Below are 55,829 nucleotides of genomic sequence, written 5' to 3'. Positions count from 1 at the left end.
CGCCAAGGACAACGTGGACGCCCTCTCCGGCGGCCAGCACCAGCGCGTGCTCATCGCCCGCGCGCTCGCCGCCGAACCCGAACTGCTGATCATGGACGAGCCGATGGCCGGCGTCGACCTCGCCAGCCAGGAGGTCCTGGCCCGCACCCTGAGGGACCAGGTCGCGGCGGGCACGACCGTCCTGCTCGTGCTGCACGAACTGGGCCCGCTGGAGCCCCTCATCGACCGGGCGGTCGTCCTGCGCGACGGCTGCGTCCTGCACGACGGCCCGCCCACTCCGGCCGTCGGGCAGCACGCCCTCCCCGGCCACGACCACGTACACCCGCACGCGCCCGCGGGCGTCGAACCGATCCGCACGGGACTGCTGAGCTGATGGACATCCTCGACTACGCCTTCATGCAGCGGGCCCTGCTCGCCGCCGTCCTCGTCGGCATCACCGCGCCCGCGGTCGGCGTCTACCTCGTCCAGCGCCGCCAGGCCCTCATGGGCGACGGCATCGGCCATGTCGCGATGACCGGCGTCGGCCTCGGCTTCCTCCTGGGCGCCTCCCCGGTGTGGATGGCGACCGCCGTCTCCGTCCTGGGCGCGGTGGCGATGGAACTGATCCGCTGGTACGGCAGGACCCGTGGCGACATCGCCCTCGCCATGCTCTTCTACGGCGGCATGGCCGGCGGCGTGATGTTCATCAACCTCGCGCCCGGCGGCTCCAACGCCAACCTGACGTCGTACCTCTTCGGGTCCCTGTCGACCGTCTCCGAGTCGGACGTCACCGCGATCTGTCTGCTCGCGGCCTTCGTCGTCGCGGTCACCCTGGGCCTGCGCCGCCAGCTCTTCGCGGTCAGCCAGGACGAGGAGTTCGCCCGCGTGACGGGCCTGCCCGTGCGGGCGCTGAACCTGCTGACAGCCGTCACCGCGGCGGTGACCGTGACCGTCGCCATGCGGGTGGTGGGCCTGCTGCTGGTCAGCGCGCTGATGGTGGTCCCCGTGGCCGCCGCCCAGCAGCTCAGCCGCAGCTTCGCCGCCACCTTCGCGATCGCCGTCGCGATCGGCGTGACGGTGACCCTCGGCGGCACGGTCACCTCCTACTACCAGGACGTCCCGCCCGGTGCGACGATCGTCCTGCTGACCATCGCCGCGTTCATCGCGCTGAGCGTGCTGGCCGCCCCGCTGGCCCGCCGCCGCGCCCGCGCCCTGGCCGCGCAGGGACCCGCCGGCGACCCGGCCGAGTGCACGATTCCGGCCACCCGGGACGCGGGTGACGAGGTCGGCGTCTGACTGCGCACAGCCGCGGCTGGCACAATGGCCCGGCAACCCGCAGATGTGAGGAGACGACGGTGACGACCGCTGGACCGCCTGTGAGGGGCCGCTCCACCCGGCAGCGTGCCGCGGTGGCGGCCGCGCTCGACGAGGTCGAGGAGTTCCGCAGCGCTCAGGAACTGCACGACATGCTCAAGCACAAGGGCGACTCGGTGGGCCTGACCACGGTGTACCGCACGCTCCAGTCCCTCGCCGACGCCGGCGAGGTCGACGTCCTGCGCACGTCGGACGGCGAGTCGGTGTACCGCCGCTGCTCCACCGGCGAGCACCACCACCACCTCGTCTGCCGGGTCTGCGGCAAGGCCGTGGAGGTGGAGGGCCCGGCGGTCGAGAAGTGGGCCGAGGCGATCGCGGCGGAGCACGGCTACGTCAGCGTGGCCCACACCGTGGAGATCTTCGGCACGTGCGCGGACTGCGCGGGCGCCTCCGGCGGCTGACCCGTCGTGCGGCGCCGGTCCGCCGGGGCGGCCGTTGCGTGCCGGCCCGTGCCGGCCTGACCGTCAGGACGACACCGGGACACGGGCCGGTGCGCGACGGTCAGGCGCGCGGCAGCCGACTGTCCAGCAGGGCCCGCAGCCGGTCGACGTCCTCCGGGGTGCGGGCGCCCCGCTCGACCAGGACGATCGCGCAGCGACCGGCCTTGTCGGGACTGGGCAGGGCGAAGACCCGGCTCGACTCCGCGTAGCTGCCGTAGCCGGCCCAGCCCATGCGCAGATCGGCGTGCGCGTGCACGGTGCGTACGCCCTCGGGACCGACGGACACCGGAGCCGGCCGTGGTGCCGGTTCGCCTTCAGCAACTGCACGGCCGACAGCCGCGGCGCGAAGTACATCAGCACCGGCCACACCACGCACATCACGCCGAACGTCCCCGGTCCCTCGGTGACGAGCCGTGATCGTGGCGGCCGGGTGCGACAGCCGGTCGGTCACCGGGGCGTGCGACGACTACGAGGTGACTTCCTGGTCCGGGGTCCGTCCCTCCAGGGACAGCAGCACCTCGTTCGGGGTGGCGCCGCCGAAACGGCGGTCCCGGGAGGCGAACTCGACGCAGGCCCGCCACAGGTCGCGGCGGTCGAAGTCGGGCCACAGGACGTCCTGGAAGACCATCTCCGCGTACGCGCTCTGCCAGATCAGGTAGTTGGAGGTACGCTGCTCGCCGCTCGGCCGCAGGAACAGGTCCACGTCCGGCATGTCCGGGTAGTACAGGTACTTCGCGAGGGTCTTCTCGTTGACCTTCGACGGGTCGAGCCGGCCGGCCTTCACGTCCTCGGCGAGCGCCTGCGCCGCGTCCGCGATCTCGGCCCGGCCGCCGTAGTTCATGCAGAAGTACAGGGTGAGCCGGTCGTTGTCCTTGGTCTGCTCCTGGGCGACCTGGAGCTCCTTGGCGACCGACTTCCACAGTTTGGGCATCCGGCCCACCCAGCGCACCCGGATGCCGAGCTCGTCGAGGGTGTCGCGGGTCTTGCGGATGAAGTCCCGGTTGAAGTTCATCAGGAAGCGGACCTCGTCGGGCGAGCGCTTCCAGTTCTCGGTGGAGAAGGCGTACAGCGAGATGTTGCGCACGCCCATCTCGACGGCGCCCTGCAGCACGTCGAGGACCTGCTCGGCGCCGACCTTGTGCCCCTCGGTGCGCGGCAGCCCGCGCTCCTTGGCCCAGCGCCCGTTGCCGTCCATGACGATCGCCACATGCTCGGGGACCAGCTCACCGGGGAGCTTCGGCGGCCGAGCGCCGGACGGGTGCGGCTCCGGAGTCCTGTACTCCCGACGCTGCCGCCCCAGGAACCCGCGTACGACCATGTGCCTCTCGTCTCCTTCGACGTTCGCTTGCTTATTTCTCGACGTACCGAAGGGAGCGCAGTCCGCGCTCCAGGTGCCAGTGCAGATAGGCGGACACCAGCCCGCTGCCCTCCCGGACGTGCCGCGGCTCGCACGCGTCGGCCGTCTCCCAGTCTCCCGTGAGCAGCGCGCCCAGGAGCACCAGGGTCTGCGGCGAGGGTACGACGCTGCCGGCCACCCGGCAGTCCGCGCACACGGAGCCGCCGGCGGCGACCGAGAAGAACCGGTTGGGCCCCGGCATCCCGCACCTGGCACAGTCCCCGAAGCTGGGGGCGTACCCGTTCACGGCCAGCGACCGCAGCAGGAACGCGTCCAGCACCAGGTGCGGGGCGTGCTCCCCGCGGGCCAGCGTCCGCAGCGCGCCCACGAGCAGCAGGTACTGCTGCACGGCCGGCTCGCCCTCGTGGTCGGTGAACCGCTCGGCGGTCTCCAGCATGGCCGTCCCGGCGGTGTAGCGGGCGTAGTCGGTGACGATGCCGCCGCCGTAGGGGGCGATGATCTCGCTCTGCGTGCACAGCGGCAGCCCGCGTCCGACCAGCTCGCTGCTGCCCCGCGCGAAGAACTGCACGTCGACGTGGGAGAACGGCTCGAGCCGCGCCCCGAACTTCGACTTCGTCCGCCGCACCCCCCGCGCCACCGCCCGCACCCGCCCGTGCCCGCGCGTGAGCAGCGTGATGATGCGATCCGCCTCACCCAGCTTCTGGGTGCGCAGCACGATCCCGTCATCGCGGAACAGACTCATACCCCCATTCTCGCCTACGCGCGAAGCAGGGCGTGCCCGAGCGTCGGGGGTAGGTCGGGATCGGACGGTCCCGACCTAGAGACGGCCCGGCAACCGATCTGTACGATCGAACGGCTTGGGGAGCAGGCCGACGAATGCGCTGGGGGCGGTGGCCCGCGCGTCGGCCACACGGCCGAGGGGGCGCGACGTAGTGAGCGCATGGTCCACCCGGGACGCGCGTGCAGACGATCTGCCGGGACTGAGCCGATTACTGGCAGAGACGTGCGACACCGCCGAGGTTCCGTCGTCGGCCCTGCTGGCCGAGTCGATCGCCGGAGGGCTGGTCCGGGTCGCCGAGTCCGACGGCGAGGTGGTCGGATGCGTCGCCGCGGAGCGGCCCTCCCCCGGACATGTGCGTCTGTCGGCGGCTGCCGTCCGCGACGGCCTGCGCCGGCAGGGGATCGCGCTCCGCCTCCTGGACGAACTGTCACTGCGCATCTCGGAGCGCGTCGGTCCGGCCCCGTTGGTCTCGGCTGTGATCGAGATCGCGGACATCCCGCTGTCGGGTCTCCTGCTGAAGAGCGGCTTCATCGGCACTCGCGTCATGCGCACCAGCAGGCACGCCGACGGAGTCTGCCTCCACTACCAGCACAAGAGACGCGTCGAGTACATAGACCCCGACACGCGGTATCTCGTCCCCCTGCGCGCGCAGACTCAACTGATCGAATCCCTGGGGTCGCAGGATCAGGCCGTGACCGCGCTGGTGTCCCTGCGGGGTGAGCCCGCGCTGGAGATCACGCGTTTCGAGCAGGACGACCCCGCAACCCTTCAGTCCGGTGAGGCCGCGGCGGGCATAGCGTTCTCCGGGGCGATACTGGCGGCGATCACGTTCCTCCTGGGTTTCGCCTTCACCTCGACACGATTCCCTGACGACGTGCGCCTTCTTCTGATCGGCGCGACCTTCAGCACAGTGTTGTCCCTGATCGTCTACGCCAGCGCCTCGGGAGAACTCGCGCGCATCCACTCGAACACGTTCGGGAGGATCATGAAATACGGCAACGTGCTCTCCGAGTTCGGCGGTGTGCTGCCGTTCCTCATCTCGCTCCCCGTCACCTACGCGCAGGCGAGCGGCGATCCGAGGACGACGATGGTCATGGCCGCCCTGCTGAGCGTGGGCATCGCCTGGTACGAGCGGTCGGAGTTCTCCATCGCCCACCGGTTCCGCAAGAGCATCGTGGAGATCGTTCTCATGGCGTTCACGGCGGCCTCGCCCCTCATCGGAGCGGCCGTCGTGGCTACGGACACCACCAGCTGGCCCTGGACCGCCGCGCTCGCCTGTGCGCTCTCCGCCCGGACCTGGCTGTATCTCTACCGTCGAGGTCCCGAGGCGGGGACGGCAGGGCGCCGTCAGTGGCAGGTCAGGGAGTGAGCGACGGCTCCTCTACTCGGCGGCGTGCAGCAGGTCGACGGCCTCACGGGCGCATCCCCAGGACAGGGTCAGCCCGGCGCCTCCATGGCCGTAGTTGTGCAGGACCAGTGCGCCGTCACGGTTTTCCGTGTCCAGCCGGACCCGGGGCCTGACCGGCCTGAGACCGACGCGGTGCCCCACCACCCGGGCGTCAGCGAGGGAAGGCTCGATCTGCGCACACCGTCGGAGGATGTCCGCGGCGGCAGCGCCATCGGGTCGCAGATCCCAGTTCCCCCGGTCCGAGGTACCGCCCAGGACCACCACGTCGGACTGCGGGTAGAAATACGTGAGTTCGTCGGCTTCCGGGGTGTCGTCACAGAAGAACGTCGTGATGCCGGGGTTCTCGACCACGACGAGTTGGCCGCGTACCGCCTCCACGGACGAGTCCCCGACCAGGGCTCGCGCGCCGGTTCCCGTGCAGTTCACGATGACGGGCGCCTCCGACAGCGCCTCTTCGAGTGAGGCGTAGCGGTGCTGTCGCAGCCGCCCGCCGGCCTGTGCCAACCGGTCGGCGAGATAGCCCATGTACCTGGGCATGTCGACGACGGGAGCACGGTAGCGCCACCCCTCGACATAACCCGGGCGCAGATCCCCTGGTGCACACGGTCCGGCATCCACCCAGGGAGCCCATGCCGGCACATCCCGCGGCACGCGGGACTCGTGCGTGCCTTCGACGAGACGGACCCCCGTGCCGTCGTCGGTTGCGAGCTCCAGCAGAAGGCTCAGCGTTTCCTTGCTCCAGCGCTCCACCAGGTCGGCGGGTTCGGCCAGAAACGGATCCCACGAGGCGCCCGCGGCGGCCGAGGTCGTGGCGCCGGGAAGCAGTTCGGCGTCCACCCGCACGTCCCGGCCCGCCTCCGCGAGGCTGACCGCCGTGGTGAGGCCGACCACGCCGGCACCGATCACTACCGCGGGTGCCGGCATCCTGACCTCCTCGACAGGCCCCCGGCTCGTGTGTCCGTCCCGAGGAGCGGTCAGTCTAGCCGCGGCGCTGCGCTACGCCGGAGCGCCGAACCGCCGTACGTAGCGCCGTTGCCAAGGCGTCTCCACCGCGTGGCGGTCGTAGTGGCGGCGGACGAAGGCGACCGCTTCCTTCGGGGGGACGCCGTCCAGGACGGCCAGGCAGGCGAGGGCGGTGCCGGTGCGGCCGCGGCCGCCGAAGCAGGCGATCTCCACGCGTTCGTCGGCCGCCCGGCGCCACGCCTCGGTGAGGGCCGTGCGGGCGTCGCCGCGGTCGGCGGGGAGGCGGAAGTCGGGCCAGTGGACCCAGCGGGACTCCCAGGGCGCCGCCGGGGGGCGCCGGCCCAGCAGGTAGAGGCCGTAGGCGGGGGCGGGCGCCGACGGGTCGAGCGGGCGGCGCAGGCCGCGGCCGCGGATCAGCCGGCCGGAGGGCAGGGCGAGCACTCCGGGGGCGTCCTCACTCCAGGCCCATGCGTCCTTGTGCATCACTCCATTCCAACGCGTTCGCCGGGACCGGGCAACCGATTCGGACCCCCCGGTGGTCTGGGGGGCGAGGAGGGTGCTTGATGCAGGCCGAACAAGAGGACCGGTTCCACGAGTTCGTCAGAGCGCGGTGGTCCCGGCTCGTGCGAACCGCGTATCTGCTCACGGGGGACGTCCATCACGCGGAGGACCTGACGCAGACCGCGCTGGCCAAGGCGTACCGGTCGTGGCGGCGGATATCGCGCAGCGACAGCCCGGAGGCGTACGTGCGGCGGATGCTGGTCACGTGCAACAGCGACCGGTTCCGCAAGCGGCGGGTCACCGAGGCGCTGACCGCGGCGCCGCCGGACCGGGCGGGGCTCGACGAGGGCGCGGGGCGGGTGGAGGAGCGTGGCTCGCTGCTCGCCGGACTCGCCCAACTGCCGCCCAGGCAACGGGCGGTGGTGGTGCTCCGGTACTGGGAGGACCTCTCCGAGGCGGAGGTGGCCGAGGTGCTCGGCTGCTCGACCGGCACGGTCAAGAGCCAGGCGTCGAAGGGTCTGGCCAAGTTGCGAACGTATCCGGGACTGTCCGCGGGCCGCACGTCGGCGGACGGTCGGGGGCAGGCAGAGCAAGGAGAGCGGGGAGACAGCGGTGAACGAGACAGGCGGGCACGAGGACTTCGGGTTCGAGGCGCGGATGCGTGAGCTGCTCGCGGAGGACGCGTACACCATCAGCCCGTCACCGGCGCCGTATCCGGCGATCCGGCAGCGGGGACTGGCCGAGCGGCGGCGGCGCGTGGCGCTGGCCGGTGCGGTGCTGGCGACGCTGGCCGCCGTGCCGGTGGGGGCGTACGCCGTGGCCGGCGGGAGCGGGGGGCGGGGCTCCGACACGGCGGCGACGAAGCCGTCGGCGAGCGTCCCGGGCGGCACGGCCGCGAACCCGGGCACGACGGGAGGCACGACGACGGGCTCGACGGGGGGCCCGGCGGCGGGCGGCGGCGCCTCCGGGCCCGCGCGGCCGGCGACGGACGGTCAGCTGCTGGACGGGATCACCTTCACGCAGGCGGCTGACGGTCTGGCAGCGTGCCTGAAAGCCGAGGGCGGGACGAAGGCCCGGCTGGGCAAGGCCCGGGACTACCGGATCATCCTCGCCGCGAAGAGCACGGGCGACTCCAACGCCCCCGGTGACGGCTTCCACGTCGTCGGCGTGAAGGAACAGCCGGCCGGCTTCCGGGTGGTGTGCGACATCGAGGGCGGCGTGGGCTCCGGCATCAGCGTCAGCTCGAGCGACGCGAACCCGGCGAACGTGGGCGTGGTGGTGCCCGATGCCAACGGCGGCGCCCTGTACCAGCAGTCGTACCTCGACAAGGGGCATTGGAAGCTGCCGTTCCGCTGGGCGGCCATCGGCACCGTCGAGCCGTCGGTGACCAAGGTGACCGTCTCCTACGGCGACGCGGGCCCGGTCGCCGCCACGCTCGACCACGGCTGGTTCGTGGCCGCCGGAATGCTGGACCGACAGGTCACCCTGGCCCCGCACGTCAAGGGTTACGACGGCGCGGGCACGCTCGTCTACGACTCCGACACGGACAGCACGTACCACCGGACGCTGCCGTAGGCGGTCACGCCCTGCCCGGTGTCACCAGTCCCGACTCGTAGGCCACGATGACCAGTTGGGCCCGGTCCCGGGCGCCCAGTTTGCCCATGATCCGGCTGACGTGGGTCTTGGCGGTGAGCGGGCTGAGGCCCAGCGCCTCGCCGATCTCGGTGTTGGTCAGCCCGCGCGCGACGAGGGCGAGCACCTCGCGCTCCCGCTCGGAGAGTCCCTCCGGTCCGCCGACCGCGGGTGGGCCGGCGGGACTGCGCAGGAACCGGGCGATCAGCCGGGCCGTCGGCCCTGGCGACAGCAACGCCTCGCCGGCGGCGACCGTGCGGATGGCGTCCAGGAGTTCGGCGGGCCGGGTGTCCTTCACCAGGAACCCGGAAGCGCCCGCGCGGAGCGCCTCGACGATGTTCGCGTCCGTGTCGTACGTGGTCAGGACCAGTACGCGGACCCCGGTCAGGGCCTCGTCGGCGGCGATCAGCCGGGTCGCCTCGATGCCGTCGAGATCGGGCATGCGGATGTCCATCACGACGAGGTCGGGCCGCTCGCCGCGGGCCCCCGCCAGCGCCTCCCGGCCGGTCCCGGCCTGCCCGACGACCTCCATGTCCGGCGCGGAGTCGACGAGCATCGCGAACGCGGCCCGGACCAGGGTCTGGTCGTCGGCCAGCAGCACCCGGATCGTCCGGCTCGCGGTCATCGGCTCTCCCCCGTCGGCAGCACGGCGCTCACCGCGAAGCCCCTCCCGTCGTCCCGCGGACCCGCGGTCAGCGTCCCGCCGACACTGCGGGCGCGTTCGCGCATGCCCACGAGACCGAAGCCCCGCGCCTCGTCGTCGACCCCGGACCGGTCGACGCCCGTGTCCGCACCCGGGGCCACCCGCGCGTCGGCCCCCGTCGCGACGCTCGGGGCGGCGGCGTTCGGGCCGGCACTCCTGACGCCGGCGCATGCCGCACCGGTACCGAGGCCTGTCGTACCGGTACCGACACCGGCCGTTCCCGTACCGAGTCCCGCCGCACCGGTACCGGCGACCGGCGTGCCGCTGTCCGCCGTGCCGGCGCCGCCCGCCCCGTCGTCGGTGATCTCGACCCGCACCGCGCCCCGTGTCTCGTACACCCGTACCCGCACCCCCACCGGCGCACCGTGCCGTCCGCCGTGCCGGACCGCGTTGGTCAGCGCTTCCTGGACGATCCGGTAGACGGCCGCGCCGACCGACGGCGGGGTTTGCGGCGACGTCACCTGCACCGAGAGGTCGACCTGCGCCCCGGCCGCCCGAGCCGTCTCCACGAGGTCGGCCAGGCCGTGCAGGCCGGGGAGCGGCCCGCGCGCGTCGAGGGCGCCGTTCTCGCGCAGCACCTCCAGCGTCGTACGGATCTCGGCGCGCGCACTGCGACAGGTCTCGGCGATGTCGTCGAGGGCCTTGGCCACGGCCGCGCGGTCGAGCCGCTCGGGGTCCGCCGTCAGGACGTGGGCGGCGACGGAGGTCTGCACACCGACCAGGGTGATGGTGTGCGCCAGCAGATCGTGCAGGTCACGGGCGATGCGCAGACGCTCCTCGGCGACCCGGCGGCGGGCCTCCTCGTCTCGGGTGCGCTCCGCGCGCTCGGCGCGCTCCACGATGGCGGCGACGTACTGGCGGTAGAAGCGGGCGCTCATGCCGCAGAACAGCACGGCGATGACCCAGCCGGAGATCCGCAGCACCTCCAGCACCCCGTCGGGGTTGGTGAGGGCGTTGGCGACCAGGGTCACGCCGAGGACGGCGGCGCCCGTGAGCAGCGTGCGGCGTGCCGTGCCGCTCGCCGCGACGGTGTAGAGCGCCACCATGGTCACGGCGAGGGGCGCGTCGTGATCGTAGTCGAGGACGTGGTACGGCACGATGCAGGCCACCACCACGAGCAGGGCCGTCAGCGGGGCGCGGCGGCGCCACACGAGTGGCACGTGGCCCGCGAGCAGCAGCGTCCAGCCGAGTGCGTGCGGACGGCCCTCATCGCCGGCGAGGGCTACGGCCGTGGCGAACAGGGCCGTCGCCGCGGCCAGCAGTGCGTCGGTGCGGGTGCGGTGCGGGGCGGTGCGGGGATCGCGGTTGATCACCGTCATGATCCGCTCGCCCCGCCGGGCACGCGCCGGTGTCGTGGTTGCCTGCACGGGACCATCCTGCGGCACCCGGGCGCCCCTCCGGTCAAGAGGGGCGCCCGGGCGCTCAGGCGAACTGCCGCTCACGGGCGGCGGTTTCGGGTTCCGGCGCCCGGGACAGCCGGCCCGGCCACCACACCGTCCGCCCCAGCGCCACGCTCGCGCTGGTCACCAGGTAGGTCCGCACGAGGAAGGTGTCCAGGAGCACGCCCACCGCGATCACGAAGCCCAGCTCGACGAGTTGCACGAGTCCCATGTTCGTCAGGACGGCGAAGGTCGCGGCGAGGACGAGCCCGGCGGAGGCGATGACCCCGCCGGTGGTGCGCAGCGCGGTCAGCGCCGCCGCGTCGGGTTCGGCGCCGCGCAGCGACTCCTCCCGCATCCGGTGCATCAGGAAGATGCCGTAGTCGACGCCGAGAGCGACCAGGAAGACGAAGGACAGCAGACCGAGCCCGGGATCCGTGCCCTCGAAGCCGAACACCGGCCCGAACACCAGCCCGCCGAGTCCGAGGGCCGCTCCCCACACCGCCACCACGGCGGCGACCAGCATCAACGGTGCGACCAGGGAGCGCAGCAGCAGGATCAGGATGAGCAGGACGGAGACGAGGACGATCGGCACGACGACGAGCCGGTCGCGGGCGTTGGCGTCCTCGAGGTCGATCTGCTGGGCGCTGGGTCCGCCGACGTAGGAGTCGGGCAACCGCTTCCGCAGTGCCTCGATCGTCGCCGTCTCGGCGGCGGACTGCGGTGGTGCGGCGGCGGTCACCGCGATCTCCGTCCAGCCGGCCGCGGTACGGCCCCGGCGGGCGTCGGCGACACCGTGCGTGTCCCGGATCGCGGCGAGGGCGGCGTCGGCCCGGCCGGCCGGGGTCAGCACGTCGACGGGCTGGGCGGACTGCTCGGGGAAGGCCTCGGCCAGGGTCTGCATGGCGACGACCGACTCGGGCCGGTCGACGAAGGAGTCCTGCTGCCTGACCGCGCCGGGCAGGTTGAGCGCGCCCAGTGCGAGCGCGCCGAGCAGCACGGCGCCGGCCGCCAGAACGGTCCGCGGGCGCCGCCCGGCCGAGGCGCCCATCGCGGCGAACAACGATCGGCGTGCTTTGGGCGTGCTGCCGTGGGCGGGAATGAGCGGCCAGAACACGCGGCGGCCCAGCAGGACGAGGAGCGCGGGCAGCAGCGTCAGCATCGTGACGAGCGCGCACAGCACACCCACCGTGCCCAGCGGGCCCATGCCCCGGTTGGAGTTGAGGTCGGCGGCGAGCAGGCACAGCAGTGCGGCGGCGACGGTCCCGGCGGAGGCGAGCACGGCCGGACCGCAGCCGCGCAGCGCGGCCCGCATGGCGTCGTAGGGCCGCTCGAAGCGCCGCAGCTCCTCCCGGTAGCGCGAGACGAGCAGCAGGGCGTAGTCCGTGCCGGCGCCGAAGACGAGGATGGTCATGATGCCCGAGCTCTGCCCCGACACCGTGGTGCCGAAGGTCTGGTTGAGGCCGTAGGCGACGCCCATGGAGAGGTAGTCGGCGATCCCGGCCACCGCGAGCGGCACCAGCCACAGCACGGGGCTGCGGTAGATGAGGATCAGCAGGAGGGCGACGACGCCGACGGTCGTGTAGAGCAGCGGGCCGCCGAGCGCGTCGTAGACCTTGGTGGCGTCCGTGGCCAGCGCGCCCGTGCCGCCCACCTCCACGGTCAGCCCGCCCCGGCTGTGGGCGACGTCCCGTACGTCCTCGACGAAGGCGTTCCGCTTGTCCTCGTCGGCGCCGGGCTCGTTGGTCGCGACCGGGTACATGAGCGTGGCGCCGTCGGCGGACGGGACGCCTCGCGGGGCCCCGGTCAGCGCGTGGTCCCCGGCGATCCGCGCGAGCTGCTGCTGCGCGGTCGTGCGGTCGGCGGCGGTCAGGCCGCCGTCGCGGTGGTAGACCAGCACCAGCTCGGTGCTCTCGCCGCCCGGCAGCTGCTCCTGGAGCCTCGCGGCCCGGGTCGAGTCGGCGCTCGCCGGCAGGTAGTCGGTGACCCGGTCGTGCTGCACGTCGGCGAGCGAGGCGGCGAACGGCGAGGCGAGCGCGAGCACGCCCGCCCACAGCACGAGCACGACCCAGGGGACGACGCTGCGCCCGCCCTTCGTCCGTCCGGTCCTGATGAAATCTCCGGCCCCCATGAACGGGACCTCCCTTCGGCGCGGCTGTCTGGCTTGCGTTCTCCAGACTTCCGGCGAGGGAGGGGCGGATCGTCGCGCCCGGGGGCGAGTTCGGGGGTACTCCCGGGGGTGGCCGGGCCGCCGCGCTACTCCCGGGGGAGTATCAGGACGGTGTGCGGGCCGCCGCCAGGAGGCGGGTCACGTCGTCCGCGCAGATCGTCAGGGCCGCGCCCACCGTCGCGAGGACCTCGCGTTCGGCCGGGGTGTAGGGACCGTCCGCGAGGGCGATCCGGGCGCCCTGCAGCAGGATCGATTCGCGGCCGACCGGTGCGAGGTGGGGGGTGAGCGGGTCGAGGGCCTCGTGGAGCTCTATGGCGAGCCCGGGGGCGTAGGGCTCGCCGTAGCTGCGGCCGGTGTCGGCGGCCAGCGCGTCGACGAGGGCGGCGAGCTGTTCCTCCGTGCAGTCGGCGAAGCCGGCCGCGCGGACCGCTCCCGCGGCCGTCTCGAGGGCGGTGCGGGCGCAGCCGCCGCCCGCGGACAGCACCGCGAGGGCGACGGTGTGGACGGCGTCGCGAAGCATCGCCGAGAAGCGGACGGTGGTGGGGTGGTCGAGGGCGTCGGCGCCGAAGTGCCGGTGGCAGGCCGCGCACTCGACGACCGGGCCGGTCTCGCCGCGCGGCAGGACGGGCACGCCGAGCACGGTGAAGCGGCGCTGGCCGGTCAGCCGCTGGTAGTTGCGGTCTCCGCCGCAGCCCGGGCAGAAGAACTCGCCGTCGCCGACGGGCGTCCACGCGGTGCGGGTGCCCAGGATGCGGGCACCCCTGGTGACACGGCCGTCTCGTCCCCGTTCTGGCAGCACGTCGCACCTCCATCAGCCGCGGCAACATCGCCGCACGCCCCCGTGATGTTAGCCACATCATTGAGGTGTAGTCAGCACCCAGGACGAGACCTCTCCGTGACCTTCACGGTCGGATGGCCGATATACGACGGGGTCCCGGCCGCCGGGTACGGCGACCGGGACCTCGAACCACCGATCAGGGTGTTCAGCGGCTCGCGCGGTTGACGGCCGAGACGACCGCCTTCAGCGACGCACGCGTCGTGTTCGCGTCGATGCCGATGCCCCACAGGACCTTGTCGCCGATCGCGCACTCGATGTAGGAGGCGGCCTGCGCGGAGGCGCCCTCGCTCATCGTGTGCTCCTGGTAGTCCAGCAGGCGTACGTCGACGCCGACGGACTGCAGGGCGTCGAAGAAGGCCGAGATCGGACCGTTGCCGGTACCGGTCAGGACGGTGTCCTCGCCGTCCACCGTGGCCTCGACGGTCAGGGTGTCCACGCCGTCGGTGTCGGTGGTCGACTGGCCGGTGCGGACCTGGATGCGGCCCCACGGGTTCTCGGGGTTCGGCAGGTACTCGTCCTGGAAGACGGACCAGATGGCGCTGCCGGTGACCTCGCCGCCCTCGGCGTCCGTCTTGGCCTGGATGAGCCTGGAGAACTCGATCTGCATCCGGCGGGGCAGGTCCAGCTTGTGGTCGTTCTTCAGGACGTACGCGATACCGCCCTTGCCGGACTGCGAGTTGACGCGGATGACCGCCTCGTAGGAGCGGCCGACGTCCTTCGGGTCGATCGGCAGGTACGGGACGGCCCACTCGATGTCGTCGACGGTGACGCCCTTGGCGGCCGCGTCTGCCTCCATGGCGTCGAAGCCCTTCTTGATGGCGTCCTGGTGGGAGCCGGAGAAGGACGTGTAGACCAGGTCGCCCACGTACGGGTGGCGCGGGTGGACCTCCATCTGGTTGCAGTACTCCCACGTGCGACGGATCTCGTCGATGTCGGAGAAGTCGATCTGCGGGTCGACGCCCTGGGAGAACAGGTTCATGCCCAGGGTGACCAGGTCGACGTTGCCGGTGCGCTCGCCCTGCCCGAACAGACAGCCCTCGACGCGGTCGGCGCCGGCCATCAGCGCCAGTTCGGCGGCGGCGACGGCGGTGCCGCGGTCGTTGTGCGGGTGGACGGATACGACGACGTGCTCGCGGCGGGAGAGGTTGCGGCTCATCCACTCGAAGCGGTCGGCGTGGGTGGAGGGCGTGGAGCGCTCGACGGTGGCCGGCAGGTTCAGGATGATCTCGCGGCCCGGACCGGGCTGGTAGACGTCCATCACCGCCTCGCAGACCTCCAGGGCGAAGTCCAGCTCGGTGTCGGTGAAGATCTCGGGGCTGTACTGGTAGCCGAACTCGGTCTCCGGGCCCAGCAGCTTCTCCGCGTACTCCATGACCAGGCGGGTGCCGTCGACGGCGATCTGCTTGATGTCGTCCTTGGAGCCGCGGAAGACGACCCGGCGGAAGACGGGCGCGGTGGCGTTGTACAGGTGGACGGTCGCCCGCCTGGCGCCCTTCAGGGACTCCACGGTCCGCTCGATCAGGTCCTCACGGGCCTGGGTCAGTACGGAGATCGTGACGTCGTCCGGGATCGCGCCCTCTTCCTCGATGATCGAGCGCACGAAGTCGAAGTCGGTCTGTCCGGAGGCCGGGAAGCCGACCTCGATCTCCTTGTAGCCCATCTTGACCAGCTGGTCGAACATCCGGCGCTTGCGCTCGGGCGACATGGGGTCGATCAGGGCCTGGTTGCCGTCGCGCAGGTCGGTGGAGAGCCAGCGGGGGGCGGCGGTGATCCGGTTGTTCGGCCAGGTGCGGTCGGGGATGTCGACCTGGTCGTACTGCCCGTACTTGTGGATCGGCATCTGGCTGGGCTGCTGGCGGTTCGCCATGGGGCGTTGGCTCCTCGGGGTGACCGGAGATGTCCGGACGGAAGGACGGCCGACACGCAACACCAAGCTCCGCGGGGAGGGGGTCGGCCTCGACTACAGGCCCTCGCCGCGGCAGCTAAGGAGAAGCAGCCCGAAACGCATAGTGCTCCGCAGCCTAGCCGAGCCGCATCTGTCGCGGTGGTCCGTATCAGTATGCGGGACCACCGGGAGCAACTGAAGGGAAAAGGGACGAAACGTGCGCCATACCACTTGAAGCCAGGAATCTGCCGTGTTTGTCACCGTTTTTCACCGATCATGGTTGCCTGTCGTGACAGTTGCGTCACAGAGTGCAAGGGTGCCGGGCATGACGACTCACGGGGGCTTCGAGCCCGTCTTCTGCACCGTCGTACCGCCGCACCTCCTGCACCGGCTGGCGCGCAACGACGACCCCGCGCTCTCCGGTCCCGCCCGGCGCACCCTCCTGCGCGACCTGGAGCTGCGCGGCCTGCGCCAGGTGACCACCGAGTTCCGCCTGGCCGCCGCCCCGGCCGTGAAGGCCCCCTCCGACCAGCCGCTGCGCACGATCTACGACTGCGGGCACGGCACCGACCTGCCCGGCGACAAGGTCCGCTCCGAGGGCCAGGACCCCGGCCGGGACGCGACCGTCAACCGCGCCTACTCCGGGCTCGGCGCCACCTTCGACCTCTATCTGAAGGCCTACCGGCGGCACTCCATCGACGACGACGGCCTCCCGCTGGACGCCAGCGTCCACTACGACGAGGGCTACAACAACGCCTTCTGGAACGGCGAGCAGATGGTGTTCGGCGACGGCGACGGCGAGATCTTCCTCGACTTCACCAACTCGATCGACGTCATCGGGCACGAGCTCACCCACGGCGTCACGCAGTACACGGCGAACCTGACCTACTACGGGCAGCCCGGCGCCCTGAACGAGTCGATGTCCGACGTCTTCGGCTCGCTCATCAAGCAGTACTCGCTCGGCCAGACCGCCGCCGAGGCCGACTGGCTGATCGGCGCGGGCCTGCTCGCCCCGGACGTCACCGGCTCCGCCCTGCGCTCGATGAAGGCCCCGGGCACCGCGTACGACGACGACGTCCTCGGCAAGGACCCGCAGCCCGCGACCATGGACGAGTACGTCCGCACCGGCCGCGACAACGGCGGCGTGCACATCAACTCGGGCATCCCCAACCACGCGTTCTACCTGGCCGCCGCCGCTCTCGGCGGATACGCCTGGGAGAAGGCGGGACAGATCTGGTACGACGTCCTGACCGGCGGCGAACTCGGCGACCGGGCCTTCTTCACCGATTTCGCCGCACTGACGGTGAAGGCGGCGCGCGAGCGGTTCGGCGACGGCGGCGACGAGTTCCAGGCCGTGCAGAAGGCGTGGGAGCAGGTGGGGGTGCGGATCCTGTAGTTCCGTACTACACAGGGACCCATGCGTATTCAGGTGAGGCGCACGGGCGGGTTCGCGGGCATCGAGCGGCAGGCCGAGGTGGACACGGCGGGGCGGCCCGACGCCGGCGAGTGGCATGCCCTGGCCGACCAGGCGGTCGCCGCCGGCCGGGGCACGCCCCCGCAGGGCGTGCCGGACGGCTTCCAGTACGAGATCACGGTGGACGGGCGGACCGTCCACGCGGCCGACCCGCGACTGACGTCGCAGCAGCGCGAGCTGATCACGAGAGTGCTGAAGGAAGGCGCCTGATCGGCAGTTCCCGTAAGGGCGTTGACTTCCTTACCCATGGGTAAGGATGATCCCGACCATGGCGAACGACACGCGCGAGGCGGCGCATCCGATCCCCCGATTCCCGGCCGACTTCCTGTGGGGGGTCTCCACGTCCGCACACCAGATCGAAGGTGCGGTGGACGGGCGCGAACCGTCCGTCTGGGACGTCTTCACGGCCGAGCCGGGACGGGTGAAGGACGGCTCCACGGCGGCGGTGGCGTGCGACCACGTCCGCCGTCACGGCGAGGACGTGGCCCTCCTCGCGGGCCTCGGCGTCAACGCCTACCGCTTCTCCGTGTCCTGGCCGCGGGTCAACGCCCCCGGCGGCCTCGACTTCTACGACCGACTCGTGGACGAACTGCTGGCGGCGGGCGTCCGACCGGTGCCCACCCTCTTCCACTGGGACCTGCCGGCGGACCTGGACTGGCTGGAACGGGACACGGCCTCCAGGTTCGCGGAGTACGCGTCCGTGGTGGTGGACCGGCTCGGGGACCGCGTCACGAAGTGGATCACCCTCAACGAGCCCGCCGAGCACACCCTGCTGGGCCACGCTCTCGGCACCCACGCCCCCGGCAAGCAGCTCCTCTTCGACGCGCTGCCGGCCGCCCACCACCAGCTGCTCGGCCACGGTCTCGCCGTGCAGGCGCTGCGCGCGGCCGGCGCCGCGGACATCGGCATCGCCAACTCGCACGGCCCGACCTGGCCGGCCTCGCAGGAGCCCGCCGACCTGGAGGCCGCGGCTTTCTACGACCTGCTGCTCAACCGTCTGTTCGCCGAGCCGCTGCTGCTCGGCGCGTACCCGGAGGGCATCGGCGAGCTGATGCCGGGCGACGTCGCGGCCGACCTGAAGATCATCGGCGAGCCCCTCGACTGGTACGGCGTCAACTACTACGCCCCGACCCGGGTGGGCGCCCCGCAGGGCACCGAGATCGAGTTCGGCGGCATCACCATGCCGGCCGAGCTCCCCTTCTCCGTGCGGGAGATCGAGGGCGTCCCGGTGACCGACTTCGGCTGGCCGGTCGTCCCCGAGGGCCTGACCGAACTCCTGACGACCTTCAAGGACCGCTACGGCGACCGCCTCCCGCCGGTCGTCATCACCGAGAACGGCTGCTCCTACGAGGGCCTCGACGACCAGGCCCGGATCGCCTACCTGGACGGCCACCTCCGCGCCCTGCACCGGGCCCTGGAGGCCGGCGTCGACGTGCGCGGCTACTTCGTCTGGTCGCTGCTGGACAACTTCGAGTGGGCGGAGGGCTACGCACGGCGCTTCGGGCTCGTCCACGTCGACTTCGCGACGCAGGTCCGCACCCCGAAGGCGTCCTACGCCTGGCTGCGGGACGTCCTCCAGGCGCAGGGATGACGACGGCGGACAGGGTCCCGGCGGCAGCCCTGGCCGAGCCCGTCGAACGGGTGGGCCGCGGCTGGACGTCGGCCCTGTCCCTCGCCAACGGGGCGATCTGGGTGGGCTGGTACGGGCCCCTGCAGATCCTCCTGGCCTCCCAGGCCGAGGACTTCGCGCCCGGCTCCGGCATGTCGAAGGAGGCGATGCTGGCCTGGGTGACGGGCGTCGGCGCGGTCGTCTCGCTGGCGGCGAACCCGCTCTTCGGCGCGCTGTCGGACCGCACGACGTCCCGCCGGGGCCGCCGCACCCCGTGGATCGTCGCCGGGACGGCGGGCGGCGCCCTGTCGCTGCTGCTGCTCGCGGGCGCGCGCGGGGTCTGGACGATGGCGCTGGGCTGGTGCCTGGTGCAGCTGACGCTGAACGCCGCCTTCGCGGCGGTGACGGCGGCCGTCCCCGACCGGGTCCCCCGGCTCCAGCGGGGTTCGGTGGGCGGCTGGCTGGGGGTCGCGCAGATCCTCGGTGTGGTCGGCGGCACGGGGCTCGCGACGGCCGCCGGAGGCGTCGGGGCGGGATATGTGGCGTGCGCGGTGTTCACGGCGCTGGGCGTGCTGCCGTACGTCCTGCGCTACGAGGACCTGCGGCTGGCGGAGGCGGACCGGCCGGCCTGGTCCTGGCGGGGCTTCGCGGCCGGCTTCTGGCTGAGCCCGCGCCGGTACCCCGACCTCGGGTGGGCGTGGCTGACCCGCTTCCTGATGAACCTGAGCAACGCGCTGGTACTGCTCTACCTGCTCTACTACCTGCGCGACCGCCTGCACCACGCGGACCCGGAAGGGGGCGTGCTGATCCTGACGGCGGTGAACGGGCTGACGCTGCTCGCCACGGTCGTCGTCGGGGGCGTCTGGTCGGACCGGATCGGCCGGCGCAAGCCGTTCGTGATCTGGTCCGGCGTGCTGATGGCGGTGGCGACGGCGATGCTGGCCGCCTGGCAGACCTGGCCGGGAGCGATCGTGGCGGCGGCGGTGCTGGGCGTCGGCTTCGGCGTGTTCACCTCGGTGGACTTCGCGCTGATGACGGACGTGCTGCCGAAGGCCGGGGACCGCGGCAAGGACCTGGGCGTCATCAACGTGGCCAACGCCCTGCCCCAGGTCGCCGCGCCCGCCCTCGCCGCCCCGATCGTGACGTACCTGGGCGGCTACCGGATGCTGTACCTGGTGTCCGCCGTGATCTGCCTGGCGGGAGCGCTGCTCGTGGGGCGGATCAGAGGGGTGGACTGAGGCGCCGGCCGACCGGCCCGTCGAGCCGGTGCGTGCCGCCGCCGCGTGACGACGACGGCCGCGCCGCCCGCTCGCGCCCTCAGAAGCCCAGTTTGCGCAGCTGCTTGGGGTCGCGCTGCCAGTCCTTGGCCACCTTCACATGGAGGTCCAGGAAGACCGGCGTGCCCAGCAGCGCCTCGATCTGCTTGCGGGACTTGATGCCGACGTCCTTCAGACGCTTGCCCTTGGGGCCGATGATGATGCCCTTCTGGCTGGGGCGCTCGATGTAGATGTTGGCGTGGATGTCGAGCAGCGGCTTCTCGGCGGGGCGGTCCTCACGCGGGAGCATCTCCTCGACGACGACCGCGATGGAGTGCGGCAGCTCGTCTCGGACGCCCTCCAGCGCCGCCTCGCGGATCAGCTCGGCGACCATCACCTGCTCGGGCTCGTCGGTCAGGTCGCCCTCGGGGTACAGCGGCGGGCTGTCCGGCATCATCGGGATGAGCAGGTCGGCCAGCAGCTCGACCTGCTCGCCGGCGACCGCCGAGACCGGCACGATCTGCGCCCACTCGATGCCCAGCTCCTTGCCGAGCAGGTCGATGGCGATGAGCTGCTCGGCGAGCGCCTTGGAGTCCACGAGGTCGGTCTTGGTGACGACCGCGATCTTCGGCGTCCGCTTGATCCCGGCCAGCTCCTTGGCGATGAACCGGTCGCCGGGGCCCAGCTTCTCGTTGGCCGGCAGGCAGAAGCCGATGACGTCGACCTCGGCCCAGGTGGCGCGCACGACGTCGTTCAGCCGCTCGCCGAGCAGGGTGCGCGGCTTGTGCAGCCCCGGCGTGTCCACCAGGATCAGCTGGGCCTCGGGGCGGTGCACGATGCCCCGCACCGTGTGCCGCGTGGTCTGCGGACGGTTCGAGGTGATCGCCACCTTCTTCCCGACCAGAGCGTTCGTGAGGGTGGACTTGCCGGCGTTGGGGCGGCCCACGAAGCAGGCGAAGCCGGCACGGTGTACGGACTCGGCCGGCTGCTCGGATGACTGGTTGCGAACGCTCATGGCCCCCATTCTCCCTGATCCGCAAAGCACCGCCGTACACACGAGCGGTCGGGCCCCGGACGGTGAGCTCCCGGAAACCTCCACGCAACGAAACGTCACGGAAACACACACGTGCACTGGAGGAAACGCGGGGCGGTGACCCTCTGACGAGCCCCCGCATCGTTGGAGACATCGTGACTCTGGCCGCCGCCCACGCGAACACCGGCGACACCGCCTGGTTGCTCGCCGCCACCGCCCTCGTCCTGCTGATGACCCCGGGACTGGCCCTCTTCTACGGCGGCATGGTCCGTACGAAGAGCGTCCTCAACATGCTCATGATGAGCTTCGTGTCGATCGCCCTGGTCACGGTGGTGTGGCTGGCGGCCGGCTACTCCCTCGCCTTCGGGAAGGACGCCGGCGACGGCCTCATCGGCGGCCTCGAGCACGCCGGGATGGCGGGCCTCGGCCCGGACAGCGTCCAGGGCACGGTCCCGACCCTGCTGTTCGCCACCTTCCAGCTCACCTTCGCGATCATCACCGCGGCGCTGATCAGCGGCGCGATCGCGGACCGGGCGAAGTTCGCGGCCTGGCTGGTCTTCGTGCCGGTCTGGGCGCTGCTCGTATACGTTCCCGTCGCGCACTGGGTCTGGGGCCCGGGCGGCTGGATCCTCGACCGGCTCGGCGCGCTGGACTTCGCGGGCGGCCTGCCCGTCGAGATCACGTCCGGGGCCTCCGGTCTGGCGTTGTGCCTGGTCCTGGGCCCGCGGCTGGGCTTCAAGAAGGACGCGATGCGTCCGCACAACCTGCCCATGGTGATGCTGGGCGCGGGCCTGCTGTGGTTCGGCTGGTTCGGGTTCAACGCCGGTTCCGCGCTGGGCGCGAACGGGCTGGCGGCGGCGGCCTTCCTCAACACGCTGGCGGCCGGCTGCACGGGCCTGCTGGGCTGGCTCTTCGTCGAGCAGCAGCGCGACGGCCACCCGACGACGCTGGGCGCGGCCTCCGGCGCGGTCGCGGGTCTGGTGGCGATCACGCCGTCCTGCGGCTCGGTCTCCCTGCTCGGCGCCCTGGTCGTGGGCCTCGCCGCCGGCGTCGTCTGCTCCTACGCCGTGAGCTGGAAGTTCCGGCTCGACTACGACGACTCCCTCGACGTGGTCGGCGTCCACCTGGTCGGCGGCGTCATCGGCACGCTCCTGATCGGCGTCTTCGCCGTGGACACCATGACCGGCGGCCCCGAGGGCCTGCTGTACGGCGGCGGGTTCGGGCAGCTCGGCAGACAGCTGGTCGCGGTGATCGCGGTCGCCGCCTACGCCTTCACCGTGACCTACGGCATCGGCAAGCTGCTCGACCGCACGATCGGCCTCCGCGCGGACGAGGACCACGAGCACACCGGCCTGGACCTTACGGTGCACGCCGAGACGGCATACGATCACGGCGTCCTGGGCCACGGCGCCCCGGTCTCCGCGCACTCCGTCCCCTCCGCCCAGAAGGTCAAGCCACACGCATGAAGCTCATCACCGCGATCGTCAAGCCCTACCGCCTCGACGAGGTCAAGACGGCCCTGCAGGAGCTCGGCGTACACGGTCTGACCGTGACCGAGGCCAGCGGCTACGGCCGGCAGCGCGGCCACACCGAGGTGTACCGGGGCGCCGAGTACCAGGTCGACCTCGTGCCCAAGGTCCGCATCGAGGTCGTCGTCGAGGACGCGGAGTCCGAGGCCGTCATCGACGCGATCGTGCGCGCCGCGCACACCGGCAAGATCGGCGACGGCAAGGTGTGGGCGCTCCCGGTCGAGACGGTCGTCCGGGTCCGCACGGGCGAGCGGGGACCGGACGCGCTGTAGTCCGGCGCCGGGCGTCGCGCGCCGGTCAGCCTTTCCGGTCCCGGTGCCAGGACGCGTTTCGAAAGTCCGCCTGCCGGGCTACGCCTGGCAAGCGTCCTAGCGTCCGGCGGTCCGGCCGGTCCTTGCCGGCGGGTGAGCGGGGACTGGTCGCGCCCCGCGGCGGAGCCGTGTGACGCCGGAGGCCCGCGCCCCGCGGGGGCAGTTTCGCCGATGCCGCCGGATCAGGAGCCACACCCCCGCCGCGATGCCCGCCGCCACAACCGTGAGGACCAGCCAGGGCACCGCCACGAACGACGCCGTCGCCGACTCCTGCGTCCTCGTGGCGGTCGCCGTCAGCTTCACGTCCGTCCGGTCGAGGTGGGGGGCGCCGGTCCAGCGTTCGGTGAGGCGGACTCGCTGGCCCGGAAGGAGCTGGGAGGGGACCTTCGTCAGGCGGCGGTCGAGGAGCGTGCGGCCGAACAGGCCCCGTGCCGTCAGCCGCACCTTCGGATCGAGGGTCACGTTGCCGGTGTTGTGCAGGGTGTAGGAGATCGTCGCGGTGCTGTCGCCGAAGCCCGGGACCAGCGGCTGGTGGTGGCTGACACGGACGTCCTCGACGGCGAGCGCGGGCAGGGTGGGTCCGCCGACCTGGAGGTAGACGCGGGCGGCGACGGCCCGCTGCACGCCGAGCGCGACCGAGCCGTCGCCCCGCTCCACGCGTTCGTCGAGGGCGACGACGGCCCCCGGATGGTCGCCCGGCTCGGCGCCCTCGGGCACCCGGACGGTGAACGGCACGGTGACGGTCCCGCGGCCGGGCACGGTGATCCGGTCCCGCGGCAGCTCGGCCCACGCGCCCACGCCCCGCATCCGCTCCCCCAGCGACCGGACGGCGAACCCGCCGTCGCGTGCGGTGTTGTACGCGTCGGCCGCGTACAGCCGGAAGGTGAGGGGCGCGTCGGTCTTGTTGGCGACGACGACCTTGTCCTCGATCGTCTGGCCGGGATCCGCGGAGACGTAGAAATAGGGCCGCGCGGCGACGGCCGAGGAGACGGGGTACACGGACCAGCTGCCGTTGTCGGCGGCCCGTGCGGGCGTGGGCGCGGCGAACAGCAGGCCCAGCAGGAACGGCAGGAGGAGGACGTACGGCTTGCGCATGGGTGCGGACCCCCCACGAACGGGCTGCGACGGCTGGGCGGACGGGCGGGTGCGGACCTGTGGGGCGGGCGCCCGGCCACCGGTGGACATGGTGCGTGAGATCAGCTGAGCGTGAGGGTCAGGACGCCGGCGTAGGTGCCCGGAGGCGTGAACGACGGTACGTCGAGGGACAGTCGGGCGTTGGCGGTGAACTCGCCGCCGGTGGCCGTACCGTCGGGCGTGGACGCCAGGGTCGCCCCCGAGGCGCCGACCGTGCCCGCCGAACCGGCCTGACAGGTGCTCGGGCTGCCCGCCTTGGTGCTGCATGCGGGCGTCCAGCTCAGCTTGCCGGCGTCGATCTTGGCTCCGGAGCCGCTGAAGTCGGTGACCTTGCCGGTCAGGGACCAGCCGGCGGGTCCGCCGCGGAAGTCCTTGACGGTGACCGTCTGCAGGGCGCCGGTCGAGGCGCCGCCCTGGCCGAACTCGACCCCGGACAGCTGGACGGCGTCCCCGGCCTGGGACATCGACAGCGTGCCCGCGCGGACCGTGGTGGTCACCTTCTGGCTGCCGTCCGGCACGGGCTGGTCGTCGATGACGACGTAGGCGACCGGTCCGGCGCCGAGGTCGGCGCTCCAGGCGCTCCCCTCGTACGCCACCACGCCGTTCGTGGTGAGGTCGCTGACGACGAGCGAGCCGGAGATGTTCCCCTGCCCGTTCGCGGTCACGGTCGCGGTGTCCGCCGTCTGGGCGGAGCCGGACCGGCCGGCCAGGGTGACCGACGCGCCCGGCGTGAAGCCGCTGCCGGTGACCGCGACGCTCGCCCCCGGGCTTCCGGAGGCCGAACCCAGCTGGATGGCACGGGTGTTGGCCGGCGGGTTGTCCGCCGCGGTGACCGTCTCCGACACCGGGGCGGGCGGGTTGATCACCGTGCAGGGGGTGTCCAGCTCGAGGATGTAGCTGGTGTGGATGTTGTAGTCGCCGGGCGAGAGGGTGATCGCGCCGGGGCTGGTGACGGTGAACGTGCCGGTCATGGAGAACGACGGGAAAGCGCCCTTGCCGGGCACCGGGTCGTTCTTCTTCGGGCCCGTCACGGTGATGCTGCCGGTCTGCGCGCCGCCGAGGGTGACCTTGCCCGTCGGCGTCATGATGTCGGCCGGCAGGGCCAGGTCGGTGGGGTTGCTCGCGGCGGGCGCGACCACCGTGTACGTCACGGTGACGGTGTCGCCGACCTCGGGCGTGGTGTCGTCGACCGCGAGCCTCGCGGTGGTGGTGCCGTCGATCGGCGGGATGCCGGCGATGGGCGGCGGAACACAGTGCGTCGGGAAGCTGACGTCGGTCGCGGCGCCGGCCGGACACGCCAGCGCCCCGCCCGTGGTGACCGCGAGCGCGGTGGCCCCGAGCAGTGACGCCCAGTGCCGTCTTCGGGAACTGCGGGGTGTCGAACCCATTGGTGCCCCCTCCTCCAGGGTGCGGGCGCAGCGGCTCTTCTGCGCCGACAGGGGGCATTGAGATGCGGATCGCGCAAGAAGTCAATGGAAACGCGCCAACGAACTGATGGACCGTCAGCTTCCTGCTGCAGCAGGAGAACTGACGGCCCGCACGTACAGTTTCCGACCGCTATCAGTCGTAGACGAACGGCCCCGGCGCCTGCGGGCCGGTCGCCTTGCAGGTGACGGTGATCCCGAAGATGACCATCTTCAGCGAGCCGCCGTTGATGTCGAGACTGTCTCCCGAGGCCACGGTCCCGTTGAGCGGTCCGACCGTGATCGGTGCGCCGGTCGCCATGGCGGGGTTCACCGCGCCGGAGAAGACCCTCGCGGCTCCGGTCGAGTTCGCCATCGTGAGCGTGGAGTTGATGCTGTTGGCGCTGATCGGGATCGGCGCGGTGATCGCGCTGGACGTGAGGGTGAGGGTGGCGGAGCTGCCGCTCTGGGTGGCCGTGAGGGTGGCCGCCCCGCCGCCGAAGAGACCGCAGCTCGCGGTGAACGTGGCCGTCGTCGGGCTGACGGCGGCGGCAGAGGGCGCGAACGCCAGTCCGGTGACCGCCAGGGTCCCGGCCAGCATTGCCGCACCTGATCCGATTCGCTTGCCTCTCATGGGGTTTCCGGCTCCTTCCCGGATGTGGGGAGACGGACGGCCGAAAAACGGGACGGTGGGTGCGGACACCGGTGCCGGTGGGGGTGAATCTGACGGTCCGTCGGAACTTACGGTCTCATTGACCCGGGCGGGACGGGACACGGCAAGGCCGAATTCCGGCCGAGTTGCACCCGGTGACACCGACGCCCGACCGGGACGGGTGAAGGACCGGGGCAACCCTGGGGAACGGGAGACACGGGGGACACGGGGGAACCCAGAGAACCCAGGGAACCCGGGGAACCCTGGAGACCCGGGGGCTCAGCCGGCGGAGACGGTGAGTCGAACCGTTCCGTCCGGCGAGGCCAGCAGCACCGGCGTCCCCGGCCCGCCGAGATCCCGTACGGCGGCGAGATCGTCCACGGCGGCCTCCTCCGACGACGTCACCACCGCCGCCGCCTCCAGCGACCGCGCGCCGGACGCCACGGCCATCGCCACCGCCGTCCGCAGCGCGCTCAGCCGCAGCGACGGCAGATCCACCGTCCCCGCGACATACGTGCGTCCGGTGTCGTCGCGGACGGCGGCCCCCTCGGGCACACCGTTGCGGGCCCGCGCGGAGCGGGCCAGCGTGACGATCTTGCGGTCCTCGGGGTCGAGCGCGGTGCTGTCGGTCATGCCCCGAGCATACGAAGAACCGGCGCGCCCACGGCGGCGGCCCCCGACGAGACGGGAACCGAGCGGAACCGGGGCCGGAACCGGGCGGCCGCGGGACGGCCCCGGGAACGCCGCAGCGCCCTCAGGGACGGTCGAGGCGCAGCCGTTCGGCGCGCGGCAGACCGGCCACCACCAGGTCGTACGAGTCCTCGACGAGCTCCCGGACCAGGCCGACGGGGAGCTCCGCGTCGACCGTCACCGTGTTCCAGTGCCGCTTGTTCATGTGGTACCCGGGCGCGATCAGCCCCGGATGCTCACCGCGCAGCCGCACCGCGTCCTCGGGGTCGCACTTGAGGTTGACCTTCAGCGGCCGGTCCGCCGTCCAGCTCAGCGCGAACATCTTCCCCAGCACCTTGAAGACCGAGATCTCCGGCCGGAACGGGAAGTCCTCCTGCACCGCCTCGAAGGACAGACACAGCTCGCGCAGTTCCTCGGGGGTCACCCGGCCTCGCCCTCCGACGACGTCACGGCGGGCTCCACCGGCTCCACCAGCACCGTCACGATCTTGTTCCGGCGGCCGGCCGCGGCCTCCGCCGTCAGCCGCAGCCTGCGCCCGTCGGGCAGCTCGACCTCGGAGGAGGCGCCGGCGATGGGCACCCGGCCGAGGGCCTTCGCCAGCAGGCCGCCGACCGTCTCCACGTCCTCGTCGTCGTACTCCTCCAGGCCGTACAGCTCGCCCAGGTCGGTGATGTCGAGACGGGCGGTGACCCGGTGACGGTCGTCGCCGAGCTCCTCCACCGGCGGGAGCTCGCGGTCGTACTCGTCGGTGATCTCGCCGACGATCTCCTCGAGGATGTCCTCGATGGTCACGATGCCCGCGGTGCCGCCGTACTCGTCGATGACGACGGCGACGTGGTTGCGGTCCTGCTGCATCTCGCGCAGCAGGTCCCCCGCGTTCTTGGTGTCGGGGACGAAGGCGGCCGGCCGCATCGCCGTCGACACCAGCTCGCCCTCGGCGTCCCGGCTGATGTGCGTCTTGCGGACCAGGTCCTTCAGATACACGATGCCGACGATGTCGTCCTCGCTCTCCCCGGTGACGGGTATCCGGGAGAACCCGGAGCGCAGGGCGAGGGTGAGGGCCTGACGGATGGTCTTGTAGCGCTCGATGACGACGAGATCGGTCCGCGGCACCATGACCTCCCGCACCAGGGTGTCGCCGAGCTCGAAGACCGAGTGCACCATGCGGCGCTCCTCGTCCTCGATCAGCGACTCCTTCTCCGCGAGGTCGACCAGCGCCCGCAGCTCCGCCTCGGAGGCGAACGGGCCCCGGCGGAAACCCTTGCCGGGCGTGAGCGCGTTGCCGATGAGGATCAGCAGCGAGGGGATGGGGCCCATGATCCTGGCCAGCGGCAGGAGCACGTACGCGGCCGCCGTCGCCGTGTTCAGCGGGTGCTGACGGCCGATGGTGCGCGGGGAGACGCCGACGGCCACGTAGGACACCAGCACCATCACGCCGATCGCGGCGAACAGCGCCGGGGCCGTGCCGTCGATCTCCTGCAGGCACTCGTAGGTGACCAGCGCGGCGGCCGCCATCTCGCACGCCACCCGGACCAGCAGGGCCACGTTGAGATAGCGGGTGGGGTCGGCGGCGATCTGCGCGAGCTTGGCGCTGCCGCGCCGGCCGGACCGCACGGCCTCCTCGGCGCGGAAGCTGGAGACGCGCGCGAGGCCCGCCTCCGCGCAGGCGGCGAGCCACGCGACGACGACCAGCGCGATCGCGCCGGCGATGAGGGTGGGGCTCATGAGACGGTCGGCGCCGGCGACGGCCCGGTCAGACCCTTCTCGGCCCGCCAGCCGTCCACGATGGCCGCCTGGAGACCGAACATCTCGGCCTTCTCGTCGGGTTCCTCGTGGTCGTAGCCCAGCAGATGCAGCACTCCGTGGACCGTGAGCAGCTGCAGCTCCTCGTCCATGGAGTGCTCCGTGGGCGCTTCCTTGCCCTGCCGCTCGGCCACCTCGGGACACAGCACGATGTCGCCGAGGAGGCCCTGCGGGGGCTCGTCGTCGTCCTTCGACGGCGGACGCAGCTCGTCCATCGGGAAGGACATGACGTCGGTCGGCCCCGGCAGGTCCATCCACTGGATGTGCAGCTGCTCCATGGCGTCGGCGTCCACGACGATCACCGAGAGCTCGGAGAGCGGGTGGATGCGCATCCGCGCGAGCGCGTAGCGGGCGATGTCGAGGACCGCCTGCTCGTCGACCTCGGTTCCGGACTCGTTGTTGACGTCGATCGACATGGCGCTGCTCGTCTACTTCCGCTTGTTACGGCCGCCCTGGTGGGTGCCGTTCTCCGTACCGTTGTGGCTGTCGTACTTCTCGTACGCGTCGACGATACGGCCGACGAGCTTGTGCCGGACGACGTCCTGGGACGACAGGCGGGAGAAGTGCACGTCGTCGACGCCCTCGAGGATCTCCTGGACCTGCCGCAGGCCCGACTTGGTGCCGTTCGGCAGGTCGACCTGCGTCACGTCACCGGTGATCACGATCTTCGATTCGAACCCGAGCCGGGTCAGGAACATCTTCATCTGCTCGGGGCTCGTGTTCTGCGCCTCGTCCAGGATGATGAAGGCGTCGTTGAGCGTGCGACCCCTCATGTACGCCAGCGGGGCCACCTCGATCGTGCCCGCGGCCATCAGCTTCGGGATCGAGTCGGGGTCGAGCATGTCGTGCAGGGCGTCGTAGAGCGGGCGGAGGTAGGGGTCGATCTTCTCGTAGAGGGTGCCCGGCAGGAAGCCGAGGCGTTCGCCGGCCTCGACCGCGGGACGGGTCAGGATGATGCGGTTGACCTGCTTGGACTGCAGCGCCTGCACCGCCTTGGCCATGGCCAGGTAGGTCTTGCCGGTGCCCGCGGGGCCGATGCCGAAGACGATCGTGTGCTTGTCGATCGCGTCGACGTACCGCTTCTGGTTGAGGGTCTTGGGTCTGATGGTGCGGCCGCGCGAGGACAGGATGTTCTGTGTCAGAACCTCGGCCGGGGTCTCCCGGCCTTCACTCGTCCCGTTCTCACTTGCCCGCAGCATGGCGATCGAGCGTTCCACTGCGTCCTCCGTCATCGGCTGCCCGGTGCGGAGCACCAGCATCATCTCGTCGAACAGGCGCTGGACAAGGGCGACTTCCCGTGGGTCGCCGACCGCGCTGATCTCGTTGCCCCGGACGTGGATGTCGGCCGCCGGGAAAGCCGTCTCGATCACGCGCAGGAGGGAGTCTCCGGATCCCAGCACGGTCACCATGGGGTGCTGGGCGGGAACGGTGAACTGTGCTCTCGCCTTGCCCTGCGCGGGCGTGTGAGCTGTCGGTGTCTGAGTCATAGGCCGGCCCGAAGGCCTCTACGTCCTCCCGGATACGTCTCGCCCGCCACAAGGGCGGCCTGGCGATTCAAGGGTACGCCAGGGGGCTGACAACGCCCCATGGGTTTTGTCATGTGCCGGTGACTATGCCGAACGGCCGAAACCGATCGTCGGCACCGCCCTGCGCAGCGGCCACGGCGCGGCCTCCTCCGCGGCGGGGAGCAGTGCCGGGAGCAGACCGTCCAGGAACGCGTACCGCTGCAGCGCCTCGGGGTCCTGGCCCTCGACCGACTGGACCCTGCGCCACCAGGCCGCGATCTCGGACCAGCCGGGGGCGGAGAGCGAGCCGCCGAACTCCTGCACCGAGAGGGCCGCCGTGAGGCCGGCGAAGGCCAGCCGGTCGGCCAGCGGCCACCCCGCCAGGGTGCCGGTGACGAAGCCGGCCACGAAGACGTCACCGGCGCCGGTGGGGTCCAGGGCCTCGACGGCGATGGCGGGGACCTCGGCGCTCTCGCCCGTGGCGCGGTCCACCGCGTACGCGCCCTCCGCGCCGAGGGTGACGACCGCGAGCGGAACGTGTTCGGTGAGGGCGTGCGCGGCGGCGCGGGGGCAGTCGGCGCGGGTGTAGCGCATGGCCTCCTGCGCGTTGGGCAGGAACGCCTCGCAGTGCTCCAGGTCGGCGAGGCCGGCCAGGTCCCAGGCGCCCGTGTCGTCCCATCCGACGTCGGCGAAGACGCGGGTGCCGCGGCGGGCGGCCTGTTCGATCCAGGGGGCGCGGATGCCGGGGGTGAGGGAGGCGACGGCGGCGCGGGCGGGCGGGGGGCACTCGGGCGCAGGCTCCTCGGGCGGCGGCTCGTGTCCGTGCGAGACCATGGTGCGTTCGCCCTCGTAGGCCATGGAGACGGTGACCGGGGAGTGCCAGCCGGGGACCGAGCGGGAGGGGGTCAGGTCGATGCCCTCGCCCTGTTCCAGGGCGTCCCAGCAGTACTCGCCGTAGTGGTCGTCGCCGAAGGCCGCCGCGAGGGAGGTGCGCAGGCCGAGGCGGGCGAGCGCGGTGGCCATGTTGGCGACGCCGCCGGGGCTCGATCCCATGCCGCGCGCCCAGGACTCGGTCCCGCGCACCGGGGCGGAGTCGAGCCCGGTGAAGATGATGTCGAGGAAGACCGTCCCGGTGAGGTAGACGTCCCACGGCGGGTCGCCGGCGGCGCGCCGCTCCTTCAGCGGGTCGACCCGGGCGGCCCGCCGCCCCGGACCCGGGTGACCGTTCTGCCCGGTGTGGCGGTCCTGCCCGGTACGGCCGGTGTGGCCGTTCGGGCCGGTGTGGCGGTGGCGTCCCTCTCCGGTGGACGCGTTGGACGCGGTCACGGTGCGCTCCCTGACGTGGTGCCGATCTGGCCAGTGTGCACCACGGGGCGGACACTCCGGGGTTCGTCGGGCCCGGGGCGGCGGGGTCTACCCGCCGGTACGGAACGGTCCCGGCCTGCTCCCGGGGCGGGCCGTGGGGCCGCCCGGCGCGGTCGGCGGTCCCGTGACGCGTCCCGCTTCCCGCGCGGGGGCTCCGGTCACCAGCGGGGCACGGCGGGCGTCTCCCAGCCCGGGTCGGCCACGCGCATCGCCGCCGCGTCGTCGCGGTCGCGCAGGGCGCCGTCGTCGTCGAGCCAGCGCCGGTGGAGGAACGCGAGCCGGTCGGGGTCGAGTTCGACGCCGAGTCCGGGCGCGTCGGACACCGTGACCTTGCCGTCGTCGAAGGTCAGCCGTTGGGTGAGGACGTCCTCCGACTGCCAGGGGTAGTGGGAGTCGCAGGCGTGGCGGAGGTTCGGGACGGTGGACGCCACGTGGGTCATGGCGGCCAGCGAGATGCCCAGATGGGTGTTGGAGTGCATGGAGACGCCGACGCCGAACGTCCGGCAGAGCGCGGCGAGTTGCTGGGTGTTGCGCAGCCCGCCCCAGTAGTGGTGGTCGGAGAGGACGACCTGGACGGCGTCGCGGCTGAAGGCCTCCTTGATCTCGGCGAACGTCGTCACGCACATGTTGGTGGCGAGCGGGACGTCGGTCCGCGCGGCGACCTCGGCCATCGCCGGGGTGCCGAGCGCCGGGTCCTCCAGGTACTCGAGGAGCCCTCCGATCTCCTCGGCCACCTTCAGCGAGGTCTCGACGGACCAGGCGCCGTTGGGGTCCAGGCGCAGCGGGCGGCCGGGGAAGGCCTCGGCCAGGGCGCGGACGGCGGCGATCTCCTCCTGGGGCGGGAAGACGCCGCCCTTGAGCTTGAAGGAGGTGAAGCCGTAGCGCTCGGTGAAGCGGCGCGCCTGTTCGACGACTCCCGCCGGGTCGACGGCGGCGCCCCAGTCGTCCTTCTCCGCGGGCACCCCGTCGGGGTGGCCGGCCCACTTGTAGAAGAGGTAGGCGCTGTACTCGACGGCGTCGCGCACCTTGCCGCCGAGCAGGGCGTGCACGGGCAGGCCGAGCGCCTTGCCGAGGGCGTCGAGGCAGGCGACCTCGAAGGCGGACACCACGGACAGGCGCAGCTTGTCGGCGGTCTGGACGCCGCGCAGCCCGCCGACGTCCACCTGCCCGAAGATCCGGGAGCCGTCGACGTCGACCTCGTCGGCGAGCGTGAACAGGCCGTTCAGGTCGCAGATCTGACGTCCGATCACTTTCGCGGCGTAAGGGCGGGCGAGTTCCAGGTACTTGGTGTCGCCGTACGTCTCGCCGATGCCGGTGGTCCCGTCGGCGGTGACGACCTCGACGATCAGCCGGGGGGTGTACGGCTGGTGCACGCCCTGGGTGTTGAGCAGGGGCGGGTCGGCGACCAGGATCGGGGTGAGGCGGACGTCGGCGATCGTGAGGTTCACAGGGCGGCTCCTACGAGGTCGAGGCCGGCGGTCAGGAGGGTCCGGAGCTCGTCGAGGTCGGCGGGCGAGGGGTCGGTGAGCGGGGCGCGGACCGGGCCGACGCGTCGGCCGCGCAGCCGGGCGGCGGCCTTCACCAGCGACACTGCGTATCCGGGCACCCGGTCGCGCAGTTCGACGAACGGGACGTAGAAGTCGCGCAGCAGCCGGTCCACCGTCTTGTCGTCCCCGTCGCGCGCGGCGGCGAAGAAGGCGTTCGCGATCTCCGGGGCGAAGGCGTGGACGGCGGAGGAGTAGGCGGGGACGCCGACGGCGGCGTAGGCGCGGGCCTGGATCTCGGCGGTGGCCGCGCCGTTGAAGAAGAGGAAGCCCTCGGGGGCGGCGAGGGTGAGCCGCTGGAGGCGGTCGAGGTCGCTGTGACCGTCCTTGAGGCCGACGACGGTCGGCAGGGCGGCGATGCGTCTCAAGGAGGCGACGGTGAACGCGACCTGGCCGCGCTGGTAGGCGATGAGGGGCAGCGGGGTGCGGGCGGCGATCTGCTCCAGCTGGGCGACGAGGCCGTCCTGCGGGGCGGCGACGAGGTAGTGCGGGAGGACGAGGAGGGCGTCGGCGCCGGCCTCCTCGGCGATGCGCGCGAAGCGGGCGGCCTGGGCCCAGCCGTAGCCGACGCCGGCGACGACGGGCACCCGGCCGGCCGCCTCCGCCACGGCGATCGTCACCACCTGCCGGTACTCGTCCTCGTCGAGGGAGAAGAACTCGCCGGTGCCGCAGGCGGGGAAGAGGGCGCCGGGGACGGCGGCGAGCCGGCCGGCGACGTGCGCGCGGAAGCCGTCGGGGTCGAGGGAGCCGTCGTCGTGGAAGCTCGTGAGCGGGAACGACAGCACTCCCTGCGCCATGCCGTCCCGCAGGCGTCGGACCGTGTCCTGGTCGGGGCTCACCCTCGTCATCTCCCTGCCATCTCCCTATGTAGACGTCATCCATGTATGCAGATGGAGGTTAGATACACGAACGCCAGGCGTCAATGGAGCGGGGCCCGCGCTTACGATCGGCTCATGTCGGAGACAGGGGGCGTCCGGGAGGTGAAGTCCGCGGCGCGGACGGTCGAGCTGCTGGAACTGCTCGCGGCGCGCGGCGACCGGCCCGCACGGCTGCAGGAGCTCGCGGACGAGCTGGGGGTGCCGCGCAGCTCGATGTACGCGCTGCTGCAGACCCTGATCGGCCGCGGCTGGGTGCGCACCGACGTCACCGGGTCCCTCTACGGCATCGGCATCCACGCCCTGCTGACGGGCACGAGCTACCTCGACTCCGACCCACGGGTGCGGCTGGTGCGCCCCTTCCTCGACGAGGCGTCCGAGGCGCTGGGCGAGACGATCCACTTGGGGCGGCTGGACGGCCGGGGGGTCGCGTATCTGGCGACACGCGAGTCGCACGAATACCTGCGCACGATCAGCCGGGTCGGCAGGCGGCTCCCCGCGCACGTCGGCGCGCTCGGCAAGGCCCTGCTGGCCCAGCGGCCGGACGAGGAGCTGCCCGAGGGGCCCTACGAGGCGCTGACCCCGCACTCGCACACCAGCAGGCGGGCGCTGCTGGCGGACCTCGAGCGGATACGGGCGCGCGGTCACTCCGTGGACCGCGAGGAGGGCGTCCTCGGCATCGTCGGCTTCGGTTTCGCCCTGCGCTACGACACTCCCGCCCAGGACGCGATCAGCTGCTCGGTGCCGGTGGGCCGGCTGACGCCGGAGCACGAGGAGCGGATCGTGTCGGTGATGCGGGAGATCAGGGCGAAGATCGAGGCGACCGCGCCGGGTTCCGCGGGCGCCGCCGACTGGCGTTGACGCACGAAGAACCTCGCGGCCGACCGGCGCCGGCGCACGGGGAGCGCCGGAGCCGGAACGGAGAAGGCCGGTTCAGAAGACGTAGGCGTCCACCTCGGCGAGACAGCGCGCCCGCCGCTCCTCGTCGTCCTCCAGGAACGAGGCGAGGAAGGAGTTGCGGGCCAGCTCGCGCAGCCGTTCCTCGTCCAGGCCCAGGGCGGTGCGCACGGCGTCGAAGTTGTCGCCGGCGTAACCGCCGAAGTAGGCGGGGTCGTCGGAGTTGACCGTGCAGAGCAGCCCGGCGTCCAGCATGGCCGGCAGCGGATGCTCCGCCAGCACGTCGACGGTCCGCAGCCGCACGTTGGACAGCGGACACAGGGTCAGCGGGATCCGCTCCCGCACCAGCCGCTCCACCAGCGCCGGGTCCTCCATGCAGCGCAGCCCGTGGTCGACGCGCTCGACTCCGAGGACGTCGAGGGCCTGCGTGATGTACTCCGGCGGGCCCTCCTCGCCGGCGTGCGCGACCCGCCGCAGTCCGAGCGCGGCGGCGGCCTCGTAGACCTCGCGGAACTTCACCGGCGGGTGCCCGACCTCGGCCGAGTCCAGGCCGACGCCGATGATCCGGTCGAGGTGGGGCTTCGCCGCGTCCAGCGTCGCCAGGGCAGACTCGGCGGACTCGTCGCGCAGGAAGCACAGGATCAGCCGGGTGGAGATCCCGTGGGCGGCCTCGCTACGGCCCAGCGCCCGCCACAGCCCCTCCACCACCGTGCCCATGTCCACCCCGCGGGCGAGGTGCGCCTGCGGGTCGAAGAAGATCTCCGCGTGCCGCACGCCCTGCGCGGCGGCCCGGGTGAGATACGCCTCGGCGAGATCCTCGAAGTCCCGCTCGGTGCGCAACACCGTCATGAGCTCGTAGTACAGGTTCAGGAAGGACTGCAGGTCCTCGAACCGGTACGCCTCACGAAGCTCGTCGGTGTCGGCGTAGGGCAGCGCGACCCCGTTGCGGGCGGCCAGCTCGAAGGCCAGCTCCGGCTCCAGGGTTCCTTCGATGTGCAGGTGCAGTTCGGCTTTGGGGAGGGGCATCAAAGCATGGTACGGCCGCTTCACCGCCGTTTCGGAACCGGGATCCGCAGCAGGTCGTGGGCGACGGTCAGCTCGCCGTCGAACCCGGCGGCCCGCGCCTGCCGCTCGAACTCTCCCCCACTCTCGGAGTATCGCTGGCTGAAGTGGGTGAGGACCAGATGCCGCACCCCGGCGTCCCGGGCGACCCGGGCGGCCTGACCGGCGGTCAGATGACCGTGGTCCACGGCGAGCCGCTCGTCCTCGTCGAGGAAGGTCGACTCGATGACGAGCAGGTCGGCGCCCTCGGCGAGGGCGTGCACGCCGTCGCACAGCCGGGTGTCCATGACGAACGCGAACCGCTGTCCGCGGCGGACCTCGCTGACGTCGTCGAGCGAGACCCCGCCGATCGCCCCCTCCCGCTGGATCCGGCCGACGTCGGGTCCGCCGATGCCGTGCGCGGCGAGCCGCTCGGGCAGCATGCGGCGGCCGTCGGGCTCGACGACGCGGTAGCCGTAGGACTCCACCGGATGCGAGAGCCTGGCGGTCTCCAGCCGGTAGGCGGCGGCGGTGGCGAGCGGCCCGTCCGCGTCGACCGGCGCCTCGGTGATGCCGACGGTCTCGCGGTAGGCGGTGGAATAGCGCAGCCGCTCGAAGAACCGCTGCCCCGAGCGCGGGTAGTGGGCGGTGACCGGATGCGGCACCTGGTCCAGGTTGATGCGCTGGATGACGCCCGCGAGGCCGAGGGAGTGGTCGCCGTGGAAGTGGGTGACGCAGATCCGGTGGATGTCGTGCGCGGCGACCCCGGCGCGCAGCATCTGGCGCTGGGTGCCCTCGCCCGGGTCGAAGAGGAGGCCCTCGCCGTCCCAGCGCAGCAGATAGCCGTTGTGGTTGCGGTGCCGGGTGGGCACCTGGCTGGCGGTGCCGAGGACCACCAGTTCGCGTACGGACACGGCGGCCTACCCGGGGGGCCAGTGCAGACCGCGGCCGCCGAGGACGTGCGCGTGCACGTGGAACACGGTCTGGCCGGCGCCCGCGCCGGTGTTGAAGACGACGCGGTAGCTGTCCAGCTTGTCCTCGTCGGCCACCGCCTGGGCTTCGCGCAGCACGTCGGCGGTGAGGGCCGGGTCGGCGGCCGCGAGGGCGGCGGCGTTCTCGTGGTGCGCCTTCGGGATCACCAGGACGTGGGTGGGCGCCTGGGGGTTGATGTCCCGGAAGGCGACGGTCGTTTCGGTCTCCCGCACGATCGTCGCCGGAATGGTCCCCGCGACGATCTTGCAGAACAGACAGTCGTCCTGCGCTTCCCCTGCCATGCGGGTTCCTCCTCAGCCGGTTGATCAGTACGGGGGCATGTTAGCGGGGCGACCGCGTCGCCCCGGCCCGTGCGGGCGCCCCCGGCGCGGGCCGCGACCCCGGTCAGGGCAGCACGGGCGGAACCTTCGCGGGCGTGGCTTCCAGCGAGGCCAGCGCCGACGCCACCGCCGCGTCGAGCTGGACGTCGCGGGCGGCCGCGTGGTCCTGGGGAGCGCACACCACCTCGATGTCGGGATCGACGCCGTGGTTCTCCACGCCCCACCCGTAACCCTCCAGCCAGATGGCGTACTTGGGCTGCGTGACGAGCGTTCCGTCGACCAGCCGGTAGCGGCTGTCGATCCCGACCGTCCCGCCCCAGGTGCGCGTCCCGACCACCGGCCCGATGCCGAGCGCCTTGATCGCCGCGTTGACGATGTCCCCGTCCGACCCGGAGAACTCGTTGGCGACGGCGACCACGGGGCCCCGCGGCGCGTCCTCCGGATAGCTGGACGCCCGCATGCCGCGCGGCACGTCCCAGCCGACGATGCGCCGGGCGAGCTTCTCGACGACCAGCTGGGAGGTGTGGCCGCCGCGGTTCTCCCGGACGTCCACGACCAGGCCCTCGCGGGCCACCTCGACCCGCAGGTCGCGGTGGATCTGCGCCCAGCCCGGCGCCTGCATGTCGGGCACGTGCAGATAGCCCAGCCGGCCGCCCGACGCCTCGTGCACGTACGCCCGCCGGTCCGCGACCCACGCGTGGTAGCGCAGCGCCTCCTCGTCGGCGACGGGGACGACGACGGCGTGCCGCGGCTCGCCCCCGCCGGACGGCGACACCGTCAGCTCGACGACCTTGCCGGCCGTGCCGACCAGCAGCGGCCCGGGCCCGGTGACCGGGTCCACCGGCTGCCCGCCGACGGCGACGATCGCGTCGCCGGCCCGCACCGCGACGCCGGGCGCGGCGAGCGGGGAGCGGGCGTCGGGGTCGGAGGTCTCCGAGGGCAGCACTCGGTCGATGCGCCAACTGCCGTCCGCGTGACGGGAGAGGTCCGCGCCGAGCAGGCCCTGCCGGGCGCCCCCGCGGTGGCCGCCGCGCGGTGAGACGTAGGCGTGCGAGGTGCCGAGCTCGCCGTGCAGCTCCCACAGCAGGTCGACGAGGTCGTCGTGGGTCGCGACCCGCTCCAGCACGGGCCGGTAGCGGTCGAGGACGCCGTCCCAGTCGACGCCGCCGAGGTCGGGCCGCCAGAAGTTGTCCCGCATGATCCGGCCGGTCTCGTCGTACATCTGCCGCCACTCGGCGGACGGGTCCACGACCCTGCGGATCCGGCCGAGGTCGACGGTGACGTTGCTGTCGCTGTCCTCGTCGCCGGAGGCGCGCCGGTCGCTGGGGACGACCTTGAGCTTGCCGTCGGTCCACAGCAGCAGCCGCTTGCCGTCGCCGCTGACCTCGAAGCGGTCGGCGTCCGACGCGAGGTGCTCGATGCGCAGGTGGACGAGGTCGTAGCGCTCCAGCTCGGTGTCGGGGCCGGGGTCGTCCGGGGTGGCGCGGGAGGCCCCGAGGACGCCGTGCACGGGATGCCGCAGCCACAGCACGCCGTCCTTCGCCGCGGCCAGCCCGGAGTAGCGGCCGGCCTCGACCGGGAAGGGCACTATCCGGTCGGCGAGGCCCTCGAGGTCGATACGGGTGGTCGGGGTGCCCTCGCTGTCGGGCGTCTCCTCCTTGTCGGGAGCCTCGAACGGCTTGCCGTGCCGCTGCGGTCCGAAGGGCGAGGGAGTGGTCGCCGCGAGCGTGATGAGGTGCGGGCGGGCGCCGGCCACGAAGGAGAGGTCGAAGACGTGCTCGTCGTAGACCGGGTCGAAGGCGCGTGTGGAGAGGAACGCGAGGTGCCTGCCGTCGAGGGTGAAGGCCGGCGCGTAGTCGCGGAAGCGCAGCGGGGTCGCCTCGGTGACCGACAGGTCGGTGACGTTGGCAAGCTTGAGCTGGCTGAGCGGCCGCGGCCCGGGGTGCGACCAGGCGAGCCAGGCCGAGTCCGGGGAGAAGACCAGGTCGGACACCTCGCCGTCGGGGCTGCTGTCGACCTCGCGGACCTCTCCGGTCTCCCGCTCGACGAGCAGCAGCCGTCCGTCGTGCGCGGCGACCGCGGCCCGGCTGCCGTCGGGCGCCATGGCGAGCTCGAGGACCCGGCCGAGCCGTCCGGCGGCGAGCCGGCGCGGGGTGGCGCCGGGGGCCGCGCCGGTCGCCGGGGCGAACTCCAGCGCGTCCTCCCCCTCGGCGTCGGTCACCCACACCGCCCACTCCTCCCCCTCCGTGCGGAAGGTGCGCGGCAGCCGGGCCCGCACGCCGGGTTCGGCGGCGAGCGCCCGGGCGGGCCCGGACCGGTGGGTGACCCAGTGGACGGCGCCGCGCACCTCGACGGCGCTGCCGCGCGCGGTGTGGTCGGGCGCGGCCCCGCCCAGCCACCGGGAGGCGGCGACCGGGTAGGGGCGGCGGTCGGTGCGCTGGCCGCCGAGCCGGACGTCGAGGCGGCGCGGTTCGGCCCCGTCGAGGTCGTCGAGCAGCCACAGCTCGCCCGCGGACATGTACACGATCCGGGTGCCGTCGCCGGCGGCCTGGCGTGCGTAGAAGCCGCCCCCGCCCTCGGCCTCGCCCGGGCGGGAGACGCCCCCGTGCGGCGTGTGCCGGCGCAGGTCGGAGCCGTCGGCGAGGGAGGAGTACAGCGCGCCCGTGCCCTCGTGGTCGGAGAGGAACGCGATACGGTCCCCGGCCCACACCGGGCACTCGATGTTGCCGTCGAGCTCCTCGTGCAGGCGGACGAAGTCCCCGTCGCCCTCCCGGTCGATCCACAGCTTGCCCGCGGTGCCGCCCCGGTAGCGCTTCCAGTGCGCGGCCTCGCGGCCCATCGACGCGGACAGCAGCACGGTGTGCGGGCCGTGGGCGACCGTGCCGACCGGCCCGTACGGCAGGGTCGTCGCCGGTCCGCCGTCGACGGGGACGGCACGGGCCCAGCTGCGCCGCAGGGTCGCCTGGTCGTAGGTGCTGACGGCGAGGACCCGGCCGTCCGGGGTCCAGCCACGCACCCGGGTCTGCGCGTTGCCCCAGTACGTCAGCCGGGTCGAGGGCCCGCCGTCGACGGGGGCGATGTGCACCTCGGGCGCGCCGTCACGGGTGGACGTCCAGGCGACGGTTGCGCCGTCGGGCGAGATGCGCGGCGAGGAGACCGGCACGTTGTCGGAGCTGACCCGCCAGGCGCGGCCGCCGTCGAGGGGCGCGAGCCACACGTCGTCCTCGGCGACGAAGGCCGCCAATTCGCCGTGCAGGTGCGGGAATCTGAGATACGCGGCAGGCGTCGCGGACTGGGTCACCGGATCACTGTATGCATCGCCGGGCCCGCTGGTCAGGGGTTTCGGTCACTTCCCCACGCCGCCCGAGCCGACGGTCTCGGTGACGGTGACCGTCACGGTGACGGTCGGCCGGGCGCCGGGCGCGGCGGAACCGGACGGCTTGACCGGCGACGGCGTCGCGGACTTGCAGTCGCCGAGCCCGCTCACCCGGAACAGCTGCTTCCGGCCGACGACCGCGGTGAGATCCCCCCGCACACAGGCCCCGTCGACCGCCCGCGTGATCCGGCCCTCGACCGTGATGTCGCGTCCGTCGGAGGTCTTGCCCCGGCAGTCGACGGTGGCGACGGCGGCCGCCTTCTTCTCGTCCTTGTACTGAGCTGTGCAGGTCAGCCAGCGCACGTCCACGTGCCGTCGCTGGATCTCGGCCGTCGCGGCCTCGTCGGTGGTGTGCGCCACGGACATGGTGCTCAGTCCGCCCGGCTCGCAGGCCACGACGCCTACCGCCGCGACCGCGACCGCCACCGCCGGAAGCAGCCGATTACGTCTCAATGCCCCCATGGACGGCAGCGTGCCACTCGGGCGCGCGGTGCGGTAGCCCGTATGCGGTCACGTTCCGCGCGGATACCGTGGGCGCATGAGCGGCAGGCGTCACAGAACCCTCGTCGTCGACGGGACGACCGTCTACGGGTGGACGGTCCGGCACCGCCACGGGGACGGGCAGCCGTGCCGGGAGATCCTCACCCTGCACCGGGACGGTCTGCGCACCCGCATCGTCTTCCGGGACGGCGAGGGGCGCTCTTCGGGCGGCGGCGGATACGGGGCGCACAGCGGCGGGGTGGGCGATCGCCGCCATCATCTCAACCTGCACGAACCCGGTGTGGTGCGCGCCTTCGTCGACGAGGCCGTCCGGCGGGGACTGCTGCCCCTGGACGGGGAGTTGGACGGCTGGGAGCTGTTCACCGCGGTCGCGCTCAGCTGCGCAGCAGCAGCCATTCCTGAAGCTCCACCAGGTTCCCCTCCGGGTCCTTGAGATGGGCGACGCGCATGCGGTCGGTCATCGGGGCGGGGCCGTGGATCAGGGCGGCGCCCCGGGCGGTGACGCCCGCGCAGTAGGAGTCCAGGTCGTCGACGCGCAGCACCACGAGGGAACGGTGCCCGTTCGCCGCGTCGCCCAGCTCCCCGAGCACCTCCGCCATCATCGCGCGGTCCTGGATCGCGATGCCCGCCGACCCGGTGGCGGGGCTGAACTTCTCGTACGGCCCCTGCTCCGCGCCCGACTGCGGCTTCAGCCCGAGGACGTCGGAGTAGAAGCGATAGCAGAGGGGGAAGTCCCTCACCAGCAGCCTGACTTGGACGAGTTCCACGAAAACCTCCGAAGGGCGGACGGACGGGCGGACGGACGGGCGGACGGACGGGGCGCCGTACGAGCGGGCGGACGGACGGTCAGGACCAGCGGCCGGTGCGGCCCAGGACGAGGGCCGCGGCCGCCGTGCCGGCGGTCGAGGTGCGCAGCACGCTCCGGCCGAGCCGGTACGCCTTCGCGCCCGCCTCCTCGAAGAGCGCCAACTCCTCGGGCGACACACCCCCTTCGGGCCCCACGACGAGCACGATCTCGCCCTCGGCGGGGAGTTCGGCGGCGGCCAGCGGCTCGCTGCCGTAGTCGCGGTCCTCGTGCAGGACGGCGGCGAAGTCGGCCCGGGCCAGCAGCGCGGCCACCTGGCGGGCGGTCGACGCCTCCGCGACCTCGGGGAAGCGGACCCGGCGGGACTGCTTGCCGGCCTCGCGGGCGGTGGCCCGCCACTTGGCGAGCGCCTTGGCGCCGCGCTCGCCCCTCCACTGGGTGATGCAGCGCGCGGCCGCCCACGGCACGATCTTGTCGACGCCGGTCTCGGTCATCGTCTCGACGGCCAGCTCGCCCCGGTCGCCCTTGGGCAGCGCCTGCACGACGGTGACCCGGGGCGTCTCGACGGGCTCCTCGACGGTCTCGCCCAGCCGCACGACCAGCCGGTCCTTGCCCTCGGCGGCGACGACCTCGGCCCGCGCCCAGCGTCCGGCGCCGTCGGTGAGGACGACGTCCTCTCCGGCCCGCAGCCGCTTCACCGAGACGGCGTGCCGACCCTCGGGTCCGTCCAGCACGAACTCGGCTCGACCGTGCGGGAGTTCGTCGACGACGAAGACGGGGGCGGTCATCGGGCGCCGCCCTCACCGGCCGTGAAGCCCTGTGACAACGCTGTCCGCGCCGCGGCGAGTTCGTTCACCAGTACCTCCACCAGTCGTCCGGCGGGCAGTTCGCGGGCCATCCGGTGGCCCTGCCCCGCCCACAGCGCCATCCCCTGGGCGTCCCCCGCCTTGGCCGCCGCCTTGCGCAGCGGCACCGTGAGGTGGTGCACCTCCGGGTAGGCGGCGGGCGCGTACGGGCCGTGCTCGCGCAGGAAGCGGTTGACCAGGCCGCGGGCCGGGCGGCCGGAGAAGGCGCGGGTCAGCTCGGTGCGCACGAACAGGGGGTTGGTCAGCGCCTGCTTGTGCACGGCGTGCGCACCGGACTCGGGGGTGGCGAGGAACGCGGTGCCCAGCTGGGCCGCGCTCGCGCCGGCCGCGAGGACCGCGGCGATCTGGCTGCCGCGCATGATGCCGCCGGCGGCCACGACCGGCAGGTTCACGGACTCGCGGACCTGGGCGACCAGGGAGAGCAGACCGATGCCGCAGCCGTCGTTCTCGGGGTTGTCCCGGTGGCTGCCCTGGTGTCCGCCGGCCTCCACGCCCTGCACGACCACCGCGTCCGCGCCGGCCCGCTCCACCGCGAGGGCCTCCTCCGCGGTGGTCGCCGTGACCAGCGTGAACGTTCCCGCGCGGCGCAGCGACTCCAGCGCCTCGGCGCTCGGCACGCCGAAGTGGAAGGACACCGCCGGCACCGGGTTGTCCAGCAGCACCGCGAGCTTGGCGTCGTACCCGTCGTCGCGGCCGCTGTCCGGATCTCCGAGCTCGGTGTCGTACCAGACGGCCTCACCGGCGAGCTGGTCGGCGTAGACCTCGACGGCGCCGGCAGCGGGGAGCGCGGCCTGGGCCACTCCGGTGGAGCCGGTGCTCGCACCGGGGTACTCGGGCTGCGGCATGAAGAGGTTCACGCCGAACGGGCGGCCGGTGAGGCTCCGCAGCTGTTTGATGTCCTGGTACATGCCGTCGGCCGTCTTGTACCCGGCCGCGAGGAATCCGAGCCCGCCCGCCTCGGACACGGCGGCCACGAGCTGCGGGACGGAGACACCGCCCGCCATGGGGGCCTGCACGATCGGGTGAGGGAGGAGACCGGTCAGCGCGGAGGACATGGCGGCATGTTGTCACGTCCTCAGGACAAGTCCGAATCGACCCTTCCCCTCGGCATCCGGTGTCACCGTCAGCCCGTCCGACGCTTGAGGACGAGGCCCTTTCGGGGCCGAAAAGCGGGGGGGGTCGGGGGCGCAGCCCCCGAGGACGGGAAGGGAAGGGGCGGCGGGGGCGATGAAGCAGCCCGCCGCACCCCCACCGTCACCGCCCGTTGAACGCGTCCTTGAGCCGCGAGAACAGTCCCTGCTGTCCGGGCTGGAACTGCCCCGTGGGCCGCTCCTCGCCCCGCAGCTTCGCCAGCTCCCGCAGCAGCCGCTCCTGCTCGGGATCCAGCTTCGTCGGGGTCTGCACCTCGACGTGCACGATGAGGTCGCCGCGCCCGCCGCCGCGCAGATGCGTGACGCCCCGGCTGTGCAGCGGGATCGACTGGCCGGACTGGGTGCCGGGCCGGATGTCGACCTCCTCCAGGCCGTCCAGCGTCTCCAGGGGCACCTTCGTGCCCAGGGACGCCGCCGTCATCGGCAGGGTCACCGTGCAGTGCAGGTCGTCGCCGCGCCGCTGGAACTGCGCGTGCGGCAGCTCGTGGATCTCCACGTACAGGTCGCCGGCGGGGCCGCCGCCGGGGCCGACCTCGCCCTCGCCCGCCAGCTGGATCCGGGTGCCGTTGTCGACGCCTGCCGGGATCTTCACCGTCAGGGTGCGACGCGAGCGCACGCGCCCGTCGCCCGCGCACTCGGGGCACGGGGTCGGCACGACGGTGCCGAAGCCCTGGCACTGCGGACACGGCCGCGACGTCATGACCTGGCCCAGGAAGGACCGGGTCACCTGCGACACCTCACCGCGGCCGCGGCACATGTCACACGTCTGGGCGCTGGTGCCCGGGGCTGCGCCCTCGCCGCTGCACGTCGTGCAGACGATCGCCGTGTCGACCTGGAGGTCCTTCGTGGTGCCGAAGGCCGCCTCCTCGAGGTCGATCTCCAGCCGGATCATCGCGTCCTGGCCGCGCCGGGTGCGCGAGCGGGGCCCGCGCTGCGACGCCGTGCCGAAGAACGCGTCCATGATGTCGGAGAAGTTGCCGAAGCCCCCCGCCCCGAAGCCGCCGGCGCCACCGCCGCCCGCCTGGGACAGCGGGTCGCCCCCGAGGTCGTAGACCTGCTTCTTCTGCGGGTCCGACAGCACCTCGTAGGCGGCGTTGATCTCCTTGAACCGCTCCTGGGTCTTCGGATCCGGGTTGACGTCCGGGTGCAGCTCGCGCGCGAGCCTCCGGAAGGCCTTCTTGATCTCTTCCTGCGACGCGTCGCGGCGCACGCCGAGGACGGCGTAGTAGTCCGTGGCCACTTACGACTCCGCCAGGATCTGTCCGACGTACCGTGCCACCGCTCGTACCGCTCCCATCGTTCCCGGGTAATCCATGCGGGTCGGTCCGACCACGCCGAGTTTGGCGACTGCCTCGCCGCCCGAACCGTAGCCGACCGACACCACGGAAGTGGAGTTGAGCCCCTCGTAGGCGTTCTCGTGACCGATGCGTACGGTCATGCCCGAATCCCCCGCCTCGCCAAGGAGCTTGAGGAGCACGACCTGCTCCTCGAGGGCCTCCAGGACGGGCCGGATGGTGAGGGGAAAGTCATGTCCGAAGCGGGTGAGATTGGCGGTTCCGCCGATCATCAGCCGCTCCTCGTTCTCTTCGACGAGCGTCTCCAGCAGCGTGGAGAGCACCGTCGTCACCGTGCCGCGGTCCTCCGCCTCGAAGGCGTCCGGCAGGTCCTCCACCAGACGCGGCACGTCGCTGAAGCGGCGGCCCGCCACCCGGCTGTTCAGCCGCGCGCGCAGATCCGCCAGCGAGGACTCCCCGAAGGGCGCCGGACAGTCCACCAGCCGCTGCTCGACCCGCCCGGTGTCCGTGATCAGCACCAGCATCAGGCGTGCCGGCGCGAGGGAGAGGAGCTCCACGTGCCGCACGGTCGAACGGGTCAGGGACGGGTACTGCACGACGGCGACCTGCCGGGTGAGCTGCGCGAGCAGCCGTACCGTCCGCGCCACGACGTCGTCGAGGTCGACCGCGCCGTCCAGGAAGTTCTGGATGGCGCGCCGCTCGGGGCCGGTCATCGGCTTGACGCCGGCCAGTTTGTCGACGAAGAGCCGGTAGCCCTTGTCCGTGGGGATCCGCCCGGCGCTGGTGTGCGGCTGGGCGATGTACCCCTCGTCCTCCAGGGCGGCCATGTCGTTGCGGACCGTCGCCGGGGACACGCCGAGGTTGTGCCGCTCGGTGAGCGCCTTGGACCCCACCGGCTCCTCGGTTCCGACGTAGTCCTGGACGATGGCGCGCAGCACCTGGAGCCTGCGTTCACTCAGCATCGCGCGCACACCTCCAGAATGTCGTCCCCCAGTCCCCTGGGCCCTCGCCGTTGGCACTCTTCACATTCGAGTGCCAGCGTTCCCCGGCCAGTGTACGGCTGTGGGGTACACCCGGGGCAAGGTCGGCCCCGGCACGGATACCGTGCAGCTAGCGTCGCGGTATGACGATGACTTGGGAAGAGCTGGGATGGGAGCGGGTCGCGGCCGGGGTGGGCAGGTGCCGGCTGCCGGGCTGGGACTGCACGGTGGGGCTGGTCGTCGGGGCGGGCACGGCGCTGGTGATCGACGCCGGATCGACGCTGGCGGAGGGGGCGCTGCTGCGGGCGCAGGCCGAGCGGCTCGCCGGCGGGCGTGTGACCCATCTCGCGCTCACACACCCCCATTTCGACCATGTGCTGGGTGCGGCGGCGTTCGCCGGCGCGGAGGTGTTCGGGGCGGTGGGCATCGACTCCGTGTCGGCCGACGAGCTGCGGGAGGACGCGGTCCGGCAGGGTGTGGACGAGGCGGCGGCGACGGAGGCCGCGGACACACTCGTGCGGCCCCGCCATTTCGTGTCCGGGGAGTGGACGCTCGACCTGGGCGCCGGCCGGCAGGTCCTGCTGGCGAACGTGGGCCCCGCCCACTCCGCCCATGATCTGGCGGTCCTCGTCCCGGGTGCGGCGGCCGGCGAGCCCGAGACGGTCTTCTGCGGCGACCTGGTGGAGGAGTCCGGCGATCCGCAGGCCGGCCCGGACGCGGTGCCGTCGCGCTGGCCCGCCGCCCTGGACCGGCTGCTCGAACTCGGCGGCGAGGACGCGCGGTACGTGCCCGGTCACGGGGCCGTGGTGGACGCGGCGTTCGTGCGGGCGCAGCGGGACGCGCTGGCGACGCGATTCGGCGTGTCGCCGTAATCCCGCCCCGGGGATTCTCCTATCGTCATCCGAATGCGCCAGTACTCCGCCGACCTGACCCCTCCCTGGAAGAAGCCGACGCCGGTTCCCGAGGTCGCGGCGGAGCCCGGCCTGGTGGTGGAGGAGCCCGGCACCGGTTTCTGCGGCGCGGTGATCCGCTGCGAGGCGGGCACGGTGACCCTGGAGGACCGCTTCGGCAAGCACCGGGTGTTCCCGCTGGAGCCGCGCGGCTTCCTGCTGGAGGGCAGGGCGGTGACCCTGGTGAGGCCCGCCGCGGGGCCCTCCCGTCCCGCCCGCACCGCCTCGGGTTCGGTCGCCGTCCCCGGCGCCCGCGCGCGTGTCGCCCGCGCCGGCCGTATCTACGTCGAGGGCCGGCACGACGCCGAGCTGGTCGAGAAGGTATGGGGCGACGACCTGCGCGTCGAGGGCGTGGTCGTGGAGTACCTGGAAGGGGTGGACGACCTGCCCTCGATCGTCGCCGAGTTCGGCCCCGGCCCGGACGCGCGGCTGGGCGTCCTGGTGGACCACCTGGTGCCCGGGACGAAGGAGTGGCGCATCGCGCAGGCGGTGACCAGCGAGCACGCACTGGTCGTCGGCCACCCGTACATCGACATCTGGGAGGCCGTGAAACCGGCGTCCCTGGGGATCGCGGGGTGGCCGCGGGTCCCGCACGGCCAGGACTGGAAGACGGGAGTGTGCCGGGCGCTGGGCTGGCCGTCGGAGAACACCGGGGCGGTGTGGCAGGCGATCCTGAAGCGGGTCGGCTCCTACAAGGACCTGGAGCCGGAGTTGCTCGGCCGCGTGGAGGAACTGATCGACTTCGTCACGGACGGCGGGGCCTGACGCCCGTATGCCCAAGCCACGGCCCGCTGGTACACCCGGGCCACGGCTGGCTCGTCCGCCCGGGCCACGGCTGGCTCGTCCGCCCGGACCGCGGCTCGCTGGTACGCCCGGTCCACGGCTCGCTGGTACGCCCGGTCCACGGCTCGCCCGTCAGCACGGGCCGCGGCTCGCTTCGCGCCCCGGTTCTCTCCCCGGGCGATCAGTCCACCAGGTCCCGTACCACCGCGTCCGCCAGCAGCCGGCCGCGCAGCGTGAGCACCGCGCGTCCCTCGTCGTACGGTCCGCGCTCCAGCAGCCCCTCCCCCAGCGCCCGGCGGGACGCCGTGAGCCCCGCCGGCCGGAGCAGGTCGAGCGGCGCCCCCTCGCGCAGCCGCAGCTCCAGCAGGATCCGCTCCACCCTGCGGTCCTCGTCGGACAGCAGCTCCCGGCCCGCGCCCGGGGAGCGGCCCGCCGCCAGCGCCGCCGCGTACGCCCCCGGATGCTTGACGTTCCACCAGCGCACCCCGCCGACGTGCGAGTGCGCGCCCGGCCCGGCGCCCCACCAGTCGGCGCCCCGCCAGTACAGCTCGTTGTGCAGGCAGCGGGCCGCCCGCGAGGTGGCCCAGTTGGAGACCTCGTACCAGTCGTAGCCCGCCGCGGACATCACCTCGTCCGCGATCAGATAGCGGTCGGCGTGCACGTCGTCGTCGGTCATCGGGACCTCGCCGCGGCGGATCCTGCGGGCCAGTTGCGTGCCCTCCTCGACGATCAGGGCGTAGGCGCTGACGTGGTCGGGTCCGGCGCCCAGGGCCGCCTCCAGCGAGGCCCGCCAGTCGTCGTCCGACTCGCCCGGGGTGCCGTAGATCAGGTCCAGGTTGACGTGGTCGAAGCCCGCCGCCCGCGCCTCCGCCACGCACCGCTCGGGCCGGCCGGGGGTGTGCGTGCGGTCGAGGACCTTCAGCACGTGCTGCCGCGCGCTCTGCATGCCGAACGAGACCCGGTTGAAGCCGCCCTCGCGCAGGGCCGTCAGATAGGCGGGGTCGACGGACTCCGGGTTGGCCTCGGTCGTCACCTCGGCGTCCGCCGCGAGGCCGAACTCGTCGCGGACCGCGCCCAGCATCCGTACCAGGTCGGACGCGGCCAGCAGGGTCGGCGTGCCGCCGCCGACGAAGACCGTGCGGACCTCGCGCGGATCGTCGCCGAGGACCTTGCGGGCCAGCCGGATCTCGTCGATCACGGTGTCCGCGTAGTTGTCGCGGGAGGCGAGGACCCCGCCGGTGCCGCGCAGCTCGGTCGCGGTGTAGGTGTTGAAGTCGCAGTACCCGCAGCGGGTCGCGCAGTACGGAACGTGCAGATAGAACCCGAGGGGGCGGTCGGCGGCGCCGGCGAGCGCGGACGCCGGGAGCGCGCCGTCGCCGGGAACCGGCTCACCGTCGGGGAGTGCGGAAGGCATACGGCCCATTGTCCCGCACGCCCGTGGCAACCCTCGTCGGCACGGGTCATCGCCGGAGCGGGCCCGGGACCGCGGCCGGGCCGGCCTCAGGCCAACAGCTCCGCCCCCAGCGGACGTCCAGGACCGGCGCCCGGCAGGACGTACGCCACCGCCGAGCCCCGTGCCTGGGTGAACGCTGTCAGGTCGTCCTGTGCGGCCATGCGCCGCTGGACCCGGGCGAACAGCGCCGGGTCCCGCATGAAGGCGAGGAACAGCAGGCCCTGGTCGGTGGGGCCGTCGGCGTAGGAGTAGCTGCGGCGCAGCATGCGGGCGCCGTCGTCGAGGCGGGGGCTCACGGCGCGCACGTGCGAACGCGGCGGCGTGGTGTACCGGCCCTGGGCGTCCTTGGCGAGCGGGTCGACCGGGTCGTCCTCGGATCCGCCCTCCAGCGGGGCTCCGGTCGCGCGGCGGCGGCCGACGACCTCCTCCTGACGGTGTACGGAGAGCCGGGCGAAGTCCTCCACCCGCAGGTGGACGCGCCGGACGACGAGGTAGGTCGCGTCGCCCGACCACACCCAGCGCTCGCACTCCTCGGCGGTCGGATTGGCGCTGCCGTTCTTGAATCCGATCAGGTCGCGCGGGGTGCCGCCGCCGTCCGGGGAGGGCGGCAGAAAGCCCGCCTGCCGCCAGCGCGGGACCAGCGCGTCCCCCGCCAGCCGGGTCAGTGCGGCCGCGGTCGCCTCGGTGGCGTCGGCCGAGTCGGCGCACAGCTGCACCAGCACGTCGCCGCCGCAGCGGGCGGGGTCGAGCCGGTCGCCGGGGAAGGAGGGCAGGTCGCGCAGGGCGTCGGGAGCGCGCAGACCGAGGCGGTCGGGCAGCCCGGGGCCGACGCCGACCGTGGCGGTGAGACGTGACCCACGACCGCCGTCGGTCTCCCGGGCGTCCTGGGTCTCCCGGGCGTCCTGGGTCTCGCGGGGCTCGCGGGGCTCGCGGGGCTCGCGGGTCTCGCGGGGCTCGCGACCACCGTCGGCCTCCCGGGCGTTCTGGCTCTCCTGGGCCTCAGCCAGGGCGCGGGTCCACTCCACGAGCACCGCCTTCAGCTCCCGTGCGCCCGCCGCACCGCGCAGGGCGGGATCGAGGTCGTACGCCAGGATCAGGGCGGTGGCCTGTTGCGGGGTGGTCACCCCGGCCTGGCGGCGGCGCGCCGCATGGGCCCCGGGCCCGGGCGCGCCCGCCGGCGGACGGGCCTCGCGGGTGCATGCGGTCGCGGTCAGCCCGATTCCCGCGCCGGCGATCAGGACGCTTCGACGGGTGGGCGTGTCATCTACGGCATTCGTCGCCTTCGGCACAAAACGGGACCATACATGCGCGGACTGCGCCCGGGTCGCGTCCCTCGCCGCCCCGGCCCGTCGTCTTCGCCGCGTCTGCGCCTCGCGCATCCCCGGTTCTCCGCGGCGGCTTCGCCGCGTCTCCGCCTCGCAGCCCCACCGCTGCCCCGTCGTGCGACAGCCCCGTCGTGCGGCCGTCGCTGCCGCCGCCGGGCCGCCGGGCCGCCGTCGTCACGGCTCGTCGCCGCACCGGCTCCCTGCCCGCTTCGCCGTCCCGCGTCGAGCGGCCCGCTACTGCGCCTGCAGCACGAGCAGCGCGAGGTCGTCGTCCGGCGGCTCCTCGCCGAACTCGTGCACCAGCCGGCGGATCCGCTCCGCGATCAGCTCCGCGTCCAGTCCGGCGCAGCCCGCCAGCGCCGTCGCGAGACCGTCCTCGTCGTCGAACTGGCGCGGTCCCGAGCGCCGCTCCGTCACGCCGTCGGTGACGCACAGCAGGCTGTCGCCGGGCCGCAGCTCCAGGCTGTCGCAGGTGTAGACGACGTCCTCTACGACCCCGAGAAGGGTCTGCGGGCGTCCGGCCGTGGCGACCGCGCCGTCCGGCCCGAGCACCAGCGGCAGCGGGTGTCCGGCGGAGGCGAGGGTGCAGCGGACGCCGCCCTCGAAAGGCGCCAGCTCGCCGTACAGGAGCGACAGGAAGCGGGTCTGCGGGCCGTCTCCGGGCCCGGCGGGGCCGACGAAGGCGCGGGCGGCGGCGTCGGCGGCCTCCGTCGCGTCGTCGAGGAGGAGCTGGTTGAGACGGTCCAGGACGTCGGCGACGCCGTAGCCCTCGCGGGCCAACAGCCGCAGCCAGGGGCGCGCCAGGCCGATGACGACGGCCGCCTCCGGGCCCTTTCCCTGGACGTCCCCCACGGCGAAGCACCAGCGGCCGTCACCCGCCGGGAACAGGTCGTAGAAGTCGCCGCTGGGCCCGCCCTGCTCGCGGGGCTCGTAGACGAGGGCGCTGCACACCCCGGGGATCTGGGCGACCGCGCCGGGCAGCAGCCCGCGCTGCAGAACCGCGCTGATGGTGGCCTGCCGGGCGTACTGACGGGCCGCGCCGATGGCGAGCGCCACCCGGCGGCCGAGATCCTCCACGAGCCCGGTGACCTCGTCGGGGAAGACGTCCGGTCCGGCCCGCCCGAGGACCAGGGTGCCCAGTGGCCGGCCGCCGGCGATCAACCGGTAGGCGAGGGCGGCGCCGTGCGGGCCGAGGGCCGTCGCGGGCCAGGGATAGGGCTCCGGCCCCGAGCGGGGGCCGCCGTCGGGCGGGCACGGCGGGTCCTTCTCCAGGGCGCGGCGCAGCTCCTCGATGCGGTTCTCGCTGCCGTGCCAGACCCGGGCCAGCCGCGGGCCCGGCCCGCCGGCCCAGTCGCCGCGGCCGCTGACCTCGTCCTCCAGCCACACCGCGCACCAGTCGGCGAGCCGCGGCACCAGAAGCTGGCCGGTCAGCGCGGCGACCAGGTCCTCGTCGAGCTGGCCGGCGAGCAGGTCGGACGCCTCGGCGAGGAAGGAGAGGGCGCCCCGGTTGAGCCAGTCGGGCTCGCCCCGGCCGTTCGGCTCCGGTTCGGGGGCGAGGGCGTCGAGGAGACCGGTGAGATCGGTGTCGCCGTAGCCGTGGCCGTACCCGTGGCTGCGACTGTGGCCGGAATCGGGGTCGGGGCGGTGATCGTCGCCCTGGCCGTCGTCGCACTCGGGGTCCGCGGCGCGAGCGTCGCCGGTGAATCCCACGACGCCGGCGGGCCGGCCCACCCCCTCGGCGGCCGGTGCCACGCCGCCGCCGGCGGAACCCGGCTCGGCGGAGTCGGCGGTCGGCAGCAGCCGCGCCCAGACCGTCTTCGCCCCCCTGCGGTACGTCACGCCCCAGGCGTCCGCCAGCGTGGCGACGAGACGCAGGCCACGGCCGTGCTCCGGCGTGCCGTGGGGCGGGTCGGGGGCGTGGTCGCGCGGGGTGCGGGAGGGGTGCCGGTCGCAGACCTCGACGACGATCGCGAGGCCGCCGTCGGACGGATCCGGCTCCGCCTCCAGCCGGCACACCAGCTCCACCTCGGTGCCGGCGTGCACCACGGCGTTCGTGACGAGCTCGCTGACGACGAGTATCGCGTCCTCGGCGAGGCGCTCACGGAGCTTCACGGCGCCGGGCAGGCCGGTCCCGGCCCACTCCGACAGCGCCGCGCGGACCAGGTCGCGGGCCGCGCCGGGCGCGAGGGAGCTGCCGGCCAGGGTCGCGCGTGTGTGCGGGAGCCCACTCGCGCGCGCGGGCGCGCCGCCGGTCCGGGAGAGGGTCTCCCGTTGCGTCGGAATGGCTCCCATGCGCTGCTCCCCGGGCGGTACGGATGCCCACCAGGGTGACAGACCGGTTGCATCCATGAGCGCTGGGTCACCGAAGTGGGCCGTCCGAAGCGAGAAGCGTGCTATGCGGGGGCACGCGTGTGTCCGATGACGCACGTTGACGCACGATTGAGGGGTGGAGTCCGAACAAACGGACTCCACCCCTCCCCTTCGTGTCGGTGGCGCCGATGTGCGCCGCCCGTCGGCCGTCGGCCGGGATCCGCGCCGCCCTCGCGCCTCGCGCCCCCGCCGGAGGTGCGCCGGCCCTACGCCTCGCGCGATCCGGCGTACATCTCGTCGATGAGGTGCTTGTACTCCCGCTCCACGACCGGCCGCTTGAGCTTCAGGCTCGGCGTGATCTCACCGTGCTCGACGTCCAGGTCGCGGGGCAGCAGCCGGAACTTCTTGATCGTCTGCCAGCGCTGGAGGCCCTCGTTGAGCTGCTTGACGTACCCGTCGACGAGCTCCACCGTGACGGGCGCGGCGACGACCTCGGCGTACGACTTTCCGGCCAGTCCGTTGTCCTTCGCCCAGTCCAGCAGCGACGGCTCGTCGAGCGCGATGAGCGCCGTGCAGAAGTTCCGGTCGGCGCCGTGCACGAGGATGTTGGAGACGTACGGGCAGACCGCCTTGAACTGCCCCTCCACCTCGGCGGGCGCGATGTACTTGCCGCCGGACGTCTTGATGAGGTCCTTCTTGCGGTCGGTGATCCGCAGGTACCCGTCGGGCGACAGCTCGCCGATGTCGCCGGTGTGGAACCAGCCGTCGGCCTCGAGGACCTCGGCGGTCTTCTCGGGGAGCCCGTGGTAGCCCTCCATGATGCCGGGGCCGCGCAGCAGGATCTCGCCGTCGTCGGCGATGCGCACCTCGGTGCCGGGCAGCGGCTTTCCGACCGTGCCCGTGCGGTAGGCCTCGCCGGGGTTCACGAAGGAGGCGGCGGAGGACTCCGTCAGGCCGTACCCCTCGAGGATGTGGATGCCGGCGCCGGCGAAGAAGTAGCCGATCTCCGGCGCGAGGGCCGCCGACCCGGAGACGCAGGCGCGCAGGTTGCCGCCGAAGGCCTCGCGGATCTTGGCGAACACGAGCGCGTCGGCGACCTTGTGCTTGGCGCCCAGTCCGAAGGGGACGGCCGCGCTGCCGGTGCGCCGGAAGTTGTCCTGGGCGGCCTTGGCGTACTCGCGGGAGACCTCGGCGGCCCACTGGAAGATCTTGTACTTGGCCCCGCCGGCCGCACGGGCCTTGGCGGCGACGCCGTTGTAGACCTTCTCGAAGATGCGCGGCACGGCGGCCATGTACGTCGGCCGGACGACCGGCAGATTCTCGATGATCTTGTCGACGCGGCCGTCGACGGCCGTGACGTGCCCGACCTCGATCTGGCCCGAGGTGAGCACCTTGCCGAAGACGTGCGCCAGCGGCAGCCACAGGTACTGCACGTCGTCGGGGCCGACCAGGCCGGTCGCCGCGATCGCCTTCGCCATGTACGACCAGTTGTCGTGCGGCAGACGCACGCCCTTGGGACGGCCGGTGGTGCCGGAGGTGTAGATGAGGGTGGCGAGCTGGTCGGAGGTGATCGCGGCGACCCGCTCCTTGATCAGCCCGGCCTCCTTCTCCAGCCGGGCCGCGCCGCGCTTCTCCAGCTCGTCCAGGGTGAGGATCCAGTCGGCGGTCTCCACGCCGGCCGGGTCGATCACGACCACATGGGTGAGGTCGGGGAGCTCGGCGCGCTTCTCGACCGCCTTGGCGAGCTGGGCCGCGTCCTCGGCGATCAGCACCCGGCTCTCTGAGTCCGAGAGGATGAACGCCGACTCGTCGGCGTTGGTCTGCGGGTAGACGGTGGTCGTGGCGGCCCCGGCGCACATGATGCCGAGGTCGGCGAGGATCCACTCCAGGCGCGTGGAGCAGGCGAGCGCTACGCGCTGCTCGGGCTGCACGCCGAGTTCGATGAGGCCGGCCGCGATCGCGTAGACCCGCTCGGCGGCCTGCGCCCAGCTCAGCGCCTTCCAGGCGTCGGGGCCCTCGCCGGACGCGGCGGGCACCGGATGGCGGTACGCCTCCGCGTCGGGCGTGGCCGCCACGCGCTCCAGGAAGAGGCCCGCGACCGACGGCGGACGGTTCTCGATCAGTGTCTGTGTGTCGCTCACGACATCCTCCGGGGCCCGCGACGGTGCGGCTGGCTCGTTGCGGCGTCGTTCGACGCGCGGCTGCTGTTGACGGCGGCTCTTGTTGACGACGGCTGTGCTGGACGGTGGCTGTACTGGACGACCGCCGCATCGGACTGCGGCCGTACCGGACGGCGACTGTTGTTTAACTCATGAGTAACTACCGAGCAGGCATCAGAGTAAAGGGCGACTGGCCAGCGCGTAAGGGGCTCCGGGCGGTCACTTTCTCCTGACTACAGCCAAAGGGCCCGCCGCGCGACAGCGCGACAGGCCCTTTGCACGCCCCGGACACCGGGCTCCGGCGCGGCTACTTCTTGCCCTTGCCCGATCCCGCGCTGTCGTCGCTGCTCAGGACGGCGATGAAGGCCTCCTGCGGAACCTCCACGGAACCCACCATCTTCATCCGCTTCTTGCCCTCCTTCTGCTTCTCCAGCAGCTTGCGCTTACGGGAGATGTCGCCGCCGTAGCACTTGGCGAGGACGTCCTTGCGGATGGCGCGGATGGTCTCGCGGGCGATGACCCGGGAGCCGACGGCCGCCTGGATCGGCACCTCGAAGGCCTGCCGCGGGATGAGCTCGCGCAGCTTCGCGACGAGCCGCACACCGTAGGCGTACGCGGCGTCCTTGTGGGTGACCGCCGAGAAGGCGTCCACCTTGTCGCCGTGCAGCAGGATGTCCACCTTGACCAGGCTGGAGGCCTGCTCGCCGGTGGGCTCGTAGTCCAGCGACGCGTAACCGCGCGTCTTGGACTTCAACTGGTCGAAGAAGTCGAAGACGATCTCCGCGAGCGGGAGCGTGTAGCGGATCTCGACCCGGTCCTCGGAGAGGTAGTCCATGCCGAGCAGGGTGCCGCGCCGGGTCTGGCACAGCTCCATGATCGACCCGATGAACTCGGAGGGCGCGAGGATCGTGGCGCGTACGACAGGCTCGTAGACGTCGCTGATCTTCCCCTCGGGGAACTCGCTCGGGTTGGTGACCGTGTGCTCGCTGCCGTCCTCCATCACGACGCGGTAGACCACGTTCGGCGCGGTG

General features: G+C 72.7%; 53 protein-coding genes (2 of these 53 only partly in view). 16 read left to right on the top strand and 37 right to left on the bottom strand.

Annotated features, from left to right (window positions below; genetic code table 11):
- The 3 genes in view from OHS82_RS28215 to OHS82_RS28205 are tightly spaced (at most 59 nt apart) and all read left to right on the top strand, a layout consistent with a single transcriptional unit that may run on beyond the window.
- A protein-coding gene (locus OHS82_RS28215) for a metal ABC transporter ATP-binding protein (protein WP_057574752.1) crosses the window boundary here: on the top strand, positions 1 to 373 show its end. Its footprint begins 404 nt before the window's first position; only the last 373 of its 777 coding nucleotides appear in the window; its start codon lies beyond the left edge, outside the window; it ends in the stop codon at positions 371 to 373.
- Complete coding sequence (locus OHS82_RS28210; protein ID WP_328434767.1) at positions 373 to 1,275, top strand: metal ABC transporter permease; 903 nt, start codon at positions 373 to 375, stop codon at positions 1,273 to 1,275. Before OHS82_RS28215 ends, OHS82_RS28210 begins: the two co-directional genes overlap by 1 nt.
- Before the next feature lie 59 nt (positions 1,276 to 1,334).
- Positions 1,335 to 1,754: a Fur family transcriptional regulator gene (locus tag OHS82_RS28205; RefSeq protein WP_057574750.1), complete on the top strand. Its 420-nt coding sequence runs from the start codon at positions 1,335 to 1,337 to the stop codon at positions 1,752 to 1,754.
- 100 nt (positions 1,755 to 1,854) lie between these two features.
- Here the strand turns inward: OHS82_RS28205 and OHS82_RS28200 are convergent, their stop codons facing one another.
- The 3 genes from OHS82_RS28200 to recO form a co-directional block, all read right to left on the bottom strand.
- A complete protein-coding gene (locus OHS82_RS28200) occupies positions 1,855 to 2,079 on the bottom strand; it encodes a hypothetical protein (protein ID WP_328434766.1) in 225 nt (74 codons plus the stop codon).
- 180 nt (positions 2,080 to 2,259) lie between these two features.
- The gene (locus OHS82_RS28195) at positions 2,260 to 3,111 is read right to left on the bottom strand and encodes an isoprenyl transferase (RefSeq protein ID WP_057574748.1); all 852 of its coding nucleotides are present in this window, start codon (positions 3,109 to 3,111) and stop codon (positions 2,260 to 2,262) included.
- A 31-nt stretch (positions 3,112 to 3,142) separates the two neighbouring features.
- On the bottom strand, positions 3,143 to 3,892 hold the full coding sequence (gene recO, locus OHS82_RS28190; protein WP_057574747.1) for a DNA repair protein RecO: 750 nt from the start codon (positions 3,890 to 3,892) through the stop codon (positions 3,143 to 3,145).
- A 190-nt stretch (positions 3,893 to 4,082) separates the two neighbouring features.
- Between recO and OHS82_RS28185 the strand changes: the two genes are divergently transcribed.
- Positions 4,083 to 5,300: a GNAT family N-acetyltransferase gene (locus OHS82_RS28185; RefSeq protein WP_057574746.1), complete on the top strand. Its 1,218-nt coding sequence runs from the start codon at positions 4,083 to 4,085 to the stop codon at positions 5,298 to 5,300.
- 12 nt (positions 5,301 to 5,312) lie between these two features.
- Here OHS82_RS28185 and OHS82_RS28180 read toward each other — a convergent pair whose 3' ends face one another.
- Entirely contained in the window at positions 5,313 to 6,263 is a 951-nt protein-coding gene (locus OHS82_RS28180) for an FAD-dependent oxidoreductase (RefSeq protein ID WP_057574745.1), read from the bottom strand.
- A gap of 72 nt (positions 6,264 to 6,335) precedes the next feature.
- Positions 6,336 to 6,785 carry a protein-tyrosine phosphatase family protein gene (locus OHS82_RS28175; protein ID WP_057574744.1) on the bottom strand — a complete coding sequence of 150 codons (450 nt, stop codon included), beginning with the start codon at positions 6,783 to 6,785 and terminating at the stop codon, positions 6,336 to 6,338.
- A gap of 80 nt (positions 6,786 to 6,865) precedes the next feature.
- On the opposite strand from OHS82_RS28175, the gene OHS82_RS28170 reads away from it, so the two are divergent.
- Together OHS82_RS28170 and OHS82_RS28165 are read left to right on the top strand one after the other, a co-directional pair.
- Positions 6,866 to 7,468, top strand: a complete 603-nt coding sequence (locus OHS82_RS28170) for a SigE family RNA polymerase sigma factor (RefSeq protein ID WP_057574743.1) — start codon at positions 6,866 to 6,868, stop codon at positions 7,466 to 7,468.
- Entirely contained in the window at positions 7,416 to 8,378 is a 963-nt protein-coding gene (locus tag OHS82_RS28165; RefSeq protein ID WP_328434765.1) for a hypothetical protein, read from the top strand. Before OHS82_RS28170 ends, OHS82_RS28165 begins: the two co-directional genes overlap by 53 nt.
- A 4-nt stretch (positions 8,379 to 8,382) precedes the next feature.
- Here the strand turns inward: OHS82_RS28165 and OHS82_RS28160 are convergent, their stop codons facing one another.
- The 5 genes from OHS82_RS28160 to leuA all read right to left on the bottom strand — a co-directional run bounded on the left by OHS82_RS28160 (position 8,383) and on the right by leuA (position 15,392).
- A complete protein-coding gene (locus OHS82_RS28160) occupies positions 8,383 to 9,060 on the bottom strand; it encodes a response regulator transcription factor (protein ID WP_328434764.1) in 678 nt (225 codons plus the stop codon).
- Positions 9,057 to 10,457: a sensor histidine kinase gene (locus tag OHS82_RS28155; RefSeq protein WP_328436115.1), complete on the bottom strand. Its 1,401-nt coding sequence runs from the start codon at positions 10,455 to 10,457 to the stop codon at positions 9,057 to 9,059. The genes OHS82_RS28160 and OHS82_RS28155 overlap by 4 nt, the downstream gene beginning before the upstream one ends.
- Positions 10,458 to 10,560: 103 nt before the next feature.
- Positions 10,561 to 12,648 carry an MMPL family transporter gene (locus OHS82_RS28150; RefSeq protein WP_057574741.1) on the bottom strand — a complete coding sequence of 696 codons (2,088 nt, stop codon included), beginning with the start codon at positions 12,646 to 12,648 and terminating at the stop codon, positions 10,561 to 10,563.
- 142 nt (positions 12,649 to 12,790) lie between these two features.
- Entirely contained in the window at positions 12,791 to 13,486 is a 696-nt protein-coding gene (locus OHS82_RS28145) for a TerB family tellurite resistance protein (RefSeq protein WP_057574740.1), read from the bottom strand.
- A gap of 184 nt (positions 13,487 to 13,670) precedes the next feature.
- Positions 13,671 to 15,392 (bottom strand): 2-isopropylmalate synthase, encoded by a 1,722-nt coding sequence (leuA, locus tag OHS82_RS28140; protein ID WP_057574739.1) that lies wholly within the window; start codon positions 15,390 to 15,392, stop codon positions 13,671 to 13,673.
- Positions 15,393 to 15,735: 343 nt separating this feature from the next.
- Between leuA and OHS82_RS28135 the strand changes: the two genes are divergently transcribed.
- Genes OHS82_RS28135 through OHS82_RS28120 form a run of 4 tightly spaced genes read left to right on the top strand, consistent with a single transcriptional unit; the run spans position 15,736 to position 19,731 of the window.
- A complete protein-coding gene (locus tag OHS82_RS28135; RefSeq protein WP_057574738.1) occupies positions 15,736 to 16,806 on the top strand; it encodes a M4 family metallopeptidase in 1,071 nt (356 codons plus the stop codon).
- Positions 16,807 to 16,827: 21 nt separating this feature from the next.
- Positions 16,828 to 17,094, top strand: a complete 267-nt coding sequence (locus OHS82_RS28130) for a protealysin inhibitor emfourin (protein ID WP_057574737.1) — start codon at positions 16,828 to 16,830, stop codon at positions 17,092 to 17,094.
- A gap of 58 nt (positions 17,095 to 17,152) precedes the next feature.
- Positions 17,153 to 18,475 (top strand): GH1 family beta-glucosidase, encoded by a 1,323-nt coding sequence (locus OHS82_RS28125; RefSeq protein WP_057574736.1) that lies wholly within the window; start codon positions 17,153 to 17,155, stop codon positions 18,473 to 18,475.
- On the top strand, positions 18,472 to 19,731 hold the full coding sequence (locus tag OHS82_RS28120) for an MFS transporter (protein WP_328434763.1): 1,260 nt from the start codon (positions 18,472 to 18,474) through the stop codon (positions 19,729 to 19,731). The genes OHS82_RS28125 and OHS82_RS28120 overlap by 4 nt, the downstream gene beginning before the upstream one ends.
- A gap of 79 nt (positions 19,732 to 19,810) precedes the next feature.
- Here the strand turns inward: OHS82_RS28120 and era are convergent, their stop codons facing one another.
- The gene (era, locus tag OHS82_RS28115; RefSeq protein WP_057574734.1) at positions 19,811 to 20,764 is read right to left on the bottom strand and encodes a GTPase Era; all 954 of its coding nucleotides are present in this window, start codon (positions 20,762 to 20,764) and stop codon (positions 19,811 to 19,813) included.
- A 173-nt stretch (positions 20,765 to 20,937) separates the two neighbouring features.
- Between era and OHS82_RS28110 the strand changes: the two genes are divergently transcribed.
- Positions 20,938 to 22,248, top strand: a complete 1,311-nt coding sequence (locus OHS82_RS28110) for an ammonium transporter (protein WP_057574733.1) — start codon at positions 20,938 to 20,940, stop codon at positions 22,246 to 22,248.
- Positions 22,245 to 22,583 (top strand): P-II family nitrogen regulator, encoded by a 339-nt coding sequence (locus OHS82_RS28105; protein ID WP_057574732.1) that lies wholly within the window; start codon positions 22,245 to 22,247, stop codon positions 22,581 to 22,583. The genes OHS82_RS28110 and OHS82_RS28105 overlap by 4 nt, the downstream gene beginning before the upstream one ends.
- A 96-nt stretch (positions 22,584 to 22,679) precedes the next feature.
- On the opposite strand, the gene OHS82_RS28100 is transcribed toward OHS82_RS28105, so the two are convergent.
- The 11 genes from OHS82_RS28100 to OHS82_RS28050 form a co-directional block, all read right to left on the bottom strand.
- Positions 22,680 to 23,717 carry a WxL protein peptidoglycan domain-containing protein gene (locus tag OHS82_RS28100; protein WP_328434762.1) on the bottom strand — a complete coding sequence of 346 codons (1,038 nt, stop codon included), beginning with the start codon at positions 23,715 to 23,717 and terminating at the stop codon, positions 22,680 to 22,682.
- A 101-nt stretch (positions 23,718 to 23,818) separates the two neighbouring features.
- Positions 23,819 to 25,144: a beta-xylosidase gene (locus tag OHS82_RS28095; protein ID WP_328434761.1), complete on the bottom strand. Its 1,326-nt coding sequence runs from the start codon at positions 25,142 to 25,144 to the stop codon at positions 23,819 to 23,821.
- A 172-nt stretch (positions 25,145 to 25,316) separates the two neighbouring features.
- Positions 25,317 to 25,793, bottom strand: coding sequence for a hypothetical protein (locus OHS82_RS28090; protein ID WP_328434760.1), 477 nt, complete (start codon positions 25,791 to 25,793; stop codon positions 25,317 to 25,319).
- 297 nt (positions 25,794 to 26,090) lie between these two features.
- Positions 26,091 to 26,444 (bottom strand): hypothetical protein, encoded by a 354-nt coding sequence (locus tag OHS82_RS28085; protein ID WP_057574728.1) that lies wholly within the window; start codon positions 26,442 to 26,444, stop codon positions 26,091 to 26,093.
- A 121-nt stretch (positions 26,445 to 26,565) separates the two neighbouring features.
- A complete protein-coding gene (locus tag OHS82_RS28080; RefSeq protein ID WP_057574727.1) occupies positions 26,566 to 26,925 on the bottom strand; it encodes an MmcQ/YjbR family DNA-binding protein in 360 nt (119 codons plus the stop codon).
- The gene (locus OHS82_RS28075) at positions 26,922 to 28,226 is read right to left on the bottom strand and encodes a hemolysin family protein (protein ID WP_057574726.1); all 1,305 of its coding nucleotides are present in this window, start codon (positions 28,224 to 28,226) and stop codon (positions 26,922 to 26,924) included. Before OHS82_RS28075 ends, OHS82_RS28080 begins: the two co-directional genes overlap by 4 nt.
- On the bottom strand, positions 28,223 to 28,720 hold the full coding sequence (gene ybeY, locus OHS82_RS28070; protein WP_057574725.1) for an rRNA maturation RNase YbeY: 498 nt from the start codon (positions 28,718 to 28,720) through the stop codon (positions 28,223 to 28,225). Before ybeY ends, OHS82_RS28075 begins: the two co-directional genes overlap by 4 nt.
- Before the next feature lie 12 nt (positions 28,721 to 28,732).
- On the bottom strand, positions 28,733 to 29,791 hold the full coding sequence (locus OHS82_RS28065) for a PhoH family protein (RefSeq protein WP_079040914.1): 1,059 nt from the start codon (positions 29,789 to 29,791) through the stop codon (positions 28,733 to 28,735).
- A gap of 123 nt (positions 29,792 to 29,914) precedes the next feature.
- Positions 29,915 to 31,135, bottom strand: coding sequence for a carbohydrate kinase family protein (locus tag OHS82_RS28060; protein ID WP_443061803.1), 1,221 nt, complete (start codon positions 31,133 to 31,135; stop codon positions 29,915 to 29,917).
- Between the two features lie 197 nt (positions 31,136 to 31,332).
- The gene (locus OHS82_RS28055; RefSeq protein ID WP_057574723.1) at positions 31,333 to 32,622 is read right to left on the bottom strand and encodes a glucarate dehydratase family protein; all 1,290 of its coding nucleotides are present in this window, start codon (positions 32,620 to 32,622) and stop codon (positions 31,333 to 31,335) included.
- On the bottom strand, positions 32,619 to 33,566 hold the full coding sequence (locus OHS82_RS28050) for a 5-dehydro-4-deoxyglucarate dehydratase (RefSeq protein WP_199863664.1): 948 nt from the start codon (positions 33,564 to 33,566) through the stop codon (positions 32,619 to 32,621). Before OHS82_RS28050 ends, OHS82_RS28055 begins: the two co-directional genes overlap by 4 nt.
- 105 nt (positions 33,567 to 33,671) lie before the next feature.
- Here OHS82_RS28050 and OHS82_RS28045 point away from each other — a divergent pair, with 105 nt between their 5' ends.
- Positions 33,672 to 34,454, top strand: a complete 783-nt coding sequence (locus OHS82_RS28045) for an IclR family transcriptional regulator (RefSeq protein WP_057574722.1) — start codon at positions 33,672 to 33,674, stop codon at positions 34,452 to 34,454.
- 72 nt (positions 34,455 to 34,526) lie between these two features.
- On the opposite strand, the gene OHS82_RS28040 is transcribed toward OHS82_RS28045, so the two are convergent.
- The 5 genes from OHS82_RS28040 to OHS82_RS28020 form a co-directional block, all read right to left on the bottom strand.
- The gene (locus tag OHS82_RS28040; protein ID WP_057574721.1) at positions 34,527 to 35,516 is read right to left on the bottom strand and encodes an adenosine deaminase; all 990 of its coding nucleotides are present in this window, start codon (positions 35,514 to 35,516) and stop codon (positions 34,527 to 34,529) included.
- 20 nt (positions 35,517 to 35,536) lie between these two features.
- A complete protein-coding gene (locus OHS82_RS28035) occupies positions 35,537 to 36,445 on the bottom strand; it encodes a ribonuclease Z (protein WP_057574720.1) in 909 nt (302 codons plus the stop codon).
- A 6-nt stretch (positions 36,446 to 36,451) separates the two neighbouring features.
- Positions 36,452 to 36,805: a histidine triad nucleotide-binding protein gene (locus tag OHS82_RS28030; protein ID WP_057574719.1), complete on the bottom strand. Its 354-nt coding sequence runs from the start codon at positions 36,803 to 36,805 to the stop codon at positions 36,452 to 36,454.
- A 103-nt stretch (positions 36,806 to 36,908) separates the two neighbouring features.
- Positions 36,909 to 40,145, bottom strand: coding sequence for a S41 family peptidase (locus OHS82_RS28025; RefSeq protein WP_057574718.1), 3,237 nt, complete (start codon positions 40,143 to 40,145; stop codon positions 36,909 to 36,911).
- 45 nt (positions 40,146 to 40,190) lie between these two features.
- Positions 40,191 to 40,682: a hypothetical protein gene (locus OHS82_RS28020; RefSeq protein ID WP_057574717.1), complete on the bottom strand. Its 492-nt coding sequence runs from the start codon at positions 40,680 to 40,682 to the stop codon at positions 40,191 to 40,193.
- Positions 40,683 to 40,758: 76 nt separating this feature from the next.
- Between OHS82_RS28020 and OHS82_RS28015 the strand changes: the two genes are divergently transcribed.
- Positions 40,759 to 41,154, top strand: a complete 396-nt coding sequence (locus OHS82_RS28015; RefSeq protein WP_079040912.1) for a hypothetical protein — start codon at positions 40,759 to 40,761, stop codon at positions 41,152 to 41,154.
- On the opposite strand, the gene OHS82_RS28010 is transcribed toward OHS82_RS28015, so the two are convergent.
- From OHS82_RS28010 to hrcA, 5 genes are all read right to left on the bottom strand, one after another.
- The gene (locus OHS82_RS28010) at positions 41,096 to 41,488 is read right to left on the bottom strand and encodes a VOC family protein (RefSeq protein WP_057574716.1); all 393 of its coding nucleotides are present in this window, start codon (positions 41,486 to 41,488) and stop codon (positions 41,096 to 41,098) included. The genes OHS82_RS28015 and OHS82_RS28010 overlap by 59 nt on opposite strands.
- A 79-nt stretch (positions 41,489 to 41,567) precedes the next feature.
- Positions 41,568 to 42,314 (bottom strand): 16S rRNA (uracil(1498)-N(3))-methyltransferase, encoded by a 747-nt coding sequence (locus OHS82_RS28005; protein WP_057574715.1) that lies wholly within the window; start codon positions 42,312 to 42,314, stop codon positions 41,568 to 41,570.
- Positions 42,311 to 43,447 (bottom strand): nitronate monooxygenase, encoded by a 1,137-nt coding sequence (locus tag OHS82_RS28000; RefSeq protein ID WP_057574714.1) that lies wholly within the window; start codon positions 43,445 to 43,447, stop codon positions 42,311 to 42,313. The genes OHS82_RS28005 and OHS82_RS28000 overlap by 4 nt, the downstream gene beginning before the upstream one ends.
- A 199-nt stretch (positions 43,448 to 43,646) precedes the next feature.
- The gene (gene dnaJ, locus OHS82_RS27995; RefSeq protein ID WP_057574713.1) at positions 43,647 to 44,783 is read right to left on the bottom strand and encodes a molecular chaperone DnaJ; all 1,137 of its coding nucleotides are present in this window, start codon (positions 44,781 to 44,783) and stop codon (positions 43,647 to 43,649) included.
- Positions 44,784 to 45,800, bottom strand: coding sequence for a heat-inducible transcriptional repressor HrcA (gene hrcA / locus OHS82_RS27990; RefSeq protein ID WP_057574712.1), 1,017 nt, complete (start codon positions 45,798 to 45,800; stop codon positions 44,784 to 44,786).
- A gap of 161 nt (positions 45,801 to 45,961) precedes the next feature.
- On the opposite strand from hrcA, the gene OHS82_RS27985 reads away from it, so the two are divergent.
- Complete coding sequence (locus OHS82_RS27985) at positions 45,962 to 46,690, top strand: MBL fold metallo-hydrolase (protein WP_057574711.1); 729 nt, start codon at positions 45,962 to 45,964, stop codon at positions 46,688 to 46,690.
- Positions 46,691 to 46,723: 33 nt separating this feature from the next.
- Positions 46,724 to 47,533 carry a DUF3097 domain-containing protein gene (locus tag OHS82_RS27980; protein ID WP_057574710.1) on the top strand — a complete coding sequence of 270 codons (810 nt, stop codon included), beginning with the start codon at positions 46,724 to 46,726 and terminating at the stop codon, positions 47,531 to 47,533.
- Between the two features lie 199 nt (positions 47,534 to 47,732).
- Here the strand turns inward: OHS82_RS27980 and hemW are convergent, their stop codons facing one another.
- The 5 genes from hemW to lepA all read right to left on the bottom strand — a co-directional run.
- Entirely contained in the window at positions 47,733 to 48,965 is a 1,233-nt protein-coding gene (gene hemW, locus OHS82_RS27975; RefSeq protein WP_057574709.1) for a radical SAM family heme chaperone HemW, read from the bottom strand.
- An 86-nt stretch (positions 48,966 to 49,051) separates the two neighbouring features.
- Entirely contained in the window at positions 49,052 to 50,293 is a 1,242-nt protein-coding gene (locus OHS82_RS27970; RefSeq protein WP_328434759.1) for a Dyp-type peroxidase, read from the bottom strand.
- Positions 50,294 to 50,563: 270 nt separating this feature from the next.
- Positions 50,564 to 52,621, bottom strand: a complete 2,058-nt coding sequence (locus tag OHS82_RS27965) for a SpoIIE family protein phosphatase (RefSeq protein WP_057574707.1) — start codon at positions 52,619 to 52,621, stop codon at positions 50,564 to 50,566.
- Between the two features lie 284 nt (positions 52,622 to 52,905).
- Positions 52,906 to 54,780: an AMP-dependent synthetase/ligase gene (locus OHS82_RS27960; protein ID WP_057574706.1), complete on the bottom strand. Its 1,875-nt coding sequence runs from the start codon at positions 54,778 to 54,780 to the stop codon at positions 52,906 to 52,908.
- 325 nt (positions 54,781 to 55,105) lie between these two features.
- Positions 55,106 to 55,829, bottom strand: partial view of a translation elongation factor 4 gene (gene lepA, locus OHS82_RS27955; RefSeq protein ID WP_057574705.1) — the end only. Its footprint extends 1,145 nt past the window's final position; only the last 724 of its 1,869 coding nucleotides appear in the window; its start codon lies beyond the right edge, outside the window; it ends in the stop codon at positions 55,106 to 55,108.

The organism is Streptomyces sp. NBC_00425 (assembly GCF_036030735.1).
Taxonomy (GTDB): Bacteria; Actinomycetota; Actinomycetes; order Streptomycetales; family Streptomycetaceae; genus Streptomyces.
This window is presented reverse-complemented; position numbering and strand designations above follow the sequence as displayed.

What these genes read in the sequence shown, in the direction of transcription:
- OHS82_RS28040 (WP_057574721.1), bottom strand. Translation starts at nt 35,516, where the DNA reads ATGCCCCTCCCCAAAGCCGAACTGCACCTGCACATCGAAGGAACCCTG.
- OHS82_RS28170 (WP_057574743.1), top strand. Translation starts at nt 6,866, where the DNA reads ATGCAGGCCGAACAAGAGGACCGGTTCCACGAGTTCGTCAGAGCGCGG.
- OHS82_RS28095 (WP_328434761.1), bottom strand. Translation starts at nt 25,144, where the DNA reads ATGGGTTCGACACCCCGCAGTTCCCGAAGACGGCACTGGGCGTCACTG.
- OHS82_RS28030 (WP_057574719.1), bottom strand. Translation starts at nt 36,805, where the DNA reads ATGGCAGGGGAAGCGCAGGACGACTGTCTGTTCTGCAAGATCGTCGCG.
- OHS82_RS27980 (WP_057574710.1), top strand. Translation starts at nt 46,724, where the DNA reads ATGCGCCAGTACTCCGCCGACCTGACCCCTCCCTGGAAGAAGCCGACG.
- OHS82_RS28090 (WP_328434760.1), bottom strand. Translation starts at nt 25,793, where the DNA reads ATGAGAGGCAAGCGAATCGGATCAGGTGCGGCAATGCTGGCCGGGACC.
- ybeY (WP_057574725.1), bottom strand. Translation starts at nt 28,720, where the DNA reads ATGTCGATCGACGTCAACAACGAGTCCGGAACCGAGGTCGACGAGCAG.
- OHS82_RS28000 (WP_057574714.1), bottom strand. Translation starts at nt 43,447, where the DNA reads ATGTCCTCCGCGCTGACCGGTCTCCTCCCTCACCCGATCGTGCAGGCC.
- OHS82_RS28195 (WP_057574748.1), bottom strand. Translation starts at nt 3,111, where the DNA reads ATGGTCGTACGCGGGTTCCTGGGGCGGCAGCGTCGGGAGTACAGGACT.
- OHS82_RS28120 (WP_328434763.1), top strand. Translation starts at nt 18,472, where the DNA reads ATGACGACGGCGGACAGGGTCCCGGCGGCAGCCCTGGCCGAGCCCGTC.
- OHS82_RS28050 (WP_199863664.1), bottom strand. Translation starts at nt 33,566, where the DNA reads ATGACGAGGGTGAGCCCCGACCAGGACACGGTCCGACGCCTGCGGGAC.
- OHS82_RS28020 (WP_057574717.1), bottom strand. Translation starts at nt 40,682, where the DNA reads ATGGGGGCATTGAGACGTAATCGGCTGCTTCCGGCGGTGGCGGTCGCG.
- OHS82_RS28180 (WP_057574745.1), bottom strand. Translation starts at nt 6,263, where the DNA reads ATGCCGGCACCCGCGGTAGTGATCGGTGCCGGCGTGGTCGGCCTCACC.
- OHS82_RS28125 (WP_057574736.1), top strand. Translation starts at nt 17,153, where the DNA reads ATGGCGAACGACACGCGCGAGGCGGCGCATCCGATCCCCCGATTCCCG.
- OHS82_RS28085 (WP_057574728.1), bottom strand. Translation starts at nt 26,444, where the DNA reads ATGACCGACAGCACCGCGCTCGACCCCGAGGACCGCAAGATCGTCACG.
- OHS82_RS28160 (WP_328434764.1), bottom strand. Translation starts at nt 9,060, where the DNA reads ATGACCGCGAGCCGGACGATCCGGGTGCTGCTGGCCGACGACCAGACC.
- OHS82_RS28065 (WP_079040914.1), bottom strand. Translation starts at nt 29,791, where the DNA reads ATGACTCAGACACCGACAGCTCACACGCCCGCGCAGGGCAAGGCGAGA.
- OHS82_RS28210 (WP_328434767.1), top strand. Translation starts at nt 373, where the DNA reads ATGGACATCCTCGACTACGCCTTCATGCAGCGGGCCCTGCTCGCCGCC.
- OHS82_RS28045 (WP_057574722.1), top strand. Translation starts at nt 33,672, where the DNA reads ATGTCGGAGACAGGGGGCGTCCGGGAGGTGAAGTCCGCGGCGCGGACG.
- OHS82_RS28135 (WP_057574738.1), top strand. Translation starts at nt 15,736, where the DNA reads ATGACGACTCACGGGGGCTTCGAGCCCGTCTTCTGCACCGTCGTACCG.
- OHS82_RS27985 (WP_057574711.1), top strand. Translation starts at nt 45,962, where the DNA reads ATGACGATGACTTGGGAAGAGCTGGGATGGGAGCGGGTCGCGGCCGGG.
- OHS82_RS27965 (WP_057574707.1), bottom strand. Translation starts at nt 52,621, where the DNA reads ATGGGAGCCATTCCGACGCAACGGGAGACCCTCTCCCGGACCGGCGGC.
- OHS82_RS28155 (WP_328436115.1), bottom strand. Translation starts at nt 10,457, where the DNA reads ATGACGGTGATCAACCGCGATCCCCGCACCGCCCCGCACCGCACCCGC.
- hrcA (WP_057574712.1), bottom strand. Translation starts at nt 45,800, where the DNA reads ATGCTGAGTGAACGCAGGCTCCAGGTGCTGCGCGCCATCGTCCAGGAC.
- OHS82_RS28175 (WP_057574744.1), bottom strand. Translation starts at nt 6,785, where the DNA reads ATGCACAAGGACGCATGGGCCTGGAGTGAGGACGCCCCCGGAGTGCTC.
- OHS82_RS28005 (WP_057574715.1), bottom strand. Translation starts at nt 42,314, where the DNA reads ATGACCGCCCCCGTCTTCGTCGTCGACGAACTCCCGCACGGTCGAGCC.
- era (WP_057574734.1), bottom strand. Translation starts at nt 20,764, where the DNA reads ATGAGCGTTCGCAACCAGTCATCCGAGCAGCCGGCCGAGTCCGTACAC.
- recO (WP_057574747.1), bottom strand. Translation starts at nt 3,892, where the DNA reads ATGAGTCTGTTCCGCGATGACGGGATCGTGCTGCGCACCCAGAAGCTG.
- leuA (WP_057574739.1), bottom strand. Translation starts at nt 15,392, where the DNA reads ATGGCGAACCGCCAGCAGCCCAGCCAGATGCCGATCCACAAGTACGGG.
- OHS82_RS28105 (WP_057574732.1), top strand. Translation starts at nt 22,245, where the DNA reads ATGAAGCTCATCACCGCGATCGTCAAGCCCTACCGCCTCGACGAGGTC.
- OHS82_RS28100 (WP_328434762.1), bottom strand. Translation starts at nt 23,717, where the DNA reads ATGCGCAAGCCGTACGTCCTCCTCCTGCCGTTCCTGCTGGGCCTGCTG.
- OHS82_RS28130 (WP_057574737.1), top strand. Translation starts at nt 16,828, where the DNA reads ATGCGTATTCAGGTGAGGCGCACGGGCGGGTTCGCGGGCATCGAGCGG.
- OHS82_RS28075 (WP_057574726.1), bottom strand. Translation starts at nt 28,226, where the DNA reads ATGAGCCCCACCCTCATCGCCGGCGCGATCGCGCTGGTCGTCGTCGCG.
- OHS82_RS28015 (WP_079040912.1), top strand. Translation starts at nt 40,759, where the DNA reads ATGAGCGGCAGGCGTCACAGAACCCTCGTCGTCGACGGGACGACCGTC.
- hemW (WP_057574709.1), bottom strand. Translation starts at nt 48,965, where the DNA reads ATGCCTTCCGCACTCCCCGACGGTGAGCCGGTTCCCGGCGACGGCGCG.
- OHS82_RS28150 (WP_057574741.1), bottom strand. Translation starts at nt 12,648, where the DNA reads ATGGGGGCCGGAGATTTCATCAGGACCGGACGGACGAAGGGCGGGCGC.